The organism is Streptomyces sp. NPDC003016 (assembly GCF_053591455.1).
Genome location: NZ_JBSFTV010000019.1, coordinates 57,672 through 114,595 on the forward strand (window position 1 = coordinate 57,672; position 56,924 = coordinate 114,595).

Annotated in this window: 47 protein-coding genes and 2 pseudogenes (2 of these 49 cut by a window edge); 30 read left to right on the forward strand and 19 right to left on the reverse strand. The window is 71.8% G+C overall.

All coding sequences use genetic code 11. The features are described from left to right. Window positions 1-1,584: the 5' portion of a glycoside hydrolase family 6 protein gene (locus tag ACWDZ4_RS18170; protein ID WP_451509394.1), read on the reverse strand. Its footprint begins 150 nt before the window's first position; the window shows 1,584 of its 1,734 coding nt (coding positions 1-1,584); it begins with the start codon at window positions 1,582-1,584; its stop codon lies off the left edge, out of view. 586 nt (window positions 1,585-2,170) lie between these two features. Between ACWDZ4_RS18170 and ACWDZ4_RS18175 the strand changes: the two genes are divergently transcribed. The 3 genes from ACWDZ4_RS18175 (at window position 2,171) to ACWDZ4_RS18185 (ending at window position 6,258) form a co-directional block, all read left to right on the forward strand. Continuing rightward, window positions 2,171-4,870 carry a cellulose binding domain-containing protein gene (locus ACWDZ4_RS18175; RefSeq protein WP_451509395.1) on the forward strand — a complete coding sequence of 900 codons (2,700 nt, stop codon included), beginning with the start codon at window positions 2,171-2,173 and terminating at the stop codon, window positions 4,868-4,870. 255 nt (window positions 4,871-5,125) lie between these two features. Then, a complete protein-coding gene (locus tag ACWDZ4_RS18180) occupies window positions 5,126-5,704 on the forward strand; it encodes a hypothetical protein (RefSeq protein ID WP_451509396.1) in 579 nt (192 codons plus the stop codon). 200 nt (window positions 5,705-5,904) lie between these two features. Further along, window positions 5,905-6,258 carry a hypothetical protein gene (locus tag ACWDZ4_RS18185; protein ID WP_451509397.1) on the forward strand — a complete coding sequence of 118 codons (354 nt, stop codon included), beginning with the start codon at window positions 5,905-5,907 and terminating at the stop codon, window positions 6,256-6,258. Between the two features lie 37 nt (window positions 6,259-6,295). Here the strand turns inward: ACWDZ4_RS18185 and ACWDZ4_RS18190 are convergent, their stop codons facing one another. After that, on the reverse strand, window positions 6,296-6,718 hold the full coding sequence (locus ACWDZ4_RS18190; protein ID WP_451509398.1) for a secondary thiamine-phosphate synthase enzyme YjbQ: 423 nt from the start codon (window positions 6,716-6,718) through the stop codon (window positions 6,296-6,298). Between the two features lie 19 nt (window positions 6,719-6,737). After that, on the reverse strand, window positions 6,738-7,028 hold the full coding sequence (locus tag ACWDZ4_RS18195) for a hypothetical protein (protein WP_451509399.1): 291 nt from the start codon (window positions 7,026-7,028) through the stop codon (window positions 6,738-6,740). A 76-nt stretch (window positions 7,029-7,104) separates the two neighbouring features. Between ACWDZ4_RS18195 and ACWDZ4_RS18200 the strand changes: the two genes are divergently transcribed. Then, window positions 7,105-8,232: an NAD(P)-binding domain-containing protein gene (locus ACWDZ4_RS18200; RefSeq protein ID WP_451509400.1), complete on the forward strand. Its 1,128-nt coding sequence runs from the start codon at window positions 7,105-7,107 to the stop codon at window positions 8,230-8,232. 72 nt (window positions 8,233-8,304) lie between these two features. Here ACWDZ4_RS18200 and mltG read toward each other — a convergent pair whose 3' ends face one another. Both mltG and ACWDZ4_RS18210 read right to left on the reverse strand, forming a co-directional pair. Further along, window positions 8,305-9,126: an endolytic transglycosylase MltG gene (mltG, locus tag ACWDZ4_RS18205; protein WP_451509401.1), complete on the reverse strand. Its 822-nt coding sequence runs from the start codon at window positions 9,124-9,126 to the stop codon at window positions 8,305-8,307. Window positions 9,127-9,534: 408 nt separating this feature from the next. Then, the gene (locus ACWDZ4_RS18210; RefSeq protein WP_451509402.1) at window positions 9,535-11,343 is read right to left on the reverse strand and encodes an ABC transporter ATP-binding protein; all 1,809 of its coding nucleotides are present in this window, start codon (window positions 11,341-11,343) and stop codon (window positions 9,535-9,537) included. Between the two features lie 96 nt (window positions 11,344-11,439). Between ACWDZ4_RS18210 and ACWDZ4_RS18215 the strand changes: the two genes are divergently transcribed. Next, window positions 11,440-11,955 (forward strand): MarR family winged helix-turn-helix transcriptional regulator, encoded by a 516-nt coding sequence (locus ACWDZ4_RS18215; RefSeq protein ID WP_451509403.1) that lies wholly within the window; start codon window positions 11,440-11,442, stop codon window positions 11,953-11,955. 91 nt (window positions 11,956-12,046) lie between these two features. On the opposite strand, the gene ACWDZ4_RS18220 is transcribed toward ACWDZ4_RS18215, so the two are convergent. Continuing rightward, window positions 12,047-13,675, reverse strand: a complete 1,629-nt coding sequence (locus ACWDZ4_RS18220; RefSeq protein WP_451509404.1) for a peptide-N4-asparagine amidase — start codon at window positions 13,673-13,675, stop codon at window positions 12,047-12,049. Between the two features lie 158 nt (window positions 13,676-13,833). Here ACWDZ4_RS18220 and ACWDZ4_RS18225 point away from each other — a divergent pair, with 158 nt between their 5' ends. Beyond that, window positions 13,834-15,756 (forward strand): ABC transporter transmembrane domain-containing protein, encoded by a 1,923-nt coding sequence (locus tag ACWDZ4_RS18225; RefSeq protein WP_451509405.1) that lies wholly within the window; start codon window positions 13,834-13,836, stop codon window positions 15,754-15,756. Further along, the gene (locus tag ACWDZ4_RS18230) at window positions 15,753-17,534 is read left to right on the forward strand and encodes an ABC transporter ATP-binding protein (RefSeq protein ID WP_451509406.1); all 1,782 of its coding nucleotides are present in this window, start codon (window positions 15,753-15,755) and stop codon (window positions 17,532-17,534) included. Before ACWDZ4_RS18225 ends, ACWDZ4_RS18230 begins: the two co-directional genes overlap by 4 nt. A gap of 238 nt (window positions 17,535-17,772) precedes the next feature. On the opposite strand, the gene ACWDZ4_RS18235 is transcribed toward ACWDZ4_RS18230, so the two are convergent. The 3 genes from ACWDZ4_RS18235 to ACWDZ4_RS18245 form a co-directional block, all read right to left on the reverse strand. After that, window positions 17,773-19,308: a SulP family inorganic anion transporter gene (locus ACWDZ4_RS18235; RefSeq protein WP_451509476.1), complete on the reverse strand. Its 1,536-nt coding sequence runs from the start codon at window positions 19,306-19,308 to the stop codon at window positions 17,773-17,775. A gap of 8 nt (window positions 19,309-19,316) precedes the next feature. Beyond that, on the reverse strand, window positions 19,317-19,925 hold the full coding sequence (locus tag ACWDZ4_RS18240; protein ID WP_451509407.1) for a carbonic anhydrase: 609 nt from the start codon (window positions 19,923-19,925) through the stop codon (window positions 19,317-19,319). An 83-nt stretch (window positions 19,926-20,008) separates the two neighbouring features. Then, entirely contained in the window at window positions 20,009-20,395 is a 387-nt protein-coding gene (locus ACWDZ4_RS18245) for a hypothetical protein (protein ID WP_451509408.1), read from the reverse strand. Between the two features lie 310 nt (window positions 20,396-20,705). On the opposite strand from ACWDZ4_RS18245, the gene ACWDZ4_RS18250 reads away from it, so the two are divergent. From ACWDZ4_RS18250 to ACWDZ4_RS18270, 5 genes are read left to right on the forward strand one after another with little or no spacing between them, the layout of a single operon-like run. Next, window positions 20,706-22,205, forward strand: a complete 1,500-nt coding sequence (locus tag ACWDZ4_RS18250; protein ID WP_451509409.1) for an ABC transporter substrate-binding protein — start codon at window positions 20,706-20,708, stop codon at window positions 22,203-22,205. After that, on the forward strand, window positions 22,202-24,319 hold the full coding sequence (locus ACWDZ4_RS18255; RefSeq protein WP_451509410.1) for an ABC transporter permease subunit: 2,118 nt from the start codon (window positions 22,202-22,204) through the stop codon (window positions 24,317-24,319). The genes ACWDZ4_RS18250 and ACWDZ4_RS18255 overlap by 4 nt, the downstream gene beginning before the upstream one ends. Then, on the forward strand, window positions 24,316-25,278 hold the full coding sequence (locus tag ACWDZ4_RS18260; protein WP_451509411.1) for an ABC transporter ATP-binding protein: 963 nt from the start codon (window positions 24,316-24,318) through the stop codon (window positions 25,276-25,278). The genes ACWDZ4_RS18255 and ACWDZ4_RS18260 overlap by 4 nt, the downstream gene beginning before the upstream one ends. Continuing rightward, the gene (locus tag ACWDZ4_RS18265; protein ID WP_451509412.1) at window positions 25,275-26,039 is read left to right on the forward strand and encodes an ATP-binding cassette domain-containing protein; all 765 of its coding nucleotides are present in this window, start codon (window positions 25,275-25,277) and stop codon (window positions 26,037-26,039) included. Before ACWDZ4_RS18260 ends, ACWDZ4_RS18265 begins: the two co-directional genes overlap by 4 nt. Next, entirely contained in the window at window positions 26,036-27,349 is a 1,314-nt protein-coding gene (locus tag ACWDZ4_RS18270) for an MDR family MFS transporter (protein ID WP_451509413.1), read from the forward strand. The genes ACWDZ4_RS18265 and ACWDZ4_RS18270 overlap by 4 nt, the downstream gene beginning before the upstream one ends. Here ACWDZ4_RS18270 and ACWDZ4_RS18275 read toward each other — a convergent pair. After that, window positions 27,342-28,133, reverse strand: coding sequence for a metal-dependent hydrolase (locus ACWDZ4_RS18275; protein WP_451509414.1), 792 nt, complete (start codon window positions 28,131-28,133; stop codon window positions 27,342-27,344). The genes ACWDZ4_RS18270 and ACWDZ4_RS18275 overlap by 8 nt on opposite strands. Window positions 28,134-28,254: 121 nt before the next feature. Between ACWDZ4_RS18275 and ACWDZ4_RS18280 the strand changes: the two genes are divergently transcribed. The 3 genes from ACWDZ4_RS18280 (at window position 28,255) to ACWDZ4_RS18290 (ending at window position 32,341) form a co-directional block, all read left to right on the forward strand. Beyond that, window positions 28,255-30,768, forward strand: a complete 2,514-nt coding sequence (locus tag ACWDZ4_RS18280) for a DEAD/DEAH box helicase (RefSeq protein WP_451509415.1) — start codon at window positions 28,255-28,257, stop codon at window positions 30,766-30,768. A 45-nt stretch (window positions 30,769-30,813) separates the two neighbouring features. After that, on the forward strand, window positions 30,814-31,692 hold the full coding sequence (locus tag ACWDZ4_RS18285; protein ID WP_451509416.1) for an acyl-CoA thioesterase: 879 nt from the start codon (window positions 30,814-30,816) through the stop codon (window positions 31,690-31,692). A 160-nt stretch (window positions 31,693-31,852) separates the two neighbouring features. Continuing rightward, the gene (locus tag ACWDZ4_RS18290; protein WP_451509417.1) at window positions 31,853-32,341 is read left to right on the forward strand and encodes a glutathione peroxidase; all 489 of its coding nucleotides are present in this window, start codon (window positions 31,853-31,855) and stop codon (window positions 32,339-32,341) included. 89 nt (window positions 32,342-32,430) lie between these two features. Here ACWDZ4_RS18290 and ACWDZ4_RS18295 read toward each other — a convergent pair whose 3' ends face one another. Next, window positions 32,431-33,657, reverse strand: coding sequence for an acyl-CoA dehydrogenase family protein (locus ACWDZ4_RS18295; RefSeq protein WP_451509418.1), 1,227 nt, complete (start codon window positions 33,655-33,657; stop codon window positions 32,431-32,433). A gap of 175 nt (window positions 33,658-33,832) precedes the next feature. On the opposite strand from ACWDZ4_RS18295, the gene ACWDZ4_RS18300 reads away from it, so the two are divergent. Beyond that, window positions 33,833-34,480, forward strand: a complete 648-nt coding sequence (locus tag ACWDZ4_RS18300; RefSeq protein WP_451509419.1) for a TetR family transcriptional regulator — start codon at window positions 33,833-33,835, stop codon at window positions 34,478-34,480. 42 nt (window positions 34,481-34,522) lie between these two features. Here the strand turns inward: ACWDZ4_RS18300 and def are convergent, their stop codons facing one another. After that, window positions 34,523-35,068: a peptide deformylase gene (def, locus tag ACWDZ4_RS18305; RefSeq protein ID WP_451509420.1), complete on the reverse strand. Its 546-nt coding sequence runs from the start codon at window positions 35,066-35,068 to the stop codon at window positions 34,523-34,525. Window positions 35,069-35,217: 149 nt separating this feature from the next. Here def and ACWDZ4_RS18310 point away from each other — a divergent pair, with 149 nt between their 5' ends. From ACWDZ4_RS18310 to ACWDZ4_RS18330, 5 genes are all read left to right on the forward strand, one after another. Next, on the forward strand, window positions 35,218-36,456 hold the full coding sequence (locus ACWDZ4_RS18310) for a Mur ligase family protein (protein ID WP_344493792.1): 1,239 nt from the start codon (window positions 35,218-35,220) through the stop codon (window positions 36,454-36,456). A gap of 31 nt (window positions 36,457-36,487) precedes the next feature. Then, window positions 36,488-37,216, forward strand: a complete 729-nt coding sequence (locus tag ACWDZ4_RS18315; RefSeq protein ID WP_028811872.1) for a type 1 glutamine amidotransferase — start codon at window positions 36,488-36,490, stop codon at window positions 37,214-37,216. A gap of 145 nt (window positions 37,217-37,361) precedes the next feature. Then, on the forward strand, window positions 37,362-38,387 hold the full coding sequence (locus ACWDZ4_RS18320; protein ID WP_451509421.1) for a 6-phosphofructokinase: 1,026 nt from the start codon (window positions 37,362-37,364) through the stop codon (window positions 38,385-38,387). Between the two features lie 111 nt (window positions 38,388-38,498). Continuing rightward, a complete protein-coding gene (locus tag ACWDZ4_RS18325; RefSeq protein WP_451509422.1) occupies window positions 38,499-39,458 on the forward strand; it encodes a cytochrome c oxidase assembly protein in 960 nt (319 codons plus the stop codon). A gap of 79 nt (window positions 39,459-39,537) precedes the next feature. Next, a complete protein-coding gene (locus tag ACWDZ4_RS18330; protein WP_451509423.1) occupies window positions 39,538-39,696 on the forward strand; it encodes a hypothetical protein in 159 nt (52 codons plus the stop codon). A gap of 93 nt (window positions 39,697-39,789) precedes the next feature. Here the strand turns inward: ACWDZ4_RS18330 and ACWDZ4_RS18335 are convergent, their stop codons facing one another. Together ACWDZ4_RS18335 and ACWDZ4_RS18340 are read right to left on the reverse strand one after the other, a co-directional pair. Next, window positions 39,790-40,194 (reverse strand): SSI family serine proteinase inhibitor, encoded by a 405-nt coding sequence (locus ACWDZ4_RS18335; RefSeq protein WP_451509424.1) that lies wholly within the window; start codon window positions 40,192-40,194, stop codon window positions 39,790-39,792. Between the two features lie 191 nt (window positions 40,195-40,385). After that, a pseudogene (locus tag ACWDZ4_RS18340) lies at window positions 40,386-40,679 on the reverse strand (ABC transporter ATP-binding protein); the annotation flags it as partial. On the opposite strand from ACWDZ4_RS18340, the gene ACWDZ4_RS18345 reads away from it, so the two are divergent. The 6 genes and pseudogenes from ACWDZ4_RS18345 (at window position 40,624) to ACWDZ4_RS18370 (ending at window position 43,781) form a co-directional block, all read left to right on the forward strand. Further along, window positions 40,624-41,094 carry a hypothetical protein gene (locus tag ACWDZ4_RS18345; protein ID WP_451509425.1) on the forward strand — a complete coding sequence of 157 codons (471 nt, stop codon included), beginning with the start codon at window positions 40,624-40,626 and terminating at the stop codon, window positions 41,092-41,094. The pseudogene ACWDZ4_RS18340 and the gene ACWDZ4_RS18345 overlap by 56 nt on opposite strands. Next, a pseudogene (locus tag ACWDZ4_RS18350) lies at window positions 40,995-41,207 on the forward strand (alpha/beta hydrolase); the annotation flags it as partial. The gene ACWDZ4_RS18345 and the pseudogene ACWDZ4_RS18350, both read left to right, overlap by 100 nt. Before the next feature lie 236 nt (window positions 41,208-41,443). Next, the gene (locus ACWDZ4_RS18355; RefSeq protein WP_451509426.1) at window positions 41,444-41,842 is read left to right on the forward strand and encodes a GNAT family N-acetyltransferase; all 399 of its coding nucleotides are present in this window, start codon (window positions 41,444-41,446) and stop codon (window positions 41,840-41,842) included. A gap of 156 nt (window positions 41,843-41,998) precedes the next feature. Further along, entirely contained in the window at window positions 41,999-42,970 is a 972-nt protein-coding gene (gene ppk2 / locus ACWDZ4_RS18360; RefSeq protein ID WP_451509427.1) for a polyphosphate kinase 2, read from the forward strand. 85 nt (window positions 42,971-43,055) lie between these two features. Then, window positions 43,056-43,226: a hydrophobic protein gene (locus tag ACWDZ4_RS18365; RefSeq protein WP_344493805.1), complete on the forward strand. Its 171-nt coding sequence runs from the start codon at window positions 43,056-43,058 to the stop codon at window positions 43,224-43,226. Between the two features lie 147 nt (window positions 43,227-43,373). Continuing rightward, entirely contained in the window at window positions 43,374-43,781 is a 408-nt protein-coding gene (locus ACWDZ4_RS18370) for an STAS domain-containing protein (RefSeq protein WP_451509428.1), read from the forward strand. Window positions 43,782-43,810: 29 nt separating this feature from the next. Here ACWDZ4_RS18370 and ACWDZ4_RS18375 read toward each other — a convergent pair whose 3' ends face one another. The 4 genes from ACWDZ4_RS18375 to ACWDZ4_RS18390 form a co-directional block, all read right to left on the reverse strand. Beyond that, window positions 43,811-46,252: a SpoIIE family protein phosphatase gene (locus ACWDZ4_RS18375; RefSeq protein WP_451509429.1), complete on the reverse strand. Its 2,442-nt coding sequence runs from the start codon at window positions 46,250-46,252 to the stop codon at window positions 43,811-43,813. Between the two features lie 87 nt (window positions 46,253-46,339). Further along, window positions 46,340-50,647, reverse strand: a complete 4,308-nt coding sequence (locus ACWDZ4_RS18380; protein ID WP_451509430.1) for a HAMP domain-containing protein — start codon at window positions 50,645-50,647, stop codon at window positions 46,340-46,342. 243 nt (window positions 50,648-50,890) lie between these two features. Next, window positions 50,891-52,450, reverse strand: coding sequence for a protein kinase domain-containing protein (locus ACWDZ4_RS18385; protein ID WP_451509431.1), 1,560 nt, complete (start codon window positions 52,448-52,450; stop codon window positions 50,891-50,893). A 322-nt stretch (window positions 52,451-52,772) separates the two neighbouring features. After that, the gene (locus ACWDZ4_RS18390) at window positions 52,773-53,414 is read right to left on the reverse strand and encodes a class I SAM-dependent DNA methyltransferase (protein WP_451509432.1); all 642 of its coding nucleotides are present in this window, start codon (window positions 53,412-53,414) and stop codon (window positions 52,773-52,775) included. A gap of 61 nt (window positions 53,415-53,475) precedes the next feature. Here ACWDZ4_RS18390 and ACWDZ4_RS18395 point away from each other — a divergent pair, with 61 nt between their 5' ends. From ACWDZ4_RS18395 to ACWDZ4_RS18405, 3 genes are all read left to right on the forward strand, one after another. Further along, a complete protein-coding gene (locus ACWDZ4_RS18395) occupies window positions 53,476-53,781 on the forward strand; it encodes a hypothetical protein (RefSeq protein ID WP_451509433.1) in 306 nt (101 codons plus the stop codon). Between the two features lie 95 nt (window positions 53,782-53,876). Then, complete coding sequence (locus ACWDZ4_RS18400; protein WP_451509434.1) at window positions 53,877-54,590, forward strand: lysophospholipid acyltransferase family protein; 714 nt, start codon at window positions 53,877-53,879, stop codon at window positions 54,588-54,590. A 63-nt stretch (window positions 54,591-54,653) separates the two neighbouring features. Continuing rightward, window positions 54,654-55,703: an NAD-dependent epimerase/dehydratase family protein gene (locus ACWDZ4_RS18405; RefSeq protein WP_451509435.1), complete on the forward strand. Its 1,050-nt coding sequence runs from the start codon at window positions 54,654-54,656 to the stop codon at window positions 55,701-55,703. A gap of 54 nt (window positions 55,704-55,757) precedes the next feature. Here the strand turns inward: ACWDZ4_RS18405 and ACWDZ4_RS18410 are convergent, their stop codons facing one another. Further along, on the reverse strand, window positions 55,758-56,924 hold the 3' portion of the coding sequence (locus ACWDZ4_RS18410) for an alpha/beta hydrolase (RefSeq protein WP_451509436.1). 411 nt of this gene lie beyond the right edge of the window; the window shows 1,167 of its 1,578 coding nt (coding positions 412-1,578); its start codon lies off the right edge, out of view; the stop codon is at window positions 55,758-55,760.

The window sequence follows — 56,924 nt, forward strand, 5'->3', positions numbered from 1 at the left end:
CTTCCCCTCGTCGTTGGGGATCGCCTTGCTGGAGCCGTCGGACTCGCCCGGGGGCTTCATCCAGACGTACGCGTCGATCCCCGCGGCGGGCGCGGCCTGCGGACGTTCGCCGAGCCCGGCACCCGCCTGGTTGCACCAGTTGCCGAGGTGGATGCGGCGGTCGTAGCGGCCACCGTCCACATAGGCGTCGACGCTGGTCCTCGGTCCCGGCTGGGCGGGCCGGGCGCTGCCGCCCCAGCCGTTGCGCGAGGTGTCGATCAGCATGCCGAGCTTCGTGTCGAAGCCGATCGAGACGAGCTTGTTGCGCATGGCCTGCGCGTAGGACAGCTCGTCGGTGTAGCGGTTCCAGTCGACCCACTTGGACTGGCGGACCGAGACACCGTTGACGCTGTCGTCGATGGTGAAGTTGTTCTCCTTCAGGGCGCTGTAGTTGGCGGTGTTGACGATGAACCCGTGGACGTCGCCGACCGTGGCGCCCTCGGCCGTGGCGGCCTGCTTGAACAGGTCGGCGGAGGGGCCGAAGTTGTCGTCCCAGCCGAGCCAGCCGTGGTGTCCGGCGTCGACGTAGTTGTAGACGTTGGGCGCGTTTCCGAGCTTGTTGAGGGCGTAGCCGACCCCCTTGATGTAGTTGCCGTTGGCCTTCATGACGTCGCAGTTGGGCGTGGCGGTGGGACGCGGTGTGACGTTGGTGACGAGGTTGGGCAGTGAGTCGATCTCGACGGTGGTGACGATCCGCAGGGAGGCGTACTTCGGATCGGCGAGGATCGCCGCGATCGGGTCGATGTAGTCGCGCTTGTACTTGTCGATCTCCGTCGCGCCGAGTTCGCCGTTGGAGGCGAGGGCGGCGCAGTCGCGTCCCGGCAGGTTGTAGATGACGAGCTGTACGAAGAGTTCGCCGGTGCCCTTCTGCTTGAGCGCCTCGTCGAGGTGGTCGCGCAGGCCCATGCCCGTGCCCACGCCCTCGATCGCGGCGGTCCGGTCGAGCCAGACACCGGTGGGCTGGCGGGCTATGGCGGCGCCGCCCGGTTCGGCGGCGGCCTTCGCGGCCCACTCCGGGTTCACGTACCCCTTGGCGCCGGCATACGGGTTGTCCACCCGGGTGCCCGGTACGGGCGGATCCGTGGGGCCGGGGCCCGGGTCCGTACCGCCTCCGCCGTCGACGTTGCAGGTGACGCCGTCGAGGGTGAAGGCGGCGGGCAGGGCGTTGGTTCCGCTGTAGGTGGCGTTGAAACCGAAGCTGACCGAACCACCGCTGGCGAGTGAGGCGTTGTAGCTCTCATTGGCGGCGGTGACCTGGGTGCCGCTCTGGCTGATCCTGGCGTTCCATCCCTGCGTGACCTTCTGGTCGCCGGCGTACGACCACTTCACGGCCCACGCGTTCTTGGCGGAACCGTGGTTGGTGACGGTGACGGCGGCGCTGAACCCGCCGCCCCACTGGTTCTGCACCTTGTAGTCGACGGTGCAGGGGACGGCGGACGCGCCCGTGCCCGTGCCCATGTCCGTGGGAAGTGCCGCCATGGCGGTTCCGGCCGTCCCGGACACCAGCGCGAGCGCGGCGAGTAACGCGATTCTTGTGCGGTTCATCTCGGGTCCTGTCTGTCGAGTCGTCCGAAGTCGTGACGGCACATCGGTGTGCCGTCGGATCTGCTGATCAGCGGCGGCCCGAAGGCGGTGTTCCTGGTGTTCCAGGTGTTCGGGGCCAACCGGGATACGCCGGTCCGTGCGGGTCGGGCCACGGCGCGGCGACAGGCATGAGCGTGGTGTTCCGGCTCGCCACCGGAGGCGGGGCGAGGGCTGCACCGACAGGCGGTGCGAGGGAATGCGGAGGGTGTCACATGAGCGACTCCTTGCAGCTCCGACGCGTCGTCACAGACGCGTCGACTGATGGAACCGCTCCCACTGGTGTTTTGAAGCTAGCGTCAAGTTCCGTCAAGGAACAGAGGAGTTCCCGTATTCCTCTGTCGAATTACTTCGACTCTTCAAGCCCCTTGACCCTCCTTGCTTCCCCTCTCCACTCTGGGAGCGCTCCCACTGGTTCGCAGCTTGTTGTCCCGCCGACGGAGTGAGCCGCACAGCAGAGCCGCGTTCCACTCCCGTCGGCGGAGCCGCACCCGTCTCCACGTCATCACCGGTTCCGGGCCCCACCGGCACCACTGAAGGGACACCCCCCATGCGATCCCCTGTGCCACGGGCGGGCAGAGCACGCCTGCTCCCCCTCCTGCTCGCTCTGTCGGCCCTCACCGGCGGCCTCCTCGCCGGTGCGCCACCGGGCTTCGCCGAACCGGCCGGCCGGGCCACCGCGGACAGGGACAGACCGGCCGCGGCGACCGCCGCGGACACTTACACCTGGAAGAACGTACGGATCGACGGCGGCGGCTTCGTTCCCGGCATCGTCTTCAACCGCACCGAGAAGAACCTCGCCTACGCCCGCACCGACATCGGCGGCGCCTACCGCTGGCAGCAGGACACCCGGACGTGGACACCGCTCCTGGACTCGGTCGGCTGGGACGACTGGGGGCACACCGGCGTCATCAGCATCGCCTCCGACGCCGCCGAGCCGAGCAGGGTGTACGCCGCCGTGGGCACGTACACCAACGACTGGGACCCGGGCAACGGCGCCGTACTGCGCTCCTCGGACCGGGGCGCGAGCTGGAAGAAGGCAGACCTGCCGTTCAAGCTGGGCGGCAACATGCCGGGGCGCGGCATGGGCGAGCGCCTCGCGGTGGACCCGCACAAGAACAACGTGCTCTACCTCGGCGCGCCCAGCGGCAAGGGACTGTGGCGCTCCACGGACTCGGGCGTCACGTGGTCGCAGGTGACCGCCTTCCCCAACCCCGGCAACTACCGGCAGGACCCGTCCGACACGAGCGGGTACGCCTCCGACAACCAGGGCATCGCCTGGGTCACCTTCGACGAGTCCACCGGTTCACCGGGCAACGCCACCAGAACGCTCTACGTGGGCGTCGCCGACAAGGAGAACGCGGTCTACCGCTCGACCGACGCGGGTGCGACCTGGTCACGGCTCGCGGGCCAGCCCACCGGTCTGCTCGCCCACAAGGGCGTCCTCGACGCCGAGAACGGCTACCTCTACCTCCCCTACAGTGACAAGGGCGGACCGTACGACGGCGGCAAGGGCCAGGTGTGGCGGTACGCGACGAGGACCGGGGAGTGGAAGGACATCAGCCCGGTCGCCGAGGCCGACACGCACTACGGCTTCAGCGGACTGAGCATCGACCGGCAGCGCCCGGGCACCGTCATGGTGACCGGCTACAGCTCCTGGTGGCCGGACACGCAGATATTCCGCTCCACGGACCGGGGCGCCACCTGGACGACGGCCTGGTCCTACTCCTCGTACCCCGAGCGCGCCAACCGCTACACGATGGACGTCTCGTCCGTGCCGTGGCTGTCCTGGGGCGCGCATCCCGCACCGCCCGAACAGAGCCCGAAACTGGGCTGGATGACCGAGGCCCTGGAGATCGACCCGTTCGACTCCGACCGCATGATGTACGGGACGGGCGCGACGGTCTACGGAACCGAGAACCTCGGCGCGTGGGACTCCGGCGGCAGGTTCACCGTCGAGCCGATGGTGCGGGGTCTGGAGGAGACCGCGGTCAACGACCTCGCCGCGCCGCCGTCCGGCGCGCCGCTGCTGAGCGCGCTGGGGGACATCGGCGGCTTCCGGCACACCGACGTCACCGAGGTGCCGCCGCTGATGTACCAGTCGCCGAACTTCTCCACCACGACCAGCCTGGACTTCGCCGAGTCCGCACCGGACACGGTGGTACGGGTGGGCAACGCCGACGCGGGCCCGCACGTCTCCTTCTCCCGGGACAACGGAGCCACCTGGCAGGCGGGAAGCGACCCGGCCGGCGTGACCGGCGGCGGTACGGTCGCGGTGTCCGCCGACGGCGGCCGGTTCGTGTGGAGCCCGCAGGGCACGGGGGTGCAGACCGGATCCGGCTCCTCCTGGACCGCTTCCACCGGCATACCGGCGGACGCGGCCGTGGAGGCCGACCGTGTCGACCCGAAGACGTTCTACGGCTTCAAGTCCGGTAGGTTCTACGTCAGTTCGGACGGCGGCGCGACCTTCACCGCGAAGGCGTCCAGTGGGCTGCCCACGGACGGCGGCGTCCGCTTCAAGGCGGTGCCGGGCGCCAAGGGCGACATCTGGCTGGCCGGCGGCTCGACGAAGGGCGCGTACGGGCTGTGGCGTTCGAAGGACGGCGGCGCCACCTTCACCAAGCTGACCGGCGTGGGCGAGGCCGACACGATCGGCTTCGGCAAGGCCGCGCCGGGCGCCTCGTACCAGACCCTCTACACCAGCGCGAAGATCGGCGGCGTGCGCGGCATCTTCCGCTCCACGGACGCCGGGGCGAGCTGGACCCGTATCAACGACGACGCCCACCAGTGGGGGTGGACCGGTGCGGCCATCACCGGTGACCCCCGGGTCTACGGGCGGGTGTACGTGGCGACCAACGGCCGCGGCATCGTGTACGGCGACACGGCGGACTCCGGCGGCCCCGGCGCCCCGGGTGACCCTCCGGGTCCGGGCACCTGCTCCGTCACCTACACGATCACGAACCAGTGGTCCGGCGGCTTCCAGGCCGAGGCGACCCTCACCAACAGCGGCAGCGCGGCCTGGGACGGCTGGGCACTCGGCTGGTCCTTCCCCAACGGCCAGAAAGTCACCCAGCTGTGGAACGCCTCGTACGCGCAGCAGGGCGCGGCGGTGACGGTGAAGAACCTGGGCTGGAACGGGAAGGTGCCACCCGGCGCGTCGGTCGGCTTCGGGTTCACCGGCAGCTGGTCGGGGACCAATGACAGACCTGTGACGTTCACCCGGGGAGGCAAGGACTGCACCACCGGCTGACGCCGCTCCGGCAGGGCCGGGGGGACGCGTGTACGCACGCGTCCCCCCGGTGTGCCGCCCCTGCCGTCCGTCCGCCCCCGGACTCCGGCGGCGGCGCCCCGGGCAGCCGGCCACCGCAGGCCAGTGGAGGGACGGGGCCGGGAGGGTTGGTCCATTCGCCCTACTTGCTGTGGTGGTGGCCGGTGCGGTGTGTGAGCGTGATCGGGATGTCGCGGACAGGCGCCGTCGAGACCTTCTGCCCCAGGGAGCCTTCAGATGTCGGAACGCAACACCGTCCTGCGCAGCATGCACGATCTGGGCCTGGCCGCGTGGTTCGGCGGCTCGCTGATGGGCGCCGTAGGACTGAACGGCGCCGCCGTGTCCGAGGGCGGGACCGAGGCCGCCGCCGCGCGGATCGCCAGTTGCGGCTGGGCGAAATGGACGCCGGTCAACGCCGCCGCCATCGCCGTGCATCTGGTGGGCGGCAGCGGGCTGCTGGCGGCCAACGCCGCCCGTGTCACGACCCAGCAGGGTGTGGCGGCCTCCACCCTGGCCAAGACGGTTCTCACCGGTGGGGCACTGGCCGCCACCGCATACGCCCGGCTGCTCGGAAAGAAGGTGGAACTCGCGTCCTCCTCGGACCCGGAGGACACCGAGAAGGCGGCCAAGCACCCGGTCGACCTGGAGAAGGCGCAGCGCCACCTGACATGGATGCAGTGGGCGGTGCCCGCGATGACCGGCGGCCTGCTGGTCCTCAACGCCCTGCACGGGGAGCAGCAGCGCCCCTCGCAGCAGTCCCAGGGCATGCTGCACAGGATGATGCCGGTGATGCCGCCGATGGGCCGGCACATGTGAGACGGATGTGAGGCGGATGCCGGACCACCCCGCGCGGGTGGCTCCGGTCCACGCACCCGCACGGGCCCGGTTTCCGTACGCCGTACGGAAACCGGGCCGACCGCCTTCCGGGCGGGCCCGGCCGCATGAGCAGGCTCCTGGTACATCAGGCCGGCCCGGGGATCCACAGGTGGAACGAGCGCACACAGCAACGGCCACGCGTGGACACTCCGCGCCGGGTCGGTCCGTACCGCCTGATCGCCCGCCTCGATCCGGCCGCCCCCGGCATGCTCTTCGCCGCCCACGACAACTGGCCCAAGCGCCCGGACCCCGGGACGGGCGAGGACCTCTGGAGAATGGGCAGCGGCAACGGCCCCCTGCGGACCCAGGGCTCCGGCGCCCGGACCGTCGACACGGACGAGCTCTCACCGCGGGTGAGCGGCCTCGGTCCGGCGACGGGCTACCCCCGCACGGGGTACAGGAAGGGCGAAGGAAGCCGCTGGGGCCTCGCGGTCGGCGGCAACCGCGTCTTCTTCCACGACTCGCGCTCCCTGACCGCCCTGCCGGTGTTCTGAGCCGCCCCGGCCGGACACCGTGTCCAGCGGGGGGAGCTCAGCCGAGGAAGCTCAGCCGGACCTGACGGTTCGGGTTGTCCCTGTTCGTGTCGACCAGGCAGACGGACTGCCAGGTGCCCAGTTCGAGCCGGCCGCCGACCACCGGCAACGTCGCGTGCGGGGGTACGAGGGCGGGGAGTACGTGGTCGCGGCCGTGGCCCGGGCTGCCGTGGCGGTGTTGCCAGCGGTCGTCGGCGGGGAGCAGGGTGTGCAGCGCGGCGAGGAGGTCGGTGTCGCTGCCGGCGCCCGTTTCGAGGATCGCGATGCCGGCCGTCGCGTGCGGGACGAAGATGTTGAGCAGGCCGTCCCTGCCGCGCGCCGCCTGCTGGAGGAACTGTTCGCACTCCTGCGTCAGGTCGGCCACGGTCTCGTCCGAGCCGGTGGCGATGTTCAGGATGCGGGTGGTGAAGACGTCGGACATGCCTCCATCATGCACGGGACTACGCGCCCGGCAGGGTGTCCAGGTCCGGCTGGACCTCCACCGTGCATTCGGCGTCCTCCGGGCCCACGCCCTCGGCGTCGCGCCATACGCAGATCCGTACGTGGTGGACCCCCGAGCCCTCGTGGTCCCACTCCGTCGCAAGGTCACGCACCACCACCGCGGCGACGAATTCGGCGTCCTCGGGCTGGGTGGCGGTGGTGACGGTTCCCCGGTAGCGCTCACCCAGCGGGTGCCAGCCGGCGCTTCCCGCGGGCGCGTCCACCCGGTACACGTATGTGGCGGTGGTCATTTCGGCACCGTACCCGCATCGGCGGGAATTACGTGAGGTCGGGAAGATCCGCACCACCGCCCCCGTTAGTAGAAACATGAACAACATTGGGGTGCGGAACGGGGAAGCGGTCGTGGACGTCGACGTGGTCGTGGTCGGCGCCGGGCAGGCCGGCCTGTCCAGCGCCTACCACCTGCGGCGCGCGGGCCTCGAACCCGGCCGCGACTTCGTCGTGCTCGACCACTCCCCGCACCCGGGCGGCGCGTGGCAGTTCCGGTGGCCCACCCTGACGTACGGCAAGGTCCACGGCATGCACGCGCTGCCGGGCATGGAGCTGACGGGCGCCGACGAGAGCCGGCCCTCCTCCGAGGTCGTCGGGGAGTACTTCGCGCGGTACGAGCGGACCTTCGGGCTGCGCGTACGCCGTCCGGTCGGCGTGTCGGCGGTGCGCGAGGGCGGGGGCGGGCGGCTGCGCGTCGAGACGTCGGAGGGGGTGTGGTCCGCGCGCGCCCTCATCAACGCGACGGGCACGTGGGACCGGCCCTTCTGGCCCCGCCACCCAGGTCAGGAGACCTTCCGCGGGCGGCAGCTGCACACGGCGGACTATCCGGGGCCGCAGGAGTTCGCCGGACAGCGGGTGGTGGTCGTGGGCGGCGGGACGTCCGGCGTGCAGCATCTGATGGAGATCGCCGAAGTCGCCGCGGAGACCACCTGGGTGACGCGGCGGCCGCCGGTCTTTCGCGAGGGCCCTTTCGGCGAGGAGCAGGGGCGGGCCGCCGTCGCGCTCGTCGACGAGCGGGTACGGCGCGGGCTGCCGCCGCAGAGCGTCGTGTCGGTGACCGGTCTGCCGGTGACCGGGGCGGTCGCGCGGGCCCGCGCGGGGGGTGTGCTGGACCGGCTGCCGATGTTCGACAGGGTTACGCCGAACGGGGTGTCCTGGGCCGACGGGCGGACGGTCGACGCCGACGTCATCCTGTGGGCGACCGGGTTCCGCGCCGCGATCGACCATCTGGCGCCGCTCAAGCTGCGTGAGCCGGGCGGTGGTATCCGCGTGGAGGGCACGCGGGCGACGCGTGACGAGCGGATCCACCTGGTGGGCTACGGGCCCTCGGCCAGCACCATCGGGGCCAACCGGGCGGGCCGGGCCGCCGTGCGCACGATCATGCGGCCGCCGGAACGGCGGGCGGATCCGGTGGGGGCCGAGCCGGCCCTGGCCGGCCGGTGAGGCGTCAGCCGGCCGGTGAGACCTCCGCCGGCCGGCGGGTGAGACGCCGGCCGGCGGACCTGACCACCGGGCCTAGCCGCCGGATCCGCCCGCGCCCCTGCGGTTGGCGTTGAACTCCTCGACGTTCTTCCGCTGCTCCGCGTAGTCGCCGGTGAAGCGCGTGTCCCCCGGCGCGACCGTGACGAAGTAGAGCCAGTCCCCCGGCGGCGGGTCGAGCGCCGCGTCCATCGCCTGCCGGCCCGGGTTGCCGATCGGCGTGGGCGGCAGGCCGGCGTGCTCGTACGTGTTGTACGGGGTGTCGATCTCCGTGTCCGCGTGCGTGGTGTCGAGGGTCGAGCGGTTCAGCGCGTAGTTGAGCGTCGAGTCCATCTGGAGCGGCATGCCCCGCGCCAGCCGGTTGTCGATGACGCGCGCGACCTTCCCCATGTCCTCCACCGTGTCGGCCTCGGCCTGCACGATGCTGGCGATGGCGACGTTCCGGTACGTCGCGGGCGCCGACCCGAAGTTCTTGTTCGCCGTGTTCACCATGTACGAGAGCAGACTCGCCGGCGTCGTCCCCTCGTCGATCGGATACGTGGCCGGGAAGAGGTAGCCCTCCGGGTTCCCCCCGGCCTCGGGCGGCAGCTTCAGGTCCGCCGTGCCCGCCGCCTTCGCGGTGGTCCCCGGGGCGGCACCGAGGGCCTTGTCGACCGCCGCGTACACCTGGAAGGACCGCCGCCCCTCCGGGATCAGGAGGGTACGCGGTTCGCGCTCCTCCTCCCCGAGCAGTATCAGCGGCACCAGGACCGCGGCCGCCACCACCGCGGCGGCCATACCCACGATGAGGAGCAGTCGCCCGCGGCGCGTCAGAGGAGGGCTGCTCGCGGGCCGTTTCCGTGCGGACTCGTTCTCCATGCGGGCACGCTAACCCGCCCGGCGCGGTGTTCCGGGGAGCCCGGGGGCGGCGAACAGCCTGCCGCGGGCGACACGAACGCACGAACAGGGGATCGGGTGTTCGCCCCAACGCGTCGTCGTACCGCATTCCATCGCCCGACTCCCCTGCGGCGCATGATGCTTACGGTGCGCAAGCGACGGGCTGCAGACCTCGACCGCGCATGTCCCACTGATACAGCGAACAGAGCACCCAGGAGAACCCGGGATCATGAACCTCATCACCGACCTTCCCGCCGGCGCCTTCCACTTCCTGGGCCGGCCGGCCTGACCGGGGTCTCGCCCGGCGCCGCTTCTCCCCCGTCCCAGGGGAGGGGCGGCGTTCCCGCCCTCCCGCCCTCCCGCCTTCCCGCACCGCCGCGGGCTTTCAGGTCAGGTGGCGGGCGACAGCTGGGCGTCTCTGCGCACCAGGGCCGCGTACCGGCCGTTTCGGGCGAGCAGTTCCTCGTGGGTGCCGCGCTCGACGGTTCTTCCGCCGTCGAGGACGACGATCTGGTCGGCGTCCCTGACCGTGGAGAGCCGGTGCGCGATGGTGAGGGTCGTACGGCCCGCCGAGAGCGCGTCGATGGCCTGCTGCACGGCGTGTTCGGTACGGGTGTCGAGCGCGCTCGTCGCCTCGTCGAGGATGAGCACGGGCGGGTCGCGCAGGATGGTCCGGGCGATCGCCAGGCGCTGCTTCTCACCGCCGGAGAAGCGGTACCCCCGCTCGCCGACCAGGGTGTCGTACCCGTCGGGCAGTGAGGCGATGTGGTCGTGGATCTGTGCCGCCTCGGCGGCCGCGCGCAGCTCCTCGTCGGTCGCGTCGGGCTTCGCGAAGCGCAGGTTCTCGGCGACGGAGGCGTGGAAGAGGTACGTCTCCTGGGAGACCACGCCGATGGCGCGGGCCAGTGTGTCGAAGTCCAGGTCGCGCACGTCGACGCCGTCGAGGGTGACGCCGCCGCCCGTCACGTCGTACAGCCGGGGCACCAGATAGCTGAGGGTGCTCTTGCCCGATCCCGTGGGGCCGACGACGGCGAGACTGCCGCCGGCCGGGACCGTGACGTCGATGCCGGTGAGCGTGGGGCCGTTCTTCTCGTCGTAGGCGAAGGTGACGTCCTCGAAGCGCACTTCGCCGCGGATCTTCTCCAGGTGGACCGGCTTCTCGGGCTCCGTGATGTCCACCGGCAGGTCGAGGTACTCGAAGATCCGCTGGAAGAGCGCGAGCGAGGTCTGCATCTGCACACCGGTCGACAGGAGGCTCACGGCCGGCCGGAAGAGGCCCTGCTGGAGCGAGACGAAGGCGACGAGCGTGCCGAGGGAGACGTCCGCCCCGCCGGCCTGCATGGCCAGGCCCGCGACCCAGTAGATGACGGCGGGCATGGCGGCCATGACGATGCCGATGGTGGACATCCGCCAGCGTCCCGCCATGTTGGAGCGCACTTCGAGGTCGACGAGCCGCTCGGACTCGTCGGCGAAGGCCCGGGTGAGCGAGTCGGCGCGGCCCATGGTCCGGCCGAGCAGGATGCCGCTGACCGACAGCGACTCGGTGACGGTGGCGGCCATGGAGGCCATCTGTTTCTGCCGCTGCGTGGTGATCTTCTTGCGCTCGCGGCCGACCCGGCGGCTGATCCACACGAAGACCGGCAGCAGGAGCAGCGAGACGACGGTCAGCCGCCAGTCGAGCGCCAGCATGGCGACGACCGTGGCCACGACCGAGGTGAGGTTGGAGACCAGCGAGGTGGCGGTGGAGGTCACCGTCGCCTGCATGCCGCCGATGTCGTTGGCGATACGGGACTGCACCTCGCCGGTGCGGGTCCTGGTGAAGAAGGCGAGCGGCATGCGCTGCAACTGGGCGTAGACGGCGGTGCGCAGGTCGTGCATGACGCGCTGGCCGACCGTCGTGGAGATCAGGGTCTGGAGCACGCCGAAGACGCTCGTCACCACGGCGGTCAGGATCATGCCGGCGGCGAGCAGGCTCAGCAGCCCGGTACGCCCCTGCGGGATGGCGGTGTCGAGGATCTCCTTGAGCAGGAACGGGGAGGCGACGGAGACGAGGGAGGAGGCCGCCACGAGCAGGCCGACGAAGGCCAGCCGGCCCCGGTACGGGCGGAACAGCCGGAGGATGCGGCGTACCTGCGCGGGCTCCTCCGGCTCGGCGGGATCGCGGGCGGGGGGTGTCCACGTGGGCTGTTCGGGATGCATGGGCTCCTTCGCGCGGAGTGGGGAACGGAGATTATGAGAGCCTAGCTCATTGTTACCTCTACTCACAATGCACAAGGTCCTGATACCGTTCCCGGCATGAGCCCCTCCGACGCCGACTCCGGCATCACCCCCGACGTCGCCTCGGACGCAGCCCCCGACGCCGCCTCGGACGCCGACGGCCTGCTGGCCGAGCAGCTGCTCCGGCTGACGCGCCGGCTGCACCGGATCCAGCGGCAGCAGATGGAGCCGATCGGCATCACCCCCGCCCAGTCACGCCTGCTCCGCACGGTTTCGCACTACGACCTCCACCACGAGCCGCCGCCGCGGATGGCCGACCTGGCCAAGCGCCTGGACGTGGTCCCCCGCGCGGTGACCACCCTCGTCGACGGTCTGGAGGCGAGCGGCCGGGTGCGCCGCGTGCCCGATCCCACCAACCGCCGGGTGATACGGATCGAGCTCACCGACACCGGCCGCGCCACCCTCGGATCGCTGCGCAGCGCGCGCCGCGACGCCGCGGAGGACATCCTGGCCCCCTTGACCACCGAACAGCGCGAGGTGCTGGGCGGCCTGCTGTCCGCACTGGTCGACGGAATGCCGGAGCGGCGCTGCTGACTCGTCCCTCACCGGGCACCGGACGAGCGGGACCCGGACGAGCGGGACCCGGACGAGCGGGACCCGGCCGCACGGGGCCGGGCCCCCGTTCTCAGCCCGCCGAGGAACAGCGCAGCCGGTCCTCCGTCACCGTCCCCTGGACCGTCTTCAGGTCCCGGCCGTAGCAGCCCGCCGTCCCGTACAGCCGGTAGCTCTCGCTCGACGTGCCGACCGCGCGCCGGTCCTCACGGGGAACGTTCGTGGTGTACGTCGCGTCGCCCTCGTACGCGTCGTCCAGCCGCGACCAGGACACCCGCTCGCCGCCCCGCTCGGTGGAAGTGGCGGCGCGGTCGCCGAGCGCGAGGACGGTGCGCAGCCGGTCGCCGGCGCCGAGCGTCGTCGTACCGTCCATCGTGTAGGTGCGGTGGGCGCGCACGGTGGTGGCCGGGCCGCGGCCGTCGGTGGTGACGGTCTCGTCGTCCGTCCACTCGCCCTTGAGCGCGTCCAGGTCCTCGCCGTCGGTCCAGCGGTGGACGGAGGTGTGGGCGAGGGTGCGGTCGACGGTGGTGACGACGCGGCCGTGCGAGGTGTTCACCTGGCCGGAGACGGTGAGCCGGTGGCCGGCCCCGGTGGTGAGCCGGTGCTCCGGGCCCGCCGTGTACGCCGTGGAGTTGGCCGGCGGGCCGCTGCGGTGCCGGGTCGGCTTCCCCGTGACGACCTCGCTCCCCTCGTCCTGCCAGACCAGCACGTTGACGGGGGTGCTCCAGCCGCTCTGCCCCTCGGGGACGCCGACGACGGACACCTCGACGCGGTGCGGGCGGCCGTCGTTGAGCCGGCCGGCGAAGGGTGTCAGGTCGTACTGGAGGGGCTTGACGTCGAAAGCGCGCGGGCCGGGAATCACGTACCAGAGGAAGGGGTTGGACCAGCCGCCCGTCCAGACCGTCGGGGAGGGGGCGGCGATCCCCGCGAGCCGTCCGTCGACCTTGATCTGCACCTCGCGGTAGGGGCCGTCCGACGTCTTGCAGGAGTACGGCGCCTCCTCGGGGACGGACAGGTACCAGTACTCCTCGCAGCCGCCGCCCGAGCCCGTCGCGTACACCTCGGCGAGGATCCGCTCGGAGTTGCGCGGGGTGGTGAGGGAGTCCCCGTCGAGGGTGAGGACGCGGTCGGGGACGGTGGCGGCCGGCTTCGCGCGTCCCTCGGCGGCGTAGAAGGTCAGGGTCGCCTTCACCTCGATGACGCCGGTGTACGTCTCGTCGACGACATTGCCGATGAGCATCTCGACGGGCTGTTCGCGGCGGAGCGTGTCGCTGTAGCGCGTGACGTCCTTCTCCACGGACCAGGTGATGCCTTCGGGCGAGGGCTGCGGGGTGGAGGTGCGGAGCACCTCGACGCCTCCGATGCGGAGGTGCCCGAGACGGTCGTACTGCCGTCCCGCCACCTTGCCTTCGAGCCGGAGCACCACCTTGCTCCAGCGGTCGCCGCAGCCCTTCGGGGGCGCGTATCCGCCTTTGTACGGCGTGAAGTCGCGGAACCGGGCCCGCGCGACCGTCACTTCGCAGGACCGGGTGTCCGGGGTCTCGACGGGCGGCGCCGCGGTGACGGGGTCGTGCCAGTCCCGGCCGAACTCGGCGGGCGGTCCGCCCCCGGCGGTTGCCGCTCCGGCCTGGCCCGCCCCGAACACCGTTCCCGCGGCCAGGACCAGCCCCGCGAGCACGCACATGACTTGTGGTCGTCTCATGCGCCAGGAGTGAAGCGTGGGACGGTCCGGAGCACCAGAGCGGGATGTTCGATCTTGGCGTGTTCTGCGTCTCGGCGCTCATAAATCAATTGCCTTTTCCAGGAGAGAAAAGCGAACCTTGCACGGTTTCAGCCAGCCGCACCGAGCCGTGGGACGACATGCAGATTCGCGATCTTCCGTATCCCGATCCGGGCGTCCCCGACGTCCGGTCCGGCCCCCGATTCCTCTACTGGCTCGGGCGGAACCAGCTCGGCGGCCAGCTGAAGTCCCTCTCCTGGGGCCTGCTGCACCAGTGCGGCGTCGCCGGCCTGCCGCTGGGCGTGGGTCTCGCCGTACAGGCCGTGATCGACGGATCCGGTGGCGGACTGGCGCTCGCCGCCGGGCTGATCGCGCTGCTCGGCGTGGCGGTGGCCCTGGGCGACACCATGCTGCACAGGACCGCCGTCACCAACTGGATCACCGCCGCCGCGCGGGTGCAGCAGCTGCTGGCCCGCAAGACCGCGGAGCTGGGCTCGGCGCTGACCCGCCGGGTCGCGGCGGGCGAGGTCGTCGCGGTCTCCACAGGGGACGTCGAGAAGATCGGCTGGTTCGTCGAGGCGCTCTCGCGCTTCGCGGCCGCCGCCCTCACGCTCGTCGTCGTCTGTGTGGGCCTGTTCGTCTACCAGCCCGCGCTCGGCATCGTCGTGGCGATCGGCGTGCCCGTACTGGCCCTGGCCGTCCTGCCGTTGCTGCCGAAGGCGACCCGGCGGGCCGACACCCAGCGCGAGAAGGCCGGCAAGGCCACCGAGCTGGCGTCCGACACCGTCGCGGGCCTGCGCGTACTGCGCGGCATCGGCGGCGAGGACCTGTTCCTCGACCGCTACCGCAGCGCCTCGCAGGAGGTCCGCAAGGCCGCCGTGCGCAGTGCGCGCATGTGGGCGCTGATCTCCGCGATCCAGGTGTTGCTGCCGGGTCTGCTGTTGATCACTGTCGTGGTGTACGGTGCGCAGCTCGCCCTCGACGGGCGGATCACGGTCGGCGAACTGGTCACCGTCTACAGCGCGGTGACGCTGCTGCTCTACCCCTTGCGCCACTTCGAGGAGATCGCCATGGCGTACTCCTTCTCCCGGCCCTCGGCCAAGCGGGCCGCGCGGGTGCTGTCGCTGGAGCGCACGGCGCACGCGCCGGACGGCACGGCGGACGGAACGGCGGACGACACGAAGGGTGGCAAGGCGCAGGACACGGCGGGCGACGCGGCGGCTCCCGGCGGTCAGGAGGCTCCGGACGGCGACCTGTACGACCCGGCCACCGGACTCCTCGCGCCCGCCGGCCGGTTCACCGCCGTGGTGTGCGGCGACCCCGACCTGGCGGGCCTGCTCGCGGAGCGCCTCGGCGGTCACGCCACCTCGGACACCGACGAGGAGAAGCCGCCGTCGGCGCTGCTGGGCGGGGTGGCGCTCGACGACCTGCCACTGATCACCGCGCGGGGCGCCGTCCTGGTCCAGGACAAGGACCCGGTGCTGCTCTCCGGCACGCTGGGCGAGCTGCTCGACGTACCGGCTTCGGGAAAGGTGACCGCGGTGGACGCGCTGGACGCGGCACAGTGCGGCGACGTACTGGCCGCGCTCGCCCAGGCGTCGGCGGACAGCACGGGCGACCCGATGCGCACCCGGATCACGGAGCGCGGGCGCTCGCTCTCCGGCGGCCAGCGTCAGCGCCTGGCGCTGGCCCGCTCGCTGGTGACCGACCCCGAGGTGCTCGTCCTGGACGAGCCGACCTCGGCGGTCGACTCGCACACCGAGGCGCGGGTGGCGGCGGGCGTGAGGGGGCTGCGTACGGGACGTACGACCGTCGTCTTCGCGTCGTCGCCGCTGCTGCTCGACCAGGCCGACCGGGTGGTGCTCGTCCATGAGGGCGAGGTCGCCGCGGTGGGCGTGCACCGCGAACTGCTGCGCACCGACCCGCGCTACCGCGCGGTCGTCACCCGCGAGCCCGACGGCGAACACGGCGAACACGGCGAACACGCCGGGGACACCGCGAACACCGTGAACCCCGCGAACGCGCGGACACGGGAACTCCAAGAGATCGAGGAATCGGCATGATCGGCGTGGCGCCACCGGCGTACGACCCGGCGGCACCGGAGTCGGCGACGACCCTGCCCGTCGGCAGTCCCGCGACCGTACGGACCTATGTGCGCGAGCTGATGAGGCGGCACCGCAGGGCGTTCGCCGTGCTCGTGTCGCTCAACGCGATCGCGGTCGTCGCCTCGATGGCGGGCCCCTACCTGCTGGGTTCGCTCGTCGAGGACCTGGCGAACGGCGCGCGCGAGCTCCGTCTGGAGCGCACGGCGGCGGTGTTCGCGGTCGCGCTCGTCGCCCAGGCCCTCTTCACCCGCCAGATGCGGCTGCGGGCCGCGATGCTCGGCGAGGAGATGCTGGCCGACCTGCGCGAGGACTTCCTCGTACGGTCGGTCGGTCTGCCGCCGGGCGTGCTGGAGCGGGCGGGCACCGGCGACCTGCTGTCGCGCATCACCACCGACATCGACCGGCTGGCGAACGCGATGCGCGAGGCCGTGCCGCAGCTCGCCATCGGTGTGGTGTGGGCGGGACTGCTGATCGGCGGCCTGACCGTCACCGCGCCGCCCCTGGCGCTGGCCGTACTGGTGGCCGTTCCGGTCCTGGTCATCGGCTGCCGCTGGTACTTCAGGCGGGCGGCGTCGGCGTACCGCTCGGAGGCGGCGGGCTACGCGGCGGTCGCGGCGATGCTCGCCGAGACGGTGGACGCCGGGCGGACCATCGAGGCCCACCGCCTCGGTGACCGCCGGGTGGCCCTCTCCGAGCAGCGGATCAGTCAGTGGACGGCGTGGGAACGGTACACGTTGTGGCTGCGGTCGGTGCTCTTCCCCGTCATCAGCGTCACGCACATGACGATCCTGTGCTCGGTGCTGCTGATCGGTGGCGTCTTCGTCCTGGAGGACTGGATCAGTGTCGGCCAGCTGACGACGGGCGCCCTGCTCGCGCAGATGCTCGTCGACCCGGTCAACCTGATCCTGCGCTGGTACGACGAACTCCAGGTCGCCCAGGTGTCGCTGGCCCGGCTCGTCGGCGTACGGGAGATCGAGCCGGACGCGGGCGACCCGGAGGTCGTGCCCGACGGGCGCGCGGTGCGTGCCGACGCGGTGCGTTTCGGGTACCGGGCGGACGTCGACGTACTGCACGAGGTGACGCTGGACGTGGCTCCCGGCACGCGGATGGCCCTGGTCGGCCCTTCGGGCGCCGGCAAGTCCACGCTGGGGCGGCTGCTCGCCGGGATCTACGCGCCGCGTACGGGAGAAGTGACCCTCGGCGGAGCCGAGTTGTCGCGGATGCCGGCCGAACGGGTGCGTACGCATGTCGCACTGGTCAACCAGGAGCACCACGTCTTCGTGGGCTCCCTGCGCGACAACCTGCTGCTGGCCCGCACGGGCGCGGACGACGCGGAGCTGTGGGCGGCGCTCGGCGCGGTCGACGCGGACGGCTGGGTGCGGGCGCTGGACGGCGCCCTGGACACCGAGGTCGGCTCGGGCGGCCACGCGCTCACCCCGGCGCAGGCACAGCAGATCGCGCTGGCCCGGCTGGTGCTCGCCGACCCGCACACCCTGGTGCTCGACGAGGCGACGTCCCTGCTCGATCCGCGGGCCGCGCGACATCTGGAGCGGTCGCTGGCGCGGGTGCTGGACGGGCGTACGGTCGTGGCGATCGCGCACCGGCTGCACACCGCGCACGACGCGGACGTGATCGCGGTGGTGGAGAGCGGCCGGATCAGCGAACTGGGCAGCCACGACGAACTGGTGGCGGCGGACGGGGCGTACGCGGCGCTGTGGCGGTCCTGGCACGGCTGAGCGATGTCTCCGGTGCGCGGCTTCCGGGGCCCGCAGTTCCGTGAGCGCCGGCGGCTGATCAGCCGCCCTTGCCGTGCCCGTCCGGCCCCGCGCACCTCGTCCGCCCCGGCATTGCGCACAGCCGGCGCACCCGGCCGGCAAAACCTCCGCCCCGCCGCGCACAGACCGTTCTGTGCGGGGCGGGTGGGCACGGCTCCGGCAGCGCCCGGCCGGGACCGGAGCCGCGCCTCGCGGCGGGTCAGGTTGCGACCTTCACGGCTTTCACCCCTTCCTCGTTGTGCCGGTCCGCCCACGCCGTCAGCGCCGCACCGCACGCGTGGTCCACGTGGCGCAGGCCCGTGAGGTCGAGTTCGATCGCCCGGTCGCGGGGCAGCGCCTCCAGCTCGTCGAGGAGTTTCGGCAGCCGCAGGAAGGTCGCGTTGCCCAGCACCCGGACCCGCACCGGCCCCGGATCGTCCCCGATCACGTCCGCGCCGGAGACCTCCGCGCCGGACCCGTCCACGCCGGAGACCTCCACGTGGACGTGGGACGTCTCCCACGCCGACTTCGCGACCGCCAGCAGCAGGCCGATCAGTACCCCTTCGAACATGTTGGTCACCACGATCGACAGGGCCGTGGCGCCCAGCACCACCGCCTCACCGCGGTGTTCGCGCCACAGCGGGACGAGTTCCCTCACCGGGATCAGCTTCCAGCCCGCGTGCACCAGCACACCGGCCAGCGCCGCCACCGGGATCACGCCGAGAGCCGCCGGGAACACCGCGGCGAAGACGAGCAGCCACACCCCGTGCAGCACCCGGGACGCCTTGGTGCGCGCCCCCGCCTGCAAGTTGGCCGAGCTGCGGACGATCACCGCCGTCATCGGCAGCGCGCCGAGCATTCCGCACAGCGTGTTGCCGGCGCCCTGGGCGACGAGCTCCTTGTCGTAGTCGGTCCTGGGACCGTCGTGCAGCCGGTCCACCGCGGCCGCGCTGAACAGGCTCTCGGCCGACGCGATCAGGGTGAAGGCGATCACCGTGCCCAGCACACCCACCTCGGCGAGGCGCGCGAAGTCGCCCGCGCCGGGCGGCTGTACGGCGTCGAACAACCCCTGCACCTCCACCCGCGCGACCGGCGCGTCGAAGGCGAACGCCGCCACGGTCGCGAGTGCGACCGCGGCGAGCGGGGCGGGCAGCACGCGCGCCGCGGCCGGAATCCTCGGCCACAGCAGCAGCACCGCCACCGTGCCGGCCCCGATGGCGAACGCCACCAGGGCCGGGCCCGACCCGAAGGTGTCGAAGGCCAGCCGCGGCAGGCCGCCGATCTTCGCGAGTCCGCCGGCGGGCGCCTCGGCGTCGACCAGCGCGTACAGCTGGCCGGCGATGAGCACCAGGCCGATACCGGCGAGCATGCCCTGCACCACCGCGATCGAGATCGCCCGGAACCACCGGCCCAGCCGGAGGGCGCCCATCGCGAGCTGGAGCACTCCGGCGCCCAGCACGACGACGCCGAGCGCACTGATCCCGTACTCCTGCACGGCCTCGTACACGAGCACCGTCATCCCGGCCGCGGGTCCGCTGACCTGGAGGCTGCTGCCGGGCAGCAACCCGGTGACGAGGCCGCCCACGATGCCGGTGACGAGGCCGAGTTCTGCGGGTACCCCGGAGGCGACGGCCACGCCCACGCACAGCGGCACCGCCACCAGGAAGACGACGAGCGAGGCGGTGAAATCGGCACGGAAGTCGCCCGTGCCCCGTCGCGCGAAGCCGTTCTTGACGGCCTCGACGAGGGTGGTCACGCCGGCGCTCACAGCGGAAGGAAGGCGTCGGCGGCGGGCTGGTGGGCCAGGACGAGCCCGGTGTCCACGGCGTAGAACCAGCCGTGCAGCCTCAGCTGTCCGGCGTCGATCCGCTCGGCCACACAAGGGTAGGCGCGCAGCCGGTCCGTCTGCTCCCGGACGTTGCGCTGGACGGCCGCCGCCACCCCGGTGTCCGCGTCCGACCCGAGGGCGCCCAGGTCGTCCGGCAACTGGCTGTTCAGCCACCCGGCGACCGCCGGTACGGCGCGGAGGTCCTCACCGCGCACCCGCGCGCCGATCGCCCCGCAGTGGGAGTGTCCGCAGACCACGATGTCGGGGACTTGCAGCACGCTGACCGCGTACTCGATGGTCGCGGCCTCGCCGCTGGGGCGGTCCGCGCGGTAGGGAGGCACGGCGTTGCCCGCCGTGCGCAGTTCGAAGAGGTCACCGGGGCGTGCGCCGGTGATCAGGGAGGGGACGACGCGGGAGTCGGAGCAGGTGATGAAGAGCGCCTGCGGCGACTGGCCGGCCGCCAGCCGCCCGAACCACTCGCGCTGCTCGTGGCCCGCCGCTATCCGCTCGCCCAGGGAGCGGGCATGGTCGATGAAGGTCTGCATGGGGGATCGCCTCCAAGAGCGACGACAGTGCCGAGATGACGGATCGGTGTGTACGGAGCCCGGAATCGGTCCGTACAGCCGTGTCAGCAGCGGAAGACTTGGAGGGCGACCGGGAAGTCCCCGGATCTGAAGGGGGCGTGGCAGTACGGCACGGCGACGGCCACAGCGGTGCGCAGCGGGAGTTCCGCGGGCGGGGACGACAGGGCGCAGACAGTACGGACGGCCGGCTGCGGGCCACCCGTCTCGGGCCGGTGGGCCCGGCGGGCGTGACCCGGGTGCGTTTCGGTGTCGGGGAGCGGGGCCGAGCAGGAACCTCCCACGAGCACCGGCGGCGCCGTCTCCGGGCCGGCGGCAGCCGCGGAGCTGCCGGCTGCGGACGCCGCGACGGCGTCGCCGGTCGCGGCCGTGAGGGAGAGCAGTGCGAACAGCGCCAACAGCATCGCCTTGGCGGCCGCGGTGATCCGCAGCACGGTTCCCCCTCCCCCGTAAACGTCGTGTCGTCGTGCCGTCATGCCGTCATGCCGTCATGCCGGAAGTCGGCACCATTGTGTTCAGGAGCAGGCACCAGACAGCAACTCGGCGTTTTACAGCCGGGTTAACTCTCCGCGAACGGGGCCGCATCGCCTCTCGTGTGCCCCTTGCGCGGGCCGTCGGCCCTGGTGGCGGCGACGGTCGCACTGCCGAGCGTAGGAGCAGAGAGGGCTATTTGTTGAATATGATTTTCATGAGCTATGTTCTGGTCGCAAACCGCCTGCTCCATGCCCTCGGAAGAGTCCCCCCGTGCCTGTGCCCAAGGTCCTGCCCGTCGCGGCCATAACCGTCGCGTCCTCCCTGTTGCTCACCGGATGTTTCGCCTCCGGCGCCACCGGTGCCGCCGATTCCGCCGCCTCCGGGGACAAGCGCCTCAGGGTGGCGATGATGCAACCGCCCCGGTCCGCCCTCTCGCCGCTGAGTGACGACGCCTTCAAGCTGTCCCGCTGGAGCACCGCCGAAACACTGGTGAAGCTCGACGCGGAGGGCAACGCGCGCCCCGCGCTCGCCGAGAAGTGGCGGCGTACGGCCAAGCTGACCTGGGAATTCACCATCAGGAACGGCGTGCGCTTCCACGACGGCACACCGCTGACCGCCGCCGCCGTGGCCCGCTCGCTCACCGTGGCCGCCACCGCCTCGCCCAAGCCGCGCATCCTGGACGGGGTCGGGCTCACGGTCGAGGCACGGGGCGACACCGTCACCGTCTCCACCGCCGAGGCGGACCCGCTGGTGCCCGAGCGGATGTCGTCGCCGCAGCTGTCGGTCCTCGCCGCGAAGGCGTACCGGGGCAAGACGGTGAACCCGGTGGGCGCCGGTACGGGCGCGTTCGTCCTGACGAAGGTGAACGGAACCAGCTCCGCCACGCTGGACCGCAACGAGCGCTACTGGGGCGGCGCCGCCAAGGCCCCCGGCATCGACGTGACCTTCGTGCCCGACAGCACCGCCCGCGCCGCCGCGCTGCGCAGCGGCGAGGCCGACATCGTCGAGGCCGTACCGGTGTCGCAGGCGTCGCTGCTGAACGAGAAGCAGATCACCGAGGTGCCGATGCCGCGCACCAACACCCTCTACCTCAATACGTCGAAGGGCGCGTTCAAGGACGCTTCGCTGCGGGCCGCCGCACGCCGGGCCGTCGACGCGCAGGTGCTCGTGGACGGGGTCTACGAGGGCCGCGCCGACGTCGCCGAGGGGCTGCTCGGGCCCGCCCTGCCGTGGGCGAAGGAGCGGAAGGGCCGGACCGCCGCCGCCGCTCCCGGAAAGCCGGACGGCGCCTCGATCACCATCGGCACGTTCACGGACCGGGCCGAGCTGCCCGAGGTCGCCGCGACGCTCCAGCAGCAGCTCCAGAAGGCCGGGTTCAAGGTGAAGCTGGAGGTGCGGGAGTACGCGAACATCGAAGCCGACGCGCTCGCGGGCGCGTTCGACGCGTTCGTCCTCTCCCGGGCGACCGTCCTCGACTCCGGCGACCCGGCCGCGTACCTCTACAGCGACTTCGCGAGCGACGGGTCCTTCAACATCGCACAGCTGAGCGACCCGACCGTGGACAAGGCCCTGCGCAAGGCGGCCGGTACGGCGTCGGGCGATGCGCGACGCGCGGCCGTTCTGGCGGCCGAGACCGCCGTACTGAATACGGATGCCGCGATTCCGATGCTGCACGAGCGTGTCATCCAGGGTGACGCGGCGCACGTCGTCGACTCGGCGAAGGACCCGCGCGAGCGGGAACTCGTCACCGTCGACACCCGCATCAAGTGAAGGCGGCGCTGACGCGGGCCGCCGGTCTGCTCGCCGTCACCGCGGGGGTCGGGCTGCTGCCCTGGCTGTCCGGCAAGGACCCGGCGCTCACCGTGCTGCGGGCCAGGTCCGCCGAACAGGAGCCCACCGCCGAGGCGTTGGACTCGATCCGCGGCGACCTCGGCCTCGGCGGCGGGCCGCTCGCGCCGCTCGGCGACTGGGCGGGCGGGCTGGTGCGCGGTGATCTCGGCACCTCGTGGGTCTCGGGCGCGGAGGTACTGCCGTCCGTGCTGTCCGGGCTCGGGGTGTCACTGCTGCTGATGGGTGCGTCGCTGGTGGTGGCGGTACTGGTCGCCGTCGCACTGTGCGCCCGGACGGTGGTGCGCGGGGCGCGGGGCACGCTGCGGGGGCACGCGGCCGGTGCGCCGGGCGCGATGCTCGCCTCCGTACCGGAGTTCCTGCTGGCGACGGTGGGACTGATCGTGCTGGGTGTGTGGTGCGGCTGGCTGCCGACGTCCGGCTGGGCGGGCCCCGCGCACCTGGTGCTGCCCGCACTGGCCATGGGTGTACCGGCGGGCGGTCTCGTCGGGCGGCTCGTCGACGACGCGCTGCCGGCGGCCTTCGGTGAGCGGTGGGCGGGGCTGTGGCGGGCGTCCGGCGTCACGCCGTGGCGGATCGCGGGCGCGGCGATGCGCCGTGCGATGCCCGCGCTGGTGCCGCAGTTCGGGCTGGTCGCGGTGGGGCTCACGGGTGGCGCGGTGACGGTGGAGACGGTGTTCGCGGTGCCGGGCATCGGGCGCACGGCGCTGGGCGCCGCCAAGTCCCAGGACCTGCCGCTGCTCCAGGGCGCGGTACTGGCCCTGCTGGCACTGGGGCTGGTGGCGGGGGCGGTGGCGCACGGCGTACGCCGCAGGCTGCTCGGGCCGGCGCTGCGAAACGTTTCGCCGGCGCGGTCGGGAGTGAGGGGTGCGAAGGGTGCGGCACGGCTGGCTGCCCTCGCCGTACGCCGCCGGCTGTCCGGGCCGAGGCCGCGGAGCGGTGCGGGGGCGGGAGCGGTGGCGGGGGCCGGCGCGTCGGTTTCTTTCCCCACCCCGCCCCTTCCTCCCGAAGTCCTCAATCGCCGGACGGGCTCGATTTTCCGGCCCGGGGCGGAAGATCCGGGCCAGTCGGCCGGCCTGACGGCTGAGACCCCGGGGCAGAAACAAACCCGTCCGGCGATTGAGGACCGGGGTCCGGGGCGGAGCTCTGTGCACGGGGCGGCCGGGGCTGTCGCGGCAGGCAGCGGTGGCCCCGGGCGGAGCCCCGCGCGCGGCCGGACAGCGGGGGCGGGCGCCGCCTCACTGGCGTTGCCCGCGCCGCTGCCCGCGCCCGCGGGACCGCTTCGGCGGGCCGTGCCCGTCGTGCTGGGCGGGATACTGCTGGGAGTCGTCGCCTGGGGGCTGCTGCGGGATCCGTACGCCGTGGACACCGCCGCCCGGCTCGCCGCGCCCTCGGGGGCGCACCCGCTGGGCACCGACGGGCTCGGGCGGGACGTGCTGGCGCGGCTCGGGCACGGGGCGGCCTCCACGGTGGGGGTGGCCCTGACCGTGTGCGCGGTCAGCTACGCCGTCGCCCTGGCGCTCGGCTTCCTGCCGGCTTTCTCGGCCGGCATCAGCGATGTCGCCAACGCCCTGCCGCCCGTCGTCGTCGGCATCCTCGTCGCCGCCGTGCTCGGCCCCGGCACGGCGGGCGCCTCGCTGGCCGTCGCGCTGGTCTCCTGGCCGCCGCTCGCCGCGCACGCCGCCGCCCTGGTGCAGGAGGTGCGCGCGTCCGGCTTCCTCGCCGCGCAGCGCGCCATCGGTTCCACCCCGTACCGCATCCTGACCCGGCACGTCCTGCCCGCCGTCGCCGGACCGGTCGCCCGCCACGCGGTGCTCCGGCTGCCCGGGATCGCGCTGGCGCTCGCCTCGCTCGGTTTCCTCGGGCTCGGCGTACAGCCGCCCGCGCCGGAGTGGGGGCTGCTCCTCGACGAGTCGCGGATGTACGTCGAGCGCGCCCCGTGGGCCGCGCTCGCGCCCGCGACGGCGCTCGCCCTGCTGGCGGGACTCGCCGTTTCCCTGTCGTCACTCACCTCCCCGAAGGCTCAACACCCATGACTTTGCTGTCCGTTCGCGATCTGCGCGTCCGCGTCCGGGACGGCGCGCGGACCGTCACCCCCGTACGCTCCCTCTCCTTCGACATCCGGCGCGGCGAAGTGCTGGGCGTGGTCGGCGAGTCGGGGGCCGGCAAGTCGCTGACCGCGCGGGCCGTGCTCGGCATGGCGCCGTACGGGGCGGAGATCACCGGCAGCGTACGGTTCGACGGCCGCGAGCTGGCCGGCGCGGACCGCCACGCGTACGCGCGGCTGTGGGGGCGGCGCATGGCGTACGTACCGCAGGACGCGCTGGCCGTGCTGTCGCCCGTGCACACCGTCGGGGACCAGATCGCCGCCGCCGTACGGTCGACGGGGTGCGGACGCGCGCAGGCGCGGACCAGGGCCGTCGCCGCGCTCGACCGGGTGGGGATCGCGGACGCGGCGCGGCGGGCGAAGGCGTATCCGCACGAGTTCTCCGGCGGGATGCGCCAGCGCGCGGTGATCGCCATGGCGACCGTGAACGACCCCGACCTGGTCGTCGCGGACGAACCGACCACCGCGCTGGACGCGACCGTGCAGGCGCAGGTGCTCGACGTACTCGCCGAGCGGCGCGCGGAGACGGGCGCGGCGCTGATGCTGGTCACGCACGACCTGGGCGTGGTGGCCCGGTACGCCGACCGCGTGCTGGTGATGTACGCCGGGCGGCACACCGAATCCGGGCCCGTGGACCGGGTGTTCGGGCAGCCGCGCGCCCCGTACACCGCCGCCCTGCTCGCCTCGCTGCCGCCCGGCGAACCGACGGCCGACCGCAGACTTCCGGCGCTCGGCGGCGCCCCGCCGGCACCCGCCGACGCGCCTGCGGGGTGCGCCTTCGCGCCGCGCTGTCCGCTGGCGGACGACCGCTGCGGCGCCGAGGCCCCCGAAGCCGTGGGCGACGCGCATCTGGTGTCCTGCCACCATGCCGTGGAGGCCGCCGCATGAGCGCACTGCTGGAGGTACGGGACCTGGTGGTCCGCTACCCGGGCCGCACCGCCGTCGACGGCGTCTCCTTCGAGCTGGCCGCGGGCGAGACGCTGGCCCTGATCGGCGCATCGGGTTCCGGCAAGTCGAGTACGGCGTCGGCCGTGCTCGGGCTGCGCCGCCCCGACAGCGGCGAGGTGTGGTTCGACGGGCGCGAGCTGACCGCGCTGGACGAGCGGGCACTGCGGCCGCTGCGGCCCGCCCTGCAACCGGTGTTCCAGGATCCGTACGGTTCGCTGAGCCCCCGGCAGCGGGTGCGCGACGCGGTGGCCGAGCCCTTGCGCGTCCAGGGCCGGTGGGACCGGGACGGCGGCCCTCGGCGGGTGGCCGAGCTCCTGGAGATGGTCGGTCTGGACGCCGCGGCCGGCGGGCGCCGTCCGCACGAGCTGTCCGGCGGGCAGTGCCAGCGCGTCGGCATCGCGCGGGCGCTGGCGAGCGAGCCCCGGCTGCTGGTGCTCGACGAACCGGTGTCGGCGCTGGATCCGTCGGTACGGGCCGGGGTGCTCAACCTCCTCACTGATCTCCAGGAGCGGTTCGGCCTCGCGTACCTCTTCATCTGCCACGATCTGGCCCTGGTGCGTCACGTGGCGCACCGGGTCGCGGTGATGCGCCACGGCCGGGTGGTGGAGACGGGGCCCGCGCGCCTGCTGTACGGGACGGCCGAGCACCCGTACACACGCGAGCTGCTCGCCGCGGTCCCGTCCGTCGGGGGTGCGCGGTGAGCGCCGGCGCTCTGCCCCGGCTGCCCCGGCTGCTGATCTCCAGCCAGTTCGCCTTCAACGTCGGGTTCTTCGCCGTCCTGCCCTATCTCGCCGAGCACCTGAGCGGGACGCTCGGGCTCGCGGGGTGGCTGGTGGGCCTCGTACTGGGGCTGCGCACCTTCAGCCAGCAGGGACTGTTCGTGGTCGGCGGGGCGCTCACCGACCGGTACGGCGCCCGGCCGGTGGTCCTGACGGGGTGCGCCCTGCGCGTGGCCGGGTTCGGCTGGCTCGGGTTCGCGGGCGCGACGTGGTCGGTGATCGGGGCGGTCCTGCTGGTGGGGTTCGCCGCGGCGCTGTTCTCGCCCGCGGTGGAGACGGAGATCGCCCGGCAGGCGGTACGGCACGAGGAGGAGACGGGCCTGCCCCGCACCCGGATGCTGGCGCGGTTCTCGGCGGGCGGGCAGGCGGGGGCGCTGATCGGTCCCGTACTGGGGGCACTGCTGCTGTACGGCGGGTTCCGGGCCGCGTGCCTGACGGGCGCCGCGGTCTTCGCCGCCGTCACGGTGGCGCACTGGCGCCTGCTGCCGGGCCGCCCGCCGGCTGAGCTCGAGAAGCACGGTCAGGACGGCGGGGACAGCGGAGACAGCGGGGACGGCCGCGCACACGTGCCGGTGCGGGACGGTGTGCGGCGGCTGCTGCGCAACCGCCCTTTCCTCGGCCTGTGCCTCGCCTACAGCACCTACCTTCTCGCCTACAACCAGCTCTACCTCGCGCTGCCCGGCGAACTGCGCCGCGCCACGGGGTCGCAGGCCGCGCTCGGCTGGCTCTTCGCGCTGTCGTCGGTGCTGGTGGTCGCCGGGCAGGTGCCGCTGTCGCGGTGGGCGGCGGAGCGGCTGTCGTGGCGGGGCTGCGTGCTCGGCGGGCTGCTGCTGATCGCCGCGTCCTTCGCGGCGGCCGGGGCGTTGCTGCCGCTGGGCGGGCTGTGGCCGTCGCTGGCCTTCGTGGTGCTGCTGACGCTGGGGCAGATGCTGGTCGTCCCCGCGACCCGGGCCTGGCTGCCGGATCTCGTCGGTGACCGCAGCCTCGGTCTGTTCACCGGCGCGTTGTCGTCCGTGTCGGGTCTGGTGGTGCTGGCGGGCGGCGCCCCGGCCGGGGCGTTGCTGGAGGCGGGCGGGGCGCTGCCGTGGCTGGTGCTGGCGGCGGTGCCGTTGGCGGGGCTGGCGCTGGTGCCGCGTACGGCCCGTACAGGCCGTACGGCAGCACCGGCGGCCGCTCCCGGAGCCCCCAGCGCCCCCGGAGCATCCGGCGCCCCCGGCGCCCCCGTCAGATGAAGTTGAGCGCCGCCGCGCCGCCCACTCCCCCGAGCAGCATGAACGCCGGCATCAGCACCTTCAGCTCCACCCAGCTGCCCGCGCGGAACCGCAGCGCCCTCGGCGGGCCGATCGGGTACCAGCGCTTGCGGCCGACCGGGATCGGCCACAGGATCGGGCAGCCGGAGACGGTGAGCGCGTCGCCGATGTCGTGCACCAGCGCGCCGAGGACGATCGGCAGGCCGAGCCACAGGTACTCCTGGCCGGCGCCGGCGAACAGCCAGTCGGCACCATTGCCCGTCTTGTCCAGTATGCCGGCCAGCATCCACGCGCTCGTCGCGCCGAGCAGCCACACCAGGACGTCGCTGGACACCCGGGCGGCCCGCCACAGCAGGCCCTCCACGGCCAGCACCAGGTGGACGAAGAGGATCACGAGAACCGCCCAGCGGCCGCCGGTGAACGCCAGGAGCGACGCGCCGCCGCCGGTCATGACCGCCCACAGCCAGGTGTGAGTGAGCGTGCGGTGGCCGCCGGTCCTGCGCGGGTCGCCGGGCTTCCTGGTCGCCTTGTAGACGGCGTACGACAGCTTGTCGACGATCTCGCACAGGCCCTTCGACACCGGCCCGAAGGCGCGCGAGATGGTCGCGGACTTGTGGTCGAGGTCGGGGGCGAGGGCCGCGCCCGCGCAGATCAGCGCTCCGACGACGAGTACGGGCCAGGGCATCGGGTGCCCGGCCGAGGCCGTCGCCGCCCCCACCCCCAGCCAGGCCGCTGCTCCTGACAGGGAGTGCGCCGGTCCCATCATGGTCGTTCCCGCCCCATTTGCTCTTGTGGTGTGCCCCGTTGACACGGCAGCGTATCGTTCGCGATCTTCGTACGGCCGTCCGGTTCTCTCTCGAGGGGGGAAGCCAGGCAAGATGGGGGGCGTGACCCTTATCGATCAGCTGCCCCCGACCGACGATCCCGATGCCCTCTTCGAGGCTTTCTCCTCATGGGCCGAGGGCCAGGGCATCAGTCTCTATCCCGCTCAGGAGGAGGCGCTGATCGAGGTGGTCTCCGGCGCGAATGTGATCTTGTCCACACCCACCGGGTCCGGAAAGAGCCTGGTCGCGGCGGGTGCCCACTTCGCCGCCCTGGCCCAGGACAAGGTCACCTTCTACACCGCGCCGATCAAGGCGCTGGTCTCGGAGAAGTTCTTCGACCTGTGCAAGCTCTTCGGCACGGAGAACGTCGGCATGCTGACGGGCGACGCGTCCGTCAACGCCGACGCCCCGGTCATCGCCTGCACGGCCGAGGTACTGGCCTCCATCGCGCTGCGCGACGGCAGGCACGCCGACATCGGCCAGGTCGTGATGGACGAGTTCCACTTCTACGCCGAACCGGACCGCGGCTGGGCCTGGCAGATCCCGCTCCTGGAACTGCCGCAGGCCCAGTTCGTCCTCATGTCGGCGACGCTCGGCGACGTCTCGATGTTCGAGAAGGACCTGACCCGCCGCACGGGCCGCCCGACCTCCGTGGTGCGCTCCGCGACCCGGCCGGTCCCGCTGTCGTACGAGTACCGCCTGACCCCCATCACCGAGACGCTGACCGAGCTGCTGGAGACCAGGCAGGCTCCCGTCTACATCGTGCACTTCACGCAGGCGGCGGCCGTCGAGCGGGCGCAGTCGCTGATGAGCATCAACATGTGCTCGCGCGAGGAGAAGGACAAGATCGCCGAGCTGATCGGCAACTTCCGCTTCACCACCAAGTTCGGCAAGAACCTCTCCCGGTACGTGCGGCACGGGATCGGCGTGCACCACGCGGGCATGCTGCCCAAGTACCGCAGGCTCGTCGAGAAGCTCGCGCAGGCGGGGCTGCTGAAGGTCATCTGCGGTACGGACACCCTGGGCGTCGGCGTCAACGTCCCCATCCGCACGGTGCTGTTCACCGCGCTCACGAAGTACGACGGCACGCGCGTCCGCACGCTCCGCGCCCGGGAGTTCCACCAGATCGCGGGCCGCGCCGGACGGGCGGGCTTCGACGTCGCGGGCCTGGTCGTCGCGCAGGCGCCCGAGCACGTCGTCGAGAACGAGAAGGCGCTCGCCAAGGCCGGCGACGACCCGAAGAAACGCCGCAAGGTGGTCCGCAAGAAGGCCCCCGAGGGCTTCGTCGCCTGGTCCGAGACGACCTTCGACAAGCTCATCACGTCCGACCCCGAGCCGCTGACCAGCCGTTTCCGTGTCACGCACACCATGCTGCTCTCGGTCATCGCGCGCCCCGGCAACCCCTTCGCCGCCATGCGCCACCTCCTGGAGGACAACCACGAGCCGCGCAAGGCGCAGCTGCGGCACATCCGCCGGGCCATCGCCATCTTCCGCTCGCTGCTCGACGGCGGCGTGGTGGAGATGCTGGACACCCCGGAGGCCGACGGCCGTACCGTACGGCTGACCGTCGACCTCCAGCAGGACTTCGCGCTCAACCAGCCGCTGTCGACGTTCGCGCTGGCCGCGTACGAGCTGCTGGACCCGGATTCCCCCTCGTACGCCCTGGACATGGTCTCCGTCGTCGAGTCGACGCTGGACGACCCGCGCCAGATCCTCGCCGCCCAGCAGAACAAGGCGCGCGGCGAGGCCGTCGGCCAGATGAAGGCGGACCGCGTCGAGTATGAGGAGCGCATGGAGCGGCTCCAGGAGATCACGTACCCGAAGCCGCTGGAGGAGCTGCTCTGGCACGGGTACAACGTCTACCGCAAGAGCCACCCGTGGGTCGGCGACCACCCGGTGTCCCCGAAGTCCGTGGTCCGCGACATGTACGAGCGGGCCATGACCTTCGCGGAGTTCACCTCGCACTACGAGCTCGCCCGTACCGAGGGCATCGTGCTGCGCTACCTCGCGGGCGCGTACAAGGCGCTGGAGCACACCATCCCGGACGACATCAAGTCCGAGGACCTGGAGGACCTGATCGCCTGGCTCGGCGAGCTGGTGCGCCAGGTGGACTCCAGCCTCCTCGACGAGTGGGAGCAGCTCGCCAACCCCGAGGTGGAGACGGCCGAGCAGGCCCAGGAGCGCGCCGACCAGGTCAAGCCGGTCACGGCGAACGCGCGGGCCTTCCGGGTGCTCGTACGCAACGCCATGTTCCGCCGCGTCGAGCTCGCCGCCCTGGACAACGTCCGGGAGCTGGGCGAGCTGGACGGCGAGTCCGGCTGGGACGAGGACAAGTGGGGCGAGGCCATGGACGCGTACTGGGACGAGTACGAGGACCTGGGCACCGGGCCCGACGCCCGCGGACCCAAGCTGCTGATGATCGAGGAGGACGCCGAGCACGGCCTGTGGCGCGTCCGTCAGACCTTCGCCGACCCGAACGGCGACCACGACTGGGGCATCGGCGCGGAGGTCGACCTCGCCGCCTCCGACGAGGAGGGGCGGGCCGTGGTCCGCGTCACCTCGGTCGGTCAGCTGTAGAAGCCGGCTGTCCAGTCCGGCCGCACATCCAAGGAGAAGAACCCCGTGACGACCAACCCCGCCGAACGCCTCGTCGATCTGCTCGACCTGGAGCGGATCGAGGTCAACATCTTCCGGGGCCGCAGCCCCCAGGAGTCCCTGCAACGGGTCTTCGGGGGGCAGGTCGCCGGGCAGGCCCTGGTCGCGGCCGGCCGTACGACCGAGGGCGACCGGCCCGTGCACTCCCTGCACGCGTACTTCCTGCGGCCCGGACGCCCGGGTGTGCCGATCGTCTACCAGGTGGAGCGGGTGAGGGACGGGCGCTCCTTCACCACCCGGCGGGTCACGGCCGTCCAGGAGGGCCGGACGATCTTCAACCTGACCGCCTCCTTCCACCGGCCGGAGGAGGCCGCGTTCGAGCACCAGCTGCCGCCGCGCCTGGACTTCCCGGACCCGGAGTCGCTGCCGCCGGTGGCCGACGAGATCCGCGCGCACCTGGGGGGCCTGCCCGAGTCGCTGGACCGGATGGCCCGCCGGATGCCCTTCGACATCCGTTACGTCGACCGGCTGCGCTGGACCGCCGAGGAGGTCGAGGAGGCGGACCCGCGCAGCGCGGTGTGGATGCGCGCGGTCGGGCCGCTGGGCGACGACCAGCTCCTGCACACGTGCGCGCTGGCGTACGCGTCCGACATGACGCTGCTCGACGCGGTCCGCATCCCGGTGGAGCCGCTCTGGGGCCCGCGCACCTTCGACATCGCGTCGCTGGACCACGCGATGTGGTTCCACCGGCCGTTCCGGGCCGACGAGTGGTTCCTGTACGACCAGGAGTCCCCCGTCGCGACGGGCGCGCGGGGGCTGGCGCGCGGCCGGATCTACGACCGGGACGGCAACTTGCTGGTGTCGGTGGTGCAGGAGGGACTGTTCCGCCCGCTGCCGACCGCCTGAGCGGCCGCAGGCCGCGGAGCTTGGCGCATCGTGCCGCGGGAGCTCGCGGATCCATGAGCCCGCGTGCCCGCGCGGCACGCCGCCTCCGGTCTCTGGAACAGTACGGACCAGTGACCGACAGCCGGCAGCGCCCGGCCACCCGTAGCCCTAGGAGACACCGATGAGCCTGTACGACATCCCCCTGCGCACCCTGACCGGCGAGCCGACCACCCTCGCGGCCCACAAGGGCAAGGTGGTGCTGGTGGTGAACGTGGCGTCCAAGTGCGGACTGACGCCGCAGTACGCCGGTCTGGAGCGGCTCCAGCAGAAGTACGCGGACCAGGGCTTCACGGTGGTCGGTGTGCCGTGCAACCAGTTCGCGGGCCAGGAGCCGGGCAGCGCGGAGGAGATCGGGACGTTCTGCTCGGCGAGCTACGGCGTGACGTTCCCGCTGCTGGAGAAGATCGAGGTCAACGGCGATCACCGGCACCCGCTGTACGACGAGCTGACCCAGGTGAAGGACGCGGACGGCGAGGCCGGGGACGTCCAGTGGAACTTCGAGAAGTTCCTGGTCAGCGGTAAGGGCGAGGTCGTCGGGCGGTTCCGTCCGCGTACCGAGCCGGAGGCCACCGAGGTCGTCGCGGCCATCGAGGCGCAGCTCTCGGCCTGACCCGGCACGCGCGAAGGCGCCGGCCCCGCCCCCGGCGGTTCCGGCGCCTTCGCGTGCGTACTCCCGCGTACCCGCGTACCGCCGGGCGGTCAGCGGATCGGCATGCCCGACAGGGTGCGGGCGATCACCAGGCGCTGGATCTCGCTCGTGCCCTCGAAGATGGTGTAGATCGCGCTGTCGCGGTGCATGCGCTCCACCGGGTACTCCCGCGTGAAGCCGTTGCCGCCGAGGATCTGCACGGCCTGCGCCGTGACCTTCTTGGCCGTCTCGCTGGCGTACAGCTTCGACATCGAGCCCTCGGCCGCGGTGAACGGCTTGCCCGTGGCCGCCATCCAGGAGGCGCGCCAGACCAGCAGCCGCGCCGCGTCGATCTGGGTACGCATGTCGGCGAGCTGGAAGGCGACGCCCTGGTTGTCGATGATCGGGCGGCCGAACTGCTCCCGCGTCTTCGCGTAGTCGAGCGCGACCTCGTACGCGGCGCGGGCGGTGCCCACCGCCATGGCGCCGACGGCCGGGCGGGACGCCTCGAAGGTGGCCATCGCCGCGTTCTTCACCCGCTCGCCGCCCTTCCTGACCCGCTCACGGGCCCGGGCGAGGCGCTCGTCGAGCTTCTCCTTGCCGCCGAGCAGGCAGTGGCCGGGCACGCGCACGTTCTCCAGTACGACCTCGGCGGTGTGCGAGGCGCGGATGCCGTGCTTCTTGAACTTCTGCCCCTGGGACAGCCCTTCGGTGGCGGGCGGAACGATGAAGGAGGCGTGGCCCTTGGAGCCGAGTTCCGGGTCCACCAGGGCGACCACGACATGGACGTTGGCGATGCCGCCGTTGGTCGCCCACGTCTTGGTCCCGTTCAGCACCCACTCGTCCTTGGCCTCGTCGTACACGGCGCGCGTGCGCATCGCGGACACGTCGGAGCCGGCGTCCGGCTCGGAGGAGCAGAAGGCGGCGACCTTGACGTCGGAGGCGTCACCGTACATCTGCGGGATCCAGGTGCCGATCTGCTCCTCGGTGCCGTTCGCGAGGACGCCGACGGCGGCCAGGCCCGTACCGGCTATGGACAGGCCGATGCCCGCGTCGCCCCAGAAGAGCTCCTCCATCGCCATCGGGATGCCCAGGCCCGTCGGGTCGAAGAACTGCTGTGCGTAGAAATCGAGGGAGTAGATGCCGAGTTTGGCCGCTTCCTGGATGACGGGCCAGGGCGTCTCCTCGCGCTCGTCCCATTCGGCGGCGGCCGGGCGCATCACATCGGCGGCGAACCCGTGAATCCAGTCGCGGACCTGCTTCTGGTCATCGTTGAGTTCGAGCGTGAACTCGGCCATGTCCCCTCCAACACTGCGTTCATCACGTGCGTTACTTACGGTAACGCGAGTCTGTTACCGCAAAGTAGACGGTGTCAACTGCCGTAGTACCGGCGCAGTACGGACCGCGCGGGCCACAGCCATGGTGTTACGTTGCGCAGGCGTCACGGAATCGCTTTGGGCGGGGAGACACACCATGGAAACCACACAACAGGGCGGGCAGCAGCGCTCCGCTGCCGCACAGCGACGGCGGGAGCTGCTGGAGGCGGCGGACCGCGTGGTACTGCGGGACGGTCCGCAGGCTTCCATGAACGCCATAGCCGCCGAGGCCGGAATCACCAAGCCGATCCTCTACCGGCACTTCGGCGACAAGGGCGGCCTCTACCGCGCCCTGGCCAAACGCCACACCGACGCGCTGCTCACGGCGCTGCGGGCCGCGCTCGACGCACCCGCCGAGCGGCGTGAGCGCGTCGAGGCGACGCTCGACACCTACCTCGCCGCGATCGAGGCCCGCCCGCAGGTCTACCGGTTCCTGATGCACCCCGCCGAGGAGGCGCACCAGCCGGAGCAGGGCTTCGACGTCGGCCGCCACTCGGCGCCGCTGCTGCGCAGGCTCGGCGAGGAACTGGCCACGGTGATCGCCGAACGCGTGGACCTCGGGCCCGACAGCGCACAGCTGGCCCGGGTGTGGGGACACGGCATCGTCGGCATGATGCACGCGGCGGGCGACTGGTGGCTGGGCGAACGCCCCTGCTCGCGCGAGCGGCTGGTGTCCAGCCTCGCGGACCTGCTGTGGGGCCGCCTGGCCGCCGCGAGCGACCGCGCGGGCGGCCCCGGCTTCTGACCCCGCCCCGGCCGGCACCACCGCACGGAGCCCTCCCCTGCCCTACGCCGGGCCGCCCCACGGCGCCCGCCGCGCCGCCCGCAGCGCCCTGGCCCGGCGTAGGCCGGTGAGGCGGTCCGTGTAGACCAGGCCGTCCAGGTGGTCGCACTCGTGCTGAAGGCAGCGGGCGAAGAAGCCGGTGCCTTCGATCCGCACCGGCGAACCCGCCGCCGAAACGCCCTCCACCACCGCCCGGTCGAAGCGTTCGGTACCCGCCTCGATGCCCGGCAGGGACAGACACCCCTCCGGACCGCGTACGGTGATGCCGTCGGCCTCGACCAGTCGGGGGTTGACGATGTGCCCCACGTGCCGGACGTCCTCGTCGTCCGGGCAGTCGTAGACGAAGACGCGCAGCGGTACGCCGACCTGGTTGGCCGCGAGGCCGACTCCCTCGGCGGCGTACATGGTCGCGTACATGTCCTCGACGAGCCGGACCAGCGAGGGACCGAAATCGGTCACCGCCTCGCAGGGCGCGTGCAGCGCCGGGTCACCGAGCAGTGTCATGGGTCGTACGAGCCCGGAACTGCCGGGAATCGGGCGGTGTCGCATGGCGGCAAGCGTACGTTCCACCAGGTGCTCCAGCGCCCCCGGTGGTGGCGGGGTGCGGGGGCGCGACTGGATCTCGATAGGCTGAGCCCCGACGTTGACCGGTGGACCTGGGGCAGATGCGGCGCCGGATGCAAGGAGGATCAGTGACGATGGCAGGCAACACGGAGCCGTTGTCGCCGCGGGCCAAGCTGGCCGTGACGGCAGGCAAGGCCGCGGCGGCGGTGTCCCGCGCCGCGGGACGCGGCAGCGGATCCGTGATCGGCGGCAAGGTGGCGCTCAAGCTCGACCCCGACCTGCTCGGGCGGCTCGCCCAGCATCTCGACGTCGTGCTCGTCTCCGCGACGAACGGCAAGACGACGACGACCCGGCTCATCGCCGAGGCGTTGCGGGCCAGCGGCCCCGTCGTCTCCAACGCGCTCGGCGCCAACATGCCGGCGGGCATCACCTCCGCCCTGGCGGGCGGCTCGGACGCGAAGTACGGCGTGATCGAGGTCGACGAGAAGTACCTCGCCGGAGTCGCGCGGGACGTGACGCCGAAGGCGATTGCCCTGCTCAACCTCTCCCGCGACCAGCTCGACCGGGCCGCCGAGACGCGGATGCTCGCCGAGAAGTGGCGCGAGGGCCTGTCCGGCACGAAGGCCGTCGTCATCGCGAACGCCGACGACCCGCTGATCGTCTGGGCCGCGTCCTCCTCCCCCAACGTGGTGTGGGTGGCGGCGGGTCAGGAGTGGAAGGACGACGCCTGGTCCTGCCCGTCCTGCGGCGGTGTGATGCAGCGCCCCGGCGACGACTGGTTCTGCGGCGAGTGCGGTTTCCGCCGCCCGTCCCCGAGCTGGGTGCTGAGCGGCGACCACGTCCTGGACCCGCACGGCTCGGCCTGGCCGATCCACCTCCAGCTGCCCGGCCGCGCCAACAAGGCGAACGCCGCCACGTCCGCCGCGGTCGCGGCCGTGTTCGGCGTGCCGCCGCAGGTGGCGCTGGAGCGGATGTACGAGGTCCAGGCGGTCGCCGGCCGGTACGACGTGGTGCGGTTCCAGGAGCGCGAGCTGCGGCTGCTGCTCGCGAAGAACCCGGCGGGCTGGCTCGAGACGTTCTCCCTCATCAACCCGCCGCCCACGCCGGTGATCCTGGCCGTGAACGCGCGCGGCGCGGACGGCACGGACACCTCCTGGCTGTGGGACGTCGACTACACCCGGCTCGCCGGCCACCCGATCTTCGTGCTCGGTGACCGCAAGCTGGACCTCGCCGTGCGCCTGGAGGTCGCGAACCTGGACTTCCGGGTCTGCGAGACCCTCGACGAGGCCGTGCAGCTCGCGCCGCCCGGGCTGATCGAGACGATCGCCAACTACACCGCGTTCCAGGACCTGCGCCGCCGTGTCGGCAACTAGGCCCGCGTACACCGAAAAAGGACGAGCAAGCATGAGCGACAACAGCCTGCGCCTGGTGTGGATCTACCCGGACCTGCTGAGCACGTACGGCGACCAGGGCAACGCCCTCGTCGTGGAGCGCCGGGCCCGCCAGCGCGGCCTCGACGTCCACCGCGTGGACGTACGCAGCGACCAGCAGATCCCCACGTCGGGCGACATCTACCTGATCGGCGGCGGTGAGGACCGTCCGCAGCGCCTCGCGGCCGAGCGGCTGCGCCGCGACGGCGGCCTGGAGCGCGCCGTGTCCAACGGCGCGATCGTCTTCTCGGTCTGCGCCGGGTACCAGATCCTCGGCCACGAGTTCATCAACGACCTCGGCGAGCGCGAGCAGGGCCTCGGGCTGCTCGACGTGGTCAGCACGCGCGGCGAGGGCGAGCGGTGCGTCGGCGACGTCCTCGGGGACATCGACGAGCGCCTCGGGCTGCCGCCGCTGACCGGCTTCGAGAACCACCAGGGCATCACCCATCTGGGCCCGACGGCGCGGCCGTTCGCCCGGACGCGCATCGGCAAGGGCAACGGGACCGGCGACGGCACGGAGGGCGCGTACAACGACACCGTCTTCGGTACGTACATGCACGGCCCCGTGCTCGCCCGCAACCCGCTCATCGCGGACCTGCTGCTGAAGCTGGCCCTCGACGTCAACGCGCTGCCGCCCACCGACGACCGGTGGTACGAGGCGCTGCGCGCCGAGCGCATCGCGTCGGCGACGCAGCCCGCCTGACGGACTGTCGCGGTTCGTACGTTTTTGGGGTGTCCAGCTGGCGGACGCCAGGTTCGGCCCCGTCACTCTGCGCGAGTAGGGTGACGGGGATCCAGCCGGACGACGTGGTCCGGTCCTCGGCCCACGTTGCAAAGGTATTCCGGGCATGCGCATTGGTGTACTCACTTCCGGCGGCGACTGCCCCGGCCTGAACGCTGTCATCCGTTCCGTCGTGCACCGCGCCGTCGTCGACCACGGCGACGAGGTCATTGGTTTCCACGACGGCTGGAAGGGTCTTCTGGAAGGCGACTACCGCAAGCTCGACCTCGACGCGGTGGGCGGCATCCTGGCCCGCGGCGGCACGATCCTCGGCTCTTCCAGGGTCCAGCCCGCGCATCTGCGCGACGGCGTCGAGACGGCCCGCGGCCATGTCGCGGACCTCGGACTCGACGCGATCATCCCGATCGGCGGCGAAGGCACGCTGAAGGCGGCGAACCTGCTGTCCGAGGCGGGGCTGCCGATCGTCGGCGTACCGAAGACCATCGACAACGACATCGCGTCGACCGACGTCACCTTCGGCTTCGACACGGCCGTCGGAGTCGCGACCGAGGCGCTCGACCGGCTCAAGACCACCGCCGAATCGCACCAGCGGGTGCTGATCGTCGAGGTCATGGGGCGGCACACCGGCTGGATCGCGCTCCACTCCGGCATGGCGGCCGGTGCGCACGCCATCGTCGTGCCCGAGCGGCCCTTCGACATCGGTGAGCTGACCGAGCTGGTCGGCAAGCGCTTCTCGGCCGGCAAGCGCTTCGCGATCGTCGTGGTCGCCGAGGGCGCCAAGCCGCGCGAGGGCTCCATGGAGTTCGACATCGGCGGCAAGGACATGTACGGCCACGAGCGCTTCGCGGGCGTCGCCCGGCAGCTGTCCGTCGAGCTGGAGGAGCGCCTCGGCAAGGAGGCGCGTCCGGTCATCCTGGGCCACGTCCAGCGCGGCGGTACCCCGACGGCGTACGACCGTGTCCTCGCGACCCGCTTCGGCTGGCACGCGGTGGAGGCGGCGCACCGCGGTGAGTTCGGCATGATGACGGCGCTGCGCGGCACGGACATCGTGATGGTCCCGCTGGCCGAGGCGGTGGAGACCCTCAAGACGGTGCCCACCGAGCGGTACGCCGAGGCCGAGTGCGTGCTGTGACGATCTTGACGGTCGTCTGAGTGACGGCCCCCGGCCGCGGACGCGGCCGGGGGCCGTTCTAGTCTGTAGCGGACAACCGGTACGAATGGGCAGCCCCACGGGAGTACGCAGATGGATCACAGCGGGCACGGCAGCGGCATGGACATGGATCTGCCGCCGTTCACGCTGGGACGGGGGCTGGAGTTCTCCCCCGACCTCTTCTTCCTGGTGGGGTGCGTGCTGGCGCTCGTCCTGTACGGGTGGGGCGTGGCGCGGCTGCGCCGGCGCGGCGACGGCTGGCCGGTCGGCCGGACGGTCTTCTTCGTCATCGGCGTGCTGAGCGTGGCGCTGGTGATGTGCACCAAGCTCAACGACTACGGCATGGTCATGTTCAGCGTGCACATGGTGCAGCACATGGTGATCAGCATGCTCTCGCCGATCCTGCTGCTGCTCGGCGCGCCGGTGACGCTGGCGCTGCGGGCACTGCCGGTGGCGGGGCGCGGGAACCGCAAGGGGCCGCGCGAGCTGCTGCTGATGCTGCTGCACAGCCGCTACATGAAGATCGTCACGCATCCGGCGTTCACGATCCCGCTGTTCATCGCGTCCCTGTACGCGCTCTACTTCACGCCGGTCTTCGACTTCCTGATGGGGAGCAAGCCGGGCCACCTGGGCATGATGGTCCACTTCCTCGCCGTCGGCCTGGTCTTCTTCTGGCCGATCATGGGCATCGACCCGGGGCCGCACCGCCCGGGTTATCTGATGCGGATGCTGGAGCTTTTCGCCGGGATGCCGTTCCACGCGTTCTTCGGCATCGCGCTGATGATGGCGTCCCAGCCGATGATCGGTACGTACGCGAACCCGCCCGCGTCGCTCGGCATCGACGCGCTGAGCGACCAGAACGCGGCGGGCGGCATCGCCTGGGCGTTCTCGGAGATCCCGTCGGTACTGGTGCTGATCGCACTGGTGTTCCAGTGGTACCGGTCCGAGCAGCGGGTCGCGCGGCGCTCGGACCGGGCGGCGGACCGCGACGGGGACAAGGAGCTGCTGGCGTACAACGCGTATCTGGCCTCGCTCCAGGCGCGCGGCCGCTAGGTCGCCGGTAACGTCGGCACGGTAGCGCGGGAGCCCTCCAGGGGTGACGATGGCCCTCCATCAGAAGAAGGGGGCGCGCATGCCCGGTTCTGCGAAGTCGATGGGGGTGCTCACCGTAGGGACGCTGGTCGTGATCTCGGCGTACACGGTGGCACTCGGAAGCAACGGCTGGCTGTGGTTCGGCTGGATCGTGCTCGGTCTGGTCACGCTCGGGCTGGCCGCGACGCACAGCCGGTGAGCGGCCGGTGAGCAGCCGGTGATCAGCTGCTGAAACGTCACTGCGCGGTGCGCCCGGGAGTGGTCCCGAGCGCGGAGCGCGGGCACGGAGCGCTCAGAAGCGGAAGACCGGCCCGGTCGCGGCATCGAGCACGCACGCGTTCGGATAGGTCTTCTGCCAGGCCGCCGCACGCCCGCGCCAGCTGCCCTTGGCGCTCACGGTCACCGGCTCGTACTGCTTGGTGCACGCACGCGGGTTCCCGGACAACCGGTCGAGGTCGCCGTCCGCCTTGTCGAGCGCCGCGCACGCGCCGGCGGCGTCCGGGTGGTGCCCCGGGCCCCCTGGAGGACACTTCAGCAGGACGCCCCGGATCCAGGTGTTCTCCGCGCCCGAAACGGTGAGGAACAGGCCGTGGGGCAGTGTCGGCTCGTCGGGGACGTCCACGGCGGCCCTGGCGGGCACGGCCGCGCTCGCGAGAGCGAGCAGGGCGACTGCGGTGAGGGTGGCTGAGGAGCGCATCCGGACCTCCTGGGGCTGGGCAGCTCGGCGACTGAGTGCAGGGAGAGGCCAGGCCACCTTCTGCCACCGCCTCCGGCAAGCGGCCACGCGGCGGCGTCGCACACACGGGTACGTACCGCTGCTCCGTACGGCGGGACTCCGTCCGGTCCGGTCCCCGGCCGCCGGCCGCCCGCCGCCCCCGTTCCGCCCGGCTACGGCCGTGTCCCCGCCGCCAGGCGCGCCGAGGTCTCCGTCAGGGAGGCGGTGAACGGGGGCCGCGTCGAGGCCAGCGCCTCGGACGCCGGTCCCTGCTCGACGAGGTCGCCCGCGTCCAGTACGGCGATCCTGGTGGCCGCGGCCGCGGTGTCGAGGTCGTGCGTGATCAGAACGAGGGCGGGACCGGTGCGGTCGCGCAGGAGGCCGGCGAGCACGTCCAGGATTCCGCGCCGGGTGACCGTGTCGAGCCCGGACGTGATCTCGTCGCAGATCAGCCCCCGGGGACGGGCGGGGCTGCGTCAGCGCGAGGTGTTCTTCTCCTGGACCGCCCGGCACGACCGGCGCTTCGGTCTCGGCGCCGGCACCGCCCGCGTCGGTGCCGCCTACCGGCGGGCGCGTGCGGGACTCGCCGCCCGCCCCGTGGACGGCTTCGGCCCGGCCGAGTTCGACCGCGCCGTGTACCGGGCGCTGGGCCGCACCGAACACCGGGCGGGTCTCGCGGACGGCATCCGCGCGTACCTGCGCGTGCGCGGACGGGCCCGGGCCCGCACCGCAGCGTATGGTGGCCGACCTCCCGGCGCGTACGGCGGCTCGACCCCCAGCCGGTGCTCACCGGAAGGGAAGCCTCGGCCTGCGCCTCCTGGCACCACGAGCCCGTCCACGGCGCCCGGCTCGGCAGCCCGCACGCTCCGCCCGTCCTGCTGACCGCCTCGGAACACGACCCCGTCACACCGGTCGAGGGGGCGCGGCGCCTGCGGCGGCGGCTGCCCGGCTCCCGCCTGGTCACGCTCCACGACGACTGCCCCCACGGCGTGTTCACCGGCCGGGGCGACGCCTGCGTCGACTCCACCGCGGCCGCCTGCCTGGTCGACGGACCGTCCCGGCAGCAGACGTGCACTGCACCGGGCCCGGCCTGCCCACCCCACGGGCCCCCTGAGCCCTCAGCGAAAGGAACTCCGATGACCAGTGCCACGCGCCCCTCGCCCACCGTGCGGCCCGCCGCGCCGGCCGATGCGGAGGGAGCGCGCGGTGTCATGCCCGGCACCTCCTGCTGGTGGCCGTGCACGACGGCGAGGTGGTGGCCACGACCGGCGTGCGCTCGCAGGACCCGGCCCACCCGCCCCACCCGCGCCGGCTCGCCGAGCGCTACCCGTCGGGAACCACCGCCCAGCTCGTCCGGGTCTACGTCCGGCCCGAGCACCGGCGCCGCGGTCCGGCGCGGACCACGGTCGGCCAGGCAGGCGACTTCGCCGCCGCGACACCCGGGTACGACAGCCGCTCCCTCCGCACCAACGTCAGGGTGAAGGGCGCCGAAACCTTCTGGCGGAGCATCGCCGAGGAGGTGTTCGACGCCCTTACGACGGGGAGCAGGGCCCCGGTGTCGACACCACACCGTGCACTTCGAGATCCCCTGGGGCCGGCACCGGATTCCGGGGACTCCTTTCTCCGGTGAGTAAGCGGGCGAGGCGCGGGCACACGGCTTCCGGGAAGAACACACCGAAATGAACACACCTACGGCTCGACAGGAGAACGTGGTGACGAGTTATGGGAGTTCATCCGTGGCCATGACCGGTGGTTTCACCCGATACGTCGGCGGTTGAGCGGCAGCATGAACGATGCCGAGGACGAAACCCTTCTCGAAGGACTGACGGTCGACAACCGCCACCCCGAGCGGCCCGTCCTGCTCGACGACGACGGCCGGCCGCTGCAGACGTGGCGGGAGAACCACCCGTACGACCGCAAGGTCCGGCGCCAGGAGTACGAGCAGAGCAAACGGTTGCTCCAGATCGAACTGCTCAAACTCCAGCGGTGGGTGAAGGGCACGGGACAGCGGCTCGTGGTGATCTGCGAGGGGCGTGACGCGGCCGGCAAGGGCGGCACCATCCACCGCTTCACCGAGCGGCTCAATCCCCGGGGCGCCCGCGTGGTGGCCCTGGACAAGCCCACCGAACACGAGGCGGGCCAGTGGTATTTCCAGCGGTACGTCGCCCATCTCCCGTCCGCGGGGGAAATCGTCTTCTTCGACCGCTCCTGGTACAACCGGGCGGGAGTCGAGCGCGTCATGGGCTTCTGCACCCCGGCCGAGTGCCGGCACTTCCTCCAGCAGGCCCCGCTGTTCGAGCGGATGCTCACCGAGGACGGATTCCTGCTGGTCAAGTTCTGGTTCTCCGTCTCCCGCAACGAGCAGCGCACCCGGTTCGCCATCCGGCAGGTGGACCCGGTGAGGCAGTGGAAACTGTCGCCGACCGATCTGGCTTCGCTGGATCTGTGGGACGCCTATACGGCGGCGAAGGTCGACATGTTCCGGGCCACGGACACCGTTCACGCACCGTGGACCGTCGTGAAGAACAACGACAAGAAGCGCGGCCGCCTGGAAGCCATGCGCAGCCTGCTGTCGCGGTTCGACTACACGGACAGGGACGACAAGGCGGTCGGTGAGCCCGATCCGCTGATCGTCGGCCCGGCGGACACGCTCCTGGAGCCCGGCGAGGAGAGCACCGTCCTCTCCCCGACCCCTCTCGCCGGCCGCCCCGAGGGGCCGGGCGACCACCCCGGGTCCGCAGGGGACACCTCACGGTGAGCCGACGGCTCAGCCGCGACCTGCGGATCGTGGTCTGCATAGCCGGGTTCCGGCAGGGCATACGAGTGCTCGGAGGTTGATAATCATGGTCCCCCTGCTACTCGTCCTGCTTCTCGCGCTGGTGCTCTTCGGCGCCGGATTCGCCCTGAAGGCCCTGTGGTGGATCGCCGTCGTCGTCCTGGCGATCTGGCTGCTCGGCTTCGTCATGCGGTCCGCCGGCAGCGGCGGCCGCAAGGGGCGCTGGTACCGCTGGTAAGCCGGCAGTGCGCGAGGAGGCTCAGCCCGCGAGTGCCGGCTGGGCCTCCTCGCATGTCCTGCCGCCGAACATGACCGGTACGCGCCGTGGAGAACACGCCGCCACCAGCAGCTCTCGAACCGTCCCCTGAGCCAGAAAGCCGAAAACATGCCCTCTCAAGAAGCGAACCTGAACGTCGAGGTCGAGATCCACGATCCCGGGACGGCCATTCTGGCCATCGGCGGTGAACTGGACATCGATACCGCGACCTTCCTGCACCACCACTTGGCGAATCAGTTCCTCCACGGCCGGCACCATCTCGTACTGGACCTCTCGGCCTTGCAGTTCGTGGATTCATCGGGAATGAACGTTCTGATCAAAGCCGCCAGGGAAGCCCGGGAAGGAGGGGGTGACCTGCGCCTCGTCGCCCCCGCTCCCGCGGTCCGGCGCCTCCTCGAACTGACGGGGCTGAGCATGATGACACCCGTCCACGCCGATATCGAAGAGGCGCTCGGCCGGACCGGCGGGATCCCCGCGCAAGCACCCGTCCCGGTCAGGGACGGCAGCAGCCGGTAACCGCGCCGGCCCCGTGGAGAGCACCGGGGTCACGACACCTCGATACCGATGAGGCAGGTGTCGTCGTCGGTGTCCGAACTGCTGTGCGTGAGCAGACGGTCGAGCCGGCGTTCGAGGGTCGGGGCCGGCGCCTGCGCCGTGGCGAGCAGCTGGGTGAGGGAATCGTGGACGGCGGTGTCCTTGCGCTCGATGAGACCGTCGGTGTACATCAGCAGCGTGTCGTGCGGTTCGAGCTGGGTCTCGACCTCTTCGTACTCGGCTTCCGCGAGGGCGCCCAGAAGAAGCCCGCTCGGCAGGGGCAGGGTGGTGGCCTCGTTCTCCCGTACCAGTACGGGTGGCAGGTGGCCCGCCCTGGCCCAGCGCAGGACGCGGGTCTCCGGGTCGAAGAGGCCGCACACCGCGGTGGCGGTGACCTGCCCGGTGAGGTGGTGCGCCACGATGTTCAGCCAGGACAGCAGCTGGCTCGGGCCCGCGCCGGTGACGGCGAGACCGCGCATGGCGTTGCGCAGGACCACCATGCCGGTGGCCGCGTCGATGCCGTGGCCGGCGATGTCCCCGACGCAGAGCAGTATCCGCTTGGACGGCAGGACGACGGCGTCGTACCAGTCACCGCCCACCAGCGATTCCGTCTCCGCGGGCCGGTAGCGTACGGCGATCTGCAGGCCGGGCGCGTCGAGCGGCGCCCGGGTCGGCGGCATGATGGCGTGCTGGAGTTGCAGGGCCAGCCGGTTGCGCTCGGCCGACTCCTGCTCGGTGTGCGCGAGTTGGTCGCGGGTGGCGGCGAGCGCCACCTCGGTCCAGTGCTGGGAGGAGATGTCCTGGTAGGCGCCGCGTACCGCGAGGAGCCGGTCGTCGGCGTCGAGAACGGGTTCGGCGATGACCCGGATGTGGCGGGTCACTCCGTCGGGGCGCATCAGGCGGAAGGCCGTCGAGGCCGAGCGCCGGTGGTGGAGAACGGCCTGCAGGAAGCGGCCGATGGTGACAGTGTCGTCCGGATGCGCGTGGTCGGTGAGGTCCTGCAAGGACACCGGTTCTTCGGTGGCCGGCCGCCCGTACAGGGCGAAGAGCTGCCCGTTCCAGGTGATCTCGCCCGTCACCAGGTTCTCCTCGAAGCCGCCGATGCGGCCGAGGCGCTGCGCGTGCTGCAGCAGGCTGGCGAGTCGGGCCGTCTCGTCCTCGATGCGCCAGATGAGCAGGACGCTGCCGCCGTGCCGGCTGATGCTGAGGTCGGCGACGGACGCGAGCGGCACCTGGTCGACGAGGGCGGTCAGCGTCATCCGCTGCGCACGGAACGGCTCGCCGGTGGCGTAGACGCGCTCGATCTTCTCGAAGAGTTCGCTCTCGCCGACTGCCATGGGGTAGGCCTCCAGCAGCAGGGCCCCGTTGACGGCGCTGCGGGAGCGCCCCGCCGGATCCACGAAGCTGCTGTTCACGTGACGGATCCGGAAGTCGCTGAGATGCCCTTCCGCACCGAGGTGCGGCGTGAGGATGAGCGCGGGGTCGTACAGCCCGTCGGAGAGGTCCACCAGCTCGGAGACGTCGGCCAGTTCCCGCGCGGAGGGAAGGTGCATCCCGGTGACGGGCAGGCTCTCGAGCGTGTGGGCGCACAGCTCGGCCAGGGCTTCGATCTGACGCGCTATGGCCGGTGACTGCGGGGGGAGCTGCTGGGGCCAGCAGATCTCCAGTACGCCGTGTATGCGGCCGCCGGTGCCGGCAGGCAGCGCGACACGGCCGCCGTTGGGGGTCTGCTTGTGGCCGATGGAGGGAAGGCCGACCTCGGCGAGGGAGGAGATCCGGACGGTACGGCGCTCGCCGAGTGCCTGGCGGGCGACGGTCGCCACACCGGGCGGTACGTACCGCCAGCGTCCCGCTTCGTCGGCGCTGAAGCCGGCGTGACCGCAGAGGGCGAGGGAGGAGTCCGAGCCGACGGTCCAGACGGCGACGGCTGTGGCTCCCAGCGGGGCCAGCGCGTGTTCGAGCAGCGATCCGGCGACGGTCTGGGTGTCCCCGGCGGCCAGCGCGGCGCTTTCGGCGGTGCGCAGGCGTACGGCGACGGACGGGTCGGCCACCTCGCCGTACGGGTCGTCGCCGCTCGTCCGCCGGACGAAGTCACCGGTGATGCCGACGACATGGTCCCGGGCCGCCTGGTTGATGATGTCCGCGGCCAGCTCCAGCTGGGACAGGCCGGCCTGGTCGGCGAGTTCTCCGAGCTGGCGCGCCGCCTGGGCCGGACCGCACCGGAGCCGCTCGATCAAGATCCCCTTGGCGAGTTCGACCAGGGCACGGCCGTCGGCCGCGGCGTGCGCCGCCCGTACCTCCCCGCGAAGCCGTTCGACGGTGGCGGCCAGACGGCCGACGGTGGAGGTCCGGCCGGGCAGGGGCTGCTCACCGATCCCGGCAAGGAGTCGGGCGGGCGACTGCGGAGCGGCGCTGTCCACGCCGGGATCTCCATGGTGCTCAGGAGTACTCATGGTGCTGCTGACTCCTCGGTGCTTCAGCTGGGTACCGCAGGACGGGCGCGGGGATGTCTGTCGACGGCCGGCGAAGGCCGCTTCGCTTTAGTTGTCCAGCCATCGGCGCACGCATGCGATGAGGTCGTCGGCGTCCACCGGTTTGGTGACGTAATCGCTGGCGCCGGAGGCGAGGCTCTTCTCCCGGTCCCCCGGCATCGCCTTCGCGGTGACCGCGATGATGGGCATCCTCGCGTGCGCGGGCATCTGCCGGATCTCGGCGGTCGCCTCGTAGCCGTCCATCTCCGGCATCATCACATCCATCAGGATCAAGTCGATGTCCGGATGTGCGGCGAGTGCCTCGATCCCCTTCCGGCCGTTCTCCGCGTGCAGGACATTGATGCCGTGGAGCTCCAGGATGCCGCTGAGGGCGTAGAGGTTGCGGGCGTCGTCATCGACGACGAGCACGGTACGGCCGTGCAGAGCGGCGTCGACGGTCCGGGGAGCGCCCTGACGGGTTTCCTCGGTCCGCACCAGGGGCACGACGGCCCCCGGCTGCTCGGCCGACAGGTGCAGGGCGATACGTTCACGCAGTTCGTCCAGGCTGGAGAGCAGCTCCAGCGGCCTCTGGCCGGTCCGGGACTGGAGTGCTCGCTCGTGCGCCGCGTCGAGGCGGCGGTTGTTGTGCGCGAGGACGGGGACGTTCCTGAGCGCGGCGTCGCCGTCCATCGCGTCCAGGAAGCGCAGGGCTTCACCGTTGGCCATGTCCAGTTCCAGGACCACGCAGTGGAACGGCTCGGCGGCAAGAGCGCCGGCGGCCTCCTGGGGGCCCACGGCCGCGATGACCTCGATGTCCTCGCGGTCGGCGAGGTCGGTGAGGTCGTAGCTGCCGGCGAGTTCGGCCACCGCGCTTTCGGCGACGAGGGAGAGCAGCCCGCGCGGGCGCTTCTCGATCACGAGCAGTCGGCGCGGCCGGCGCGGCTGCGGGGCCGCAGCGGTCCGGGCGCGCTCCCCGCTCCCGGCTGCCCCGTCGCCTTGACCGGCTCTCGCCGTGCCGGCCGGGGCGGCGGTCGTCTGCTCCTGCAGGCCGGCGCGTGCGACGGGCAGGTAGAGAGTGAAGACACTGCCCTGGCCGAGCGTGCTCTCGGCCGTGAGGGCGCCGCCGAGCAGGTGCGCGATCTCGCGGCTGATGGACAGACCCAGTCCCGTGCCCCCGTACTTACGGCTGGTGGTGCCGTCCGCCTGCTGGAAGGCCCCGAAGATGACCTCGAGCTGCTGCTCGGCGATGCCCACACCGGTGTCCTGGACGCGGAAGGCCACCACGGCGCCGCCCCGGTGGACGGAGCCGGGGATCTCATCGTCGGCTGCCTGTTCGATGCGCAGCTCCACGCTGCCGCGCTCGGTGAACTTCACCGCGTTGGACAGCAGGTTCCGCAGGACCTGCCGGAGCCGGGAATCGTCGGTGAACAGGTCGAGCGGTACGCCGGGCGCGGTGGTGATCGTGAAGTCGAGGCTCTTCTGCGTGGTCATGGGGCGGAAGGTGGCCTCGACGTACTCGAGGAGCTGCCGCAGCGCGACGTGTTCCGGATGGATGTCCATCTTTCCCGCCTCGACCTTCGACAGGTCGAGGATGTCGTTGATCAGCTGCAGCAGGTCGGAGCCCGCCGAGTGGATGATGCCCGCGTACTCGACCTGCTTGGCCGTGAGGTTGCGGTTCGGGTTCTGGGCGAGCAACTGGGCGAGGATCAGCAGGCTGTTGAGCGGGGTCCGCAGTTCGTGGCTCATGTTGGCCAGGAACTCGGACTTGTACTTGGAGGCCAGCGAGAGCTGCTGGGCGCGGTCCTCGAGCTCCTGCCGCGCCTGTTCGATCTCCAGGTTCTTGCCCTCGATGTCGCTGTTCTGAGCGGCCAGCAGGGCGGCCTTCTCCTCCAGTTCCGCGTTGGAGCGCTGGAGCTCCTCCTGCTGGACCTGCAGTTCCTCGGAACGCGACTGCAGCTCGGCGGCGAGCCGCTGCGATTCGCCGAGCAGCTCGTCGGTACGGGCGTTGGCGACGATGGTGTTGACGTTGACGCCCACCATCTCCATGAGCTGTTCGAGGAAGTCCCGGTGGACGGGGGTGAAGGCGGTGAACGAGGCGAGCTCGATGACGCCGAGGACCTGGTCGTCGACGACGATCGGCAGCACGATCAGGCTGCCCGGTGTCGTCCGGCCGAGTCCGGAGGAGATGCTGACGTAGTCGCCGGGCACTCCTTCGGCGGCGATGGTGCGACGGCTGCGCGCCGCCTGGCCGACGAGGGATTCGCCCAGCTTGAAGCGGTCGTGGCCGGCGCCGGCGGGACGCCCGTACGAGCCGACGAGCCTGAGCTCGGTACCGTCCGGGGTCTCCTCCGCGAGGTAGAAGGCGCCGTACTGGGCGCAGACCAGCGGGGTGAGCTCGTCCATGATCAGCTCGCCGACCACGGCCAGGTCGCGATGGCCCTGCATCAGGCCGGAGATCCGGGCCAGGTTGGACTTCAGCCAGTCCTGCTCCTTGTTGGCCCGGGTCGTCTCGCGCAGGGAGCCGACCATCGAGTTGATGTTGTCCTTCAGCTCCGCGACCTCACCGGAGGCGTCGACGGTGATCGACCTCGTCAGGTCGCCCTCCGCGACGGCGCTGGTGACCTCGGCGATGGCCCGCACCTGGCGGGTGAGGTTGCCGGCCAGCTCGTTCACGTTCTCGGTGAGACGCTTCCAGGTGCCGGAGACGCCCTCGACCTCGGCCTGTCCGCCGAGACGGCCCTCGCTGCCCACCTCCCGGGCGACACGGGTGACCTCGGCGGCGAAGGACGACAGCTGGTCGACCATCGTGTTGATGGTGGTCTTCAGCTCCAGGATCTCGCCCCGCGCGTCCACGTCGATCTTCTTGGACAGGTCGCCGTTGGCGACGGCGGTAGTGACCAGGGCGATGTTGCGGACCTGCCCGGTCAGGTTGTTCGCCATGGAGTTGACGTTGTCGGTGAGGTCCTTCCAGGTGCCGGCGACGTTCGGCACGCGGGCCTGGCCGCCGAGCTGTCCTTCGGTGCCGACCTCGCGCGCCACGCGGGTGACCTCGTCGGCGAACGCGGACAGGGTGTCCACCATCGTGTTGATGACCTCGGCCAGCGCGGCGACCTCGCCCTTGGCCTCGACCGTGATCTTCCGCGACAGGTCACCGCGCGCCACGGCGTTGGCCACGTCGGCGATGGAGCGCACCTGGCCCGTCAGGTTGGAGGCCATCACGTTGACGTTGTCGGTGAGGTCCTTCCAGGTGCCGGAGGCGCCCCGTACGGTCGCCTGTCCGCCGAGGTTCCCCTCGGTGCCCACTTCGCGGGCGACGCGGGTCACCTCGTCGGCGAACGCGGACAGCTGGTCGACCATCGTGTTGATGGTCTCCTTCAGCTCCAGGATCTCGCCGCGGGCGTCCACCCGGATCTTCTGGGTGAGGTCTCCCTGCGCGACGGCCGTCGTGACCTCGGCGATGGAGCGCACCTGGGCGGTCAGGTTGTCGCCCATGACGTTGACCGACTCGGTGAGGTCCTTCCACGTGCCGGAGACGCCCTTGACGTCGGCCTGACCGCCGAGGCGCCCCTCCGTACCGACCTCACGGGCCACACGCGTCACCTCGTCGGCGAACGCGGACAGCTGGTCGACCATCGTGTTGATGGTCTCCTTCAGCTGAAGGATCTCGCCCCGCGCATCGACGCCGATCTTCTGCGACAGGTCACCCTGGGCGACCGCGGTGGCGACCTGTGCGATGGAGCGCACCTGGGCGGTCAGGTTGCCCGCCATGAAGTTCACGGAGTCGGTCAGGTCACGCCAGGTGCCGGAGACGCCCTTGACGTCGGCCTGACCGCCGAGGCGCCCCTCCGTACCGACCTCACGGGCCACACGCGTCACCTCGTCGGCGAACGCGGACAGCTGGTCGACCATCGTGTTGATGGTCTCCTTCAGCTCCAGGATCTCGCCCCGCGCGTCCACGTCGATCTTCTGCGACAGATCGCCCCGGGCCACCGCGGTGGCCACATGGGCGATGTCGCGGACCTGCGTCGTGAGGTTGCCCGCCATCGCGTTCACCGAGTCGGTCAGGTCGGCCCAGGTGCCGGACACGCCCGGCACCACGGCCTGACCGCCCAGCGTTCCCTCGGTGCCGACCTCGCGCGCGACCCGGGTCACCTCGGACGTGAACAGCGACAGCTGGTCGACCATGCCGTTGAACACGGTGGCGATCTCACCGAGCAGGCCGTCCGCCTCGTCGGGCAGGCGTGTGCCGAAGTCTCCGTCGCGTACCGCGGTGAGCCCGTCCAGCAACTGCCGCAGCTCCGGCTCCCCCACCTTGCCGGTGCCGCGCGGCCGTGTCCGCTGCACTGGACGTGAGCTCTCAACTGTCGTCTCAGCCATGACCCATCCTCATCGCGCTCACCGGACACCCCACCAAAGGGACACAGGACACCATCACGGCCCTCGGGCAGGGCCGCTCTCCCTCTGCGCCGCACGTCTTCGATCAGGGATCGTTGCCGTGCGACAAAATTACGAAGCAGAGTACCCCGACACCCGCTCCCCGGAGAAGCGGCGCTGATCTCCAGCTCACCATGGCGTGCGGATCCGGGCCGTTCCCTCCCCTTCGGCGGGCATGTCTTCGCGTCAGCGGCGCTCGGACTTCTCCGGCCCCTTGCCCCCCTGTCGTTTTCCGTCACCGGGAGGGACCACGCCCTTGTCGGCCTTGGGCTTCTTCGGGCCGTTTTCCCTGCTTCCGCCGTTCTGGGGGCCACTGTCCTGCGCGCGTTCGTCTCCGGCGTCTCCGAGCGGCTTGCGGGGAGCACTGCTGTTCGGGGCGTGCTCCCCGCTGCGCCGGCCCGCGTTCTCGCCGGACTCCGGACTGTCCTGGCCGGCCTGGTTTCCCTGGCTCCCCTGGCTGTCCTGACTGTCCTGGTTTCCCTGGCTGTCCTGGCCGTCCTGGCTTCCCTGGCCGTGGGAGGCACTGGAAGAGGCAGCGTCTGCCGGTGCGGCGGCAGACGGCTTGGTGGTGGTGTGCCGTACGGGCCCGGGCGCCGAGGGGCCGGCGGAGGGCTCCCTCGCGGTGTGCGGTGCGGACTCGGGTGGACGGGGAGTGGGCGCCTCCTGCCCACCCGTGCCACCGGGCAGGAGGGCAGTGGTGGTGAGGACGGCGCCGAGCAGAGCCGCGAGCGCGGTGCCGCTGACGAGCAGCGTGCGCGTACGCCGGACCCCTGATCCCTTCGCGGGCCGCTGCGGCGTCTCCTCTCTCGTGGTGACCGGGCCGGGGGAAAGCCGGGAGTCTCCCGCCTCGTCCCCTTCGCCCGCGAGGCGGTGCACGGCCCCGGCCGGCGCGGTGTCGGGGTCGAGGTCGGGGTCGGGATCGGGGGAGATGTCCGTCAGGGCGGCGGCGCACTCCCGTGCGTCCGGCCGGGCGGTCTCGTCCTTGGACGTCATGTCACGCAGAAGGCCGGCCAGGGCGGTGGGCACGTGGGAGGGGATGTCCGGCGGCCGGTGCAGGCGGGCTATCGCCGCTTCCAGGGGCGGGCCACTGTATTCGAGTTCGCCCTTGAGGCATTCGAGGAGAACGAGCCCGAGTGCGTATACGTCTGCCGCGGGGCCGGCCCCTGTGCCGAGGACCTGCTCGGGTGCGAGGTAGGCGGCAGTACCGATGAGGGCGCCGGGCACCGTGTTGGACGTGGCGTCGATGAGGCGGGATATGCCGAAGTCCGTGAGGTAGGGCCTGTCGTCGGCGTCCAGCAGGATGTTGGAGGGTTTGACGTCCCGGTGCACGATGCCCGCGGCGTGCACATGGGCGAGGGCGCCGGCCAGGCGGACGCCGAGTCGGGCGGCGGACTGCGGTGTCATGGGGGCGGTCGCGAGCTGCTGCCGCAAGGTGGTGCCCCGGACGAGCTGCATGACCAGATACGAGTGGTTCTCGTACCGTCCGGCGTCGTAGACGGTGACGAGCCCCGGGTGGTGCAGACGTGCGAGCAGCACGGCCTCGTCACGGAATCGTTCCTCGAAGACCGCGTCGGCGCCGGGCCGGAAGATCTTCACCGCCACGGGCCGTCCCAGGCGCAGGTCGGTCCCCCGGTACACGTCCGCCGTGCCGCCCCTGCCCAACAGCTCGTCGAGCCGGTAGCGGTCGGCGAGAGTGCCGTGGGCACTCTTCGTGCCGGCCCTGTTGGCCGGCGTACGGCTCGTCATCGAGACTCCTGCGGGTGAAGCGACACCAAGGTGCGCGCACGGACGTCCAGCACGCTTCTCCGGGTACCCCCCGCGCCACCCCGCATACGTAACAAACAGGCCGGCAGTGCCGGGACCGGGCCGCCGGGTCCGCCGTCCGCAATGGTGGTGGTCCGACACCGCGGCGTGTGACCCACGGAATCCCGCCGGCTTCTTCGTGCGGAGCGTCCGTGCCCGGAGACGCTCCGTGCGAACCGGGCCGAGCCCTGCGCCGTCTTCCGAGGTCGCGCTCCGGTGTCACGCCGGCATCGTGGCGGAACTGAATGGTAGACCAGCGGCAGGGTCAGCCGCGGCGGGCCAGGAGGTAGGCCCGGCGGGTCTCGACCTCGTGGGCGTAGTGGGTGCGCTCCATGTGCATTTCCACGGTGAACCCGGCCGCTTCGAGCAGCCCGATGACGTGCGCGGGTTCGAGGAAGCGGAAGTCGACGTCCACGGCATGTCCCCACCACTCGTCCAGGTGCCGGACCTCCTCGCCGATGTGGAAGGAGAGGAGGAGAAGGCCGGAGGGGCGCAGGACCCGCCCGGCCTCCTCGAAGGCGCGGCGCAGGTCACCGGGGGCGAGGTGGATGATCGTGCAGAAGGCGACGGCGGAACCGAACTCGCCGTCCTCGGCGGGAAGTTCCAGCAGATCGCCCTTCCGGAACCCCACCTGCGCGAACCGGCGACGGCCGGCTTCGACCATGCCCGCGGACTGATCGATCCCGACCGTACGCGCGCCCTTCCCGGCGAGCCAGGCCGCCACGTGTCCGGGGCCACAGCCGAGGTCGGCGATCGCGGTCCCTGGCTCTGTCTGTTCCAGGAGGGAGGCCGGGAGCGCCCGGTCGAGCGGCTTCCCGGCGAGCTCGTCGTGCAGCCGGGCCGCGTACTCCTCGGCCACGGTGTCATAGCTGCGGCGTACGGAGGTGTGATGTCCACGATCACCCACAGGGGCCGGCATGCCACGGGGCAGCCGGTGGGCGTGCGTGCCCGGGACGAGGGGGAGACCGATGAGACATGACGCGTTCCTGGCTCGTGTGCGCGGGCGCGGTGAGGGTGAGTACGCCGACCGGGAGGGGTCCGCGCAGATCACGACGGCCGTACGGGAGATTCCGGCCCACCGCGTCGCGTCCGGCGGAGAGGCCGAGGACCTGGCGTCCCGGCTGCCGGCGTCGCTGAAGGACGCGCTGGAGACCGGCGGCGGCCGGCGGCGGCCGGCGAGCCGAGTCCTGCGGCGTCGAGGAGTTCCGCTGACGCCCAGTCGACAAAGTCGGTACAGGGCAGGCATCGACCCGCCCGAAGACGGTTACACGTGACGACAGCTGCACATAGGCTGTCCTCCCCCCGAGATCTCCGCTGACCTGGCAGTACGCAGCCCTGGAGCCGATCCGGCAGAGCTAGGAGCCGCCTCATGTTCTATTACGTGCTCAAGTACGTCCTCCTGGGGCCGCTGCTGAGGCTGCTCTTCCGGCCGAGGATCGAGGGGCTCGACCACGTCCCCGGCGAAGGGGCCGCGATCGTGGCGGGGAACCACCTGTCGTTCTCCGACCACTTCCTGATGCCCGCGATCATCAAGCGGCGCATCACCTTCCTCGCCAAGGCGGAGTACTTCACGGGTCCCGGCCTCAAGGGCCGGCTGACCGCCGCGTTCTTCCGCAGCGCGGGACAGATCCCCGTCGACCGGTCCGGCAAGGACGCGGGGAAGGCGGCGATCCGCGAGGGCCTCGGGGTACTGAGCAGGGGCGAGTTGCTGGGCATCTATCCGGAGGGCACCCGCTCGCACGACGGCCGGCTCTACAAGGGCAAGGTCGGGGTCGCCGCGATGGCGCTCAAGGCACAGGTGCCCGTGGTGCCGTGCGCGATGGTGGGTACGTTCGAGATCCAGCCGCCGGGACAGGCCGTACCCCGTATCAAGCGCGTCACCATCCGGTTCGGTGAGCCGCTGGACTTCTCGCGGTACGCGGGCATGGAGGACGAGAAGGCGGCGCTCCGCGCGGTCACCGACGAGATCATGTACGCGATCCTCGGTCTGTCCGGGCAGGAGTACGTCGACCGGTACGCGGCCGAGGTCAAAGCGGAGCAGGAGCAGGAACGGGCGAAGAAGTTCCCCAGGAAGCTGCGCTGACGGCGGATCAGCGGACGGCGAACGGTTCCCCGCCGGCGGGGAACCGCACGTAGCGTCCCTCGTATGACCAGAGGAAGCGCATTCGTCGTCGGAGCGACAGGACAGATCGGGCGGGCCGCCGTACGGGCGCTCGCCGAGGACGGCTGGGACGTGAGAGCCGGATCGCGCGGCGGCGGCCGCGACGAGACCTGGCCGCAGGAGGTACGGGCGGTGGCGGTCGACCGGGAGGACGACACGGCGCTGGCGGCCGCGCTCGGCGACGGCTGCGACGTCCTGGTGGACATGGTCGCGTTCGAGGAGAGGCACGCGGCGCAGCTGACGGGACTGGCGGACCGGATCGGTTCCGCGGTCGTCATCTCCAGTGGCGCCGTCTACGAGGACGACAGGGGCCGCAGCTTCGACACGCAGGAGGAGCCCGACGGGTTCCCGCGGTACCCGGTGCCGATCCGCGAGACCCAGACGACCGTGGCACCGGGGGACGCGACGTACGGCACCAGGAAGACCGCCGTCGAGCGGCATCTGCTGGCCGCCGGCGACCGGCTGCCGACGACCCTGCTGCGCGCGGGCGCGGTCCACGGACCGTACTGCCGGACTCCGCGCGAGATCCACTTCGTCAAACGGGCGCTGGACGGGCGGCCGGTGCGGGTCCTGGCGTACGGCGGGCGCAGTCAGTTCCACCCGGTGCACGTCTCCAACCTCGGAGAGCTGATCCGGCTGGCGGCGGCGCGGCCCGGCTCCCGGGTGCTCAACGGCGGCGATCCGGACGTGCCGACGGTCGCGGAGATCAGTACGGCGATCGACGCGGTCATGGGGGTGGAGAGCGAGCTGGTGCTGGTGGACGGGCCTCCGCCGGTGGGCTCGGTCGGGGAGACCCCCTGGAGCGGCGACGGCCACCCCATCGTCTACGACATGTCCGCCGCCGCGCGGGAGCTCGGCTACCGGGCTGTCACCGGTTACGCCGATTCGCTGCCCGCCACCGTGGAATGGCTGGCGGAGGTGCTCCGTAACCAGGACTGGCGGGAGGCGTTCCCCAAGCTGTCGCAGAGGTACGCGCCCGGAGGCGACGGGCCGTTCGACTACGCGCAGGAGGACGCCTGGCTCGCCGGCCGGTAGGCGCGGGGAGGGGGCGGCCAAAAACCCCGGCCGCCCCCTCCCGTGTTCAGGCCGTTACGGCTTCGGTGCGGCGTGCGGGGCGCACGTCACATCGCGGCTGTCGGTCTTCCCGGTGAGCAGGTAGGTGTCGACCCGGTCGTTGACGCACGGGTTGGCGATCCCGGTGACGCCGTGCGAGCCGGCGCCCTTCTCCGTGATCAGGCGCGAGCCCTTGAAGCGCTGGTGCAGCTCGACGGCGCCCTCGTACGGAGTGGCGGCGTCACGCTCGGCCTGCACGATCAGGACCGGCGGCAGCCCCTTGCCGGACTTGACGTTCAGCGGGGTCTGCTGCTTCGACGACCAGGTGGCGCAGGGCAGGTTCATCCAGGCGTTGGCCCACGTCATGAACGGGTGGTCCCGGTGCAGCCTGGTGTTGTCCCGGTCCCACGTCTTCCAGTTGGTGGGCCACTTGGCGTCCGCGCACTCGACGGCCGTGTAGACGGCGTTGCCGTTCTCCGAGGCGGCGTTGCCCGCGGTGTCCGACAGGTCGGGGGCGATCGCGTCGACGAGCGCCTGCGTGTCGCCCGCGACGTACTTGCTCCAGGTCCGGGCGGTGGACGCCCAGGCGGAGTCGTAGTACGGCGCGCTCTGGAAGAAGCCGATCAGCTCGGCGGGGCCGACGACGCCGCCGAGGGGGCTCTTCTTGGCGGTGGCGCGCAGCTTCACCCACTGCTGCTCGACCTTCTCGGGGGTGTCGCCGAGGTGGTAGGTGGCGTCGTTCTTGGCGACCCACGCCTTCCAGTCGTTCCAGCGCATCTGGAAGGCGACGTCCTGGTCCAGGTTGGCCTGGTACCAGATCTTCTCCTTCGACGGGTTGACCACGCTGTCGACGACCATGCGGCGGACGTGGTCCGGGAACAGCGTTCCGTAGACCGCGCCGAGGTAGGTGCCGTACGAGACGCCGAGGAAGTTCAGCTTCTTCTCGCCGAGCGCGGCGCGGACGACGTCCAGGTCACGCGCGGTGTTGGGCGTGGTCATGTGCGGCAGCAGCCAGCCGCTGCGCTCCTGGCAGCCGTCCGCGTACTCGGCGGCGAGCTTGCGCTGGGCGCGCTTGTCGGCCTCGCTGTCGGGCACCGGGTCGGGCTTCGGTGCCCTGACGAACTCCTGCGGGTCGACGCAGGAGATGGGCGAGGAGTGCCCGACGCCACGCGGGTCGAAGCCCACGAAGTCGTACGCCGCGGC

Coding starts and splice junctions, on each gene's coding strand:
- ACWDZ4_RS18175 (WP_451509395.1), top strand. CDS start 2,171: ATGCGATCCCCTGTGCCACGGGCGGGCAGAGCACGCCTGCTCCCCCTC.
- ACWDZ4_RS18180 (WP_451509396.1), top strand. CDS start 5,126: ATGTCGGAACGCAACACCGTCCTGCGCAGCATGCACGATCTGGGCCTG.
- ACWDZ4_RS18190 (WP_451509398.1), bottom strand. CDS start 6,718: ATGTCCGACGTCTTCACCACCCGCATCCTGAACATCGCCACCGGCTCG.
- ACWDZ4_RS18195 (WP_451509399.1), bottom strand. CDS start 7,028: ATGACCACCGCCACATACGTGTACCGGGTGGACGCGCCCGCGGGAAGC.
- ACWDZ4_RS18200 (WP_451509400.1), top strand. CDS start 7,105: ATGAACAACATTGGGGTGCGGAACGGGGAAGCGGTCGTGGACGTCGAC.
- mltG (WP_451509401.1), bottom strand. CDS start 9,126: ATGGAGAACGAGTCCGCACGGAAACGGCCCGCGAGCAGCCCTCCTCTG.
- ACWDZ4_RS18210 (WP_451509402.1), bottom strand. CDS start 11,343: ATGCATCCCGAACAGCCCACGTGGACACCCCCCGCCCGCGATCCCGCC.
- ACWDZ4_RS18215 (WP_451509403.1), top strand. CDS start 11,440: ATGAGCCCCTCCGACGCCGACTCCGGCATCACCCCCGACGTCGCCTCG.
- ACWDZ4_RS18220 (WP_451509404.1), bottom strand. CDS start 13,675: ATGAGACGACCACAAGTCATGTGCGTGCTCGCGGGGCTGGTCCTGGCC.
- ACWDZ4_RS18225 (WP_451509405.1), top strand. CDS start 13,834: ATGCAGATTCGCGATCTTCCGTATCCCGATCCGGGCGTCCCCGACGTC.
- ACWDZ4_RS18230 (WP_451509406.1), top strand. CDS start 15,753: ATGATCGGCGTGGCGCCACCGGCGTACGACCCGGCGGCACCGGAGTCG.
- ACWDZ4_RS18240 (WP_451509407.1), bottom strand. CDS start 19,925: ATGCAGACCTTCATCGACCATGCCCGCTCCCTGGGCGAGCGGATAGCG.
- ACWDZ4_RS18260 (WP_451509411.1), top strand. CDS start 24,316: ATGACTTTGCTGTCCGTTCGCGATCTGCGCGTCCGCGTCCGGGACGGC.
- ACWDZ4_RS18265 (WP_451509412.1), top strand. CDS start 25,275: ATGAGCGCACTGCTGGAGGTACGGGACCTGGTGGTCCGCTACCCGGGC.
- ACWDZ4_RS18275 (WP_451509414.1), bottom strand. CDS start 28,133: ATGATGGGACCGGCGCACTCCCTGTCAGGAGCAGCGGCCTGGCTGGGG.
- ACWDZ4_RS18290 (WP_451509417.1), top strand. CDS start 31,853: ATGAGCCTGTACGACATCCCCCTGCGCACCCTGACCGGCGAGCCGACC.
- ACWDZ4_RS18295 (WP_451509418.1), bottom strand. CDS start 33,657: ATGGCCGAGTTCACGCTCGAACTCAACGATGACCAGAAGCAGGTCCGC.
- ACWDZ4_RS18300 (WP_451509419.1), top strand. CDS start 33,833: ATGGAAACCACACAACAGGGCGGGCAGCAGCGCTCCGCTGCCGCACAG.
- def (WP_451509420.1), bottom strand. CDS start 35,068: ATGCGACACCGCCCGATTCCCGGCAGTTCCGGGCTCGTACGACCCATG.
- ACWDZ4_RS18310 (WP_344493792.1), top strand. CDS start 35,218: ATGGCAGGCAACACGGAGCCGTTGTCGCCGCGGGCCAAGCTGGCCGTG.
- ACWDZ4_RS18315 (WP_028811872.1), top strand. CDS start 36,488: ATGAGCGACAACAGCCTGCGCCTGGTGTGGATCTACCCGGACCTGCTG.
- ACWDZ4_RS18320 (WP_451509421.1), top strand. CDS start 37,362: ATGCGCATTGGTGTACTCACTTCCGGCGGCGACTGCCCCGGCCTGAAC.
- ACWDZ4_RS18325 (WP_451509422.1), top strand. CDS start 38,499: ATGGATCACAGCGGGCACGGCAGCGGCATGGACATGGATCTGCCGCCG.
- ACWDZ4_RS18330 (WP_451509423.1), top strand. CDS start 39,538: ATGCCCGGTTCTGCGAAGTCGATGGGGGTGCTCACCGTAGGGACGCTG.
- ACWDZ4_RS18335 (WP_451509424.1), bottom strand. CDS start 40,194: ATGCGCTCCTCAGCCACCCTCACCGCAGTCGCCCTGCTCGCTCTCGCG.
- ppk2 (WP_451509427.1), top strand. CDS start 41,999: ATGAACGATGCCGAGGACGAAACCCTTCTCGAAGGACTGACGGTCGAC.
- ACWDZ4_RS18365 (WP_344493805.1), top strand. CDS start 43,056: ATGGTCCCCCTGCTACTCGTCCTGCTTCTCGCGCTGGTGCTCTTCGGC.
- ACWDZ4_RS18370 (WP_451509428.1), top strand. CDS start 43,374: ATGCCCTCTCAAGAAGCGAACCTGAACGTCGAGGTCGAGATCCACGAT.
- ACWDZ4_RS18375 (WP_451509429.1), bottom strand. CDS start 46,252: ATGAGTACTCCTGAGCACCATGGAGATCCCGGCGTGGACAGCGCCGCT.
- ACWDZ4_RS18380 (WP_451509430.1), bottom strand. CDS start 50,647: ATGGCTGAGACGACAGTTGAGAGCTCACGTCCAGTGCAGCGGACACGG.
- ACWDZ4_RS18385 (WP_451509431.1), bottom strand. CDS start 52,450: ATGACGAGCCGTACGCCGGCCAACAGGGCCGGCACGAAGAGTGCCCAC.
- ACWDZ4_RS18395 (WP_451509433.1), top strand. CDS start 53,476: ATGAGACATGACGCGTTCCTGGCTCGTGTGCGCGGGCGCGGTGAGGGT.
- ACWDZ4_RS18400 (WP_451509434.1), top strand. CDS start 53,877: ATGTTCTATTACGTGCTCAAGTACGTCCTCCTGGGGCCGCTGCTGAGG.
- ACWDZ4_RS18405 (WP_451509435.1), top strand. CDS start 54,654: ATGACCAGAGGAAGCGCATTCGTCGTCGGAGCGACAGGACAGATCGGG.